The sequence below is a fragment of the Lacinutrix salivirga genome, from assembly GCF_053604675.1.
On sequence record NZ_JBSHNP010000106.1, the window covers coordinates 1 to 57,671 of the forward strand.

Here is a 57,671-nt window from a genome sequence, read left to right on the forward strand (position 1 = left end):
CGAAGCAGATGTAAGACAGAGAGGTACAGATAACCAATCTACATCTATTCAAGAAGGTGATTTTAACGAAGCAATTACTCGCCAAGGTATGAAAGAAGCTACTTTAGGAGTAAGCGAAGGAAACAGAGCTAAAATTCACCATGGAATTGGACAACAAGGAGAATCTAATTTTGCTATGATTGAGCAAGACGGAAAAGATAACTCTGCGAAAACAGTTCAGGTGTATGACAATAGTGATGCAAGAACAGTACAAGAAGGAGATGATAACGTTGCAGACATTCGTCAGGATGCTGGACCAAATCAATCTGCAGGTCACGAAGCTTTATTAGAGCAATATGGTGATGAAAATGTATCTAGAATCCGTCAAAATGGAGAAAACAGAAACATGGCACGTTCGGTACAAGTTGGTGACAGAAACAAAGTTAACCAAAACCAAACTTCAAATGGTGGTTCTGGTATAGGAAATAGAGCAACTGTTGATCAAGGAAACGGTAACGTTCCATTAAACGGTTTATTTACAACTTACCATACAGATTTACAAAATGTTGATAACACGCAGAATGCTGGATTTAATGGAGCATCTGATGATGGATTAGCATTACAAAATCAATCTGGTACTAATAATGAAGCTTTCATAGGTCAGTTTGGTGATGGATCTCAAGTAGGTAACTACGCTGAGCAAAATCAAGATGGTGATTCTAACAGAGCACTTTCAGTTCAAAATGCTTTTGGATCATCTAGTGGTGGAGATAACTATTCTCGTCAAGATCAAGATGGAGATAATAACTTAGCTGCAGTAGCTCAAAATGGTACAGATCATTTAGCTTACCAAAGACAATACGGAAATGATAACTCTGCTTTATCTACGCAAAGAGGTAATGATAACCACTTAAGTACTTACCAAGGTGGAGATGGAAATGCAGTTGAAACTGGACAAAGAGGAACAATGAACACAATCTTAGTTGTACAAAAAGAACAAGGTTGGGGAGGACACAGTTATAAAGTATCTCAAAACTTACCAGGAGGAACTCCAGTAGGAAATCCAAATGGAGGTAACATTGCAGATATCTTACAATTAGGACCAGATGGAGATTTCGCAGCAGATGCTGAAGGATGTGATTTCCAAGATCCTGCAGATTTAGTTTGTCCTGATGGATTAGATGGATTTGACATTGCTAACCCTTGTGATGATGGTACTGGTAATGGATGCTAATAAGCAGTCAAACCGCTAAATGATTAGTCAATAATCATTAATATAAATAATTAAGAGGAGGATGACTAAATAGCAAGCATCCTCCTTTTTTAAATATAAAAAATCATGAAAAATAATTATAAAATAAACGATAAAGTGAGTTTTGTAGTAGTACTGTTTTTCTTGTGTGTTCAGGTTGGATGGGCTCAAAATTACGAAGAAGAAGAGTCTGAAAATACTGAAGCAACAAATACAGAACTTAATGGGACTGAGGTTTCTCCAGAGGTATTTGCAGCTTTTGGTTTCGACACTACAATAAACCCTAAGCTGGCAACAGTACAAGGTAATAGTGTGTTTATTAATCAAATAGGAGAATCTAATACTGTAGGTGTATATACAGATACTCAAGCAAGTGAAATAAAAGTGTTTCAGCAAGGAGACTATAATGGTATTGCTTTAGATTACACTGTAAAAAAAGTAGTTACAGATGTTAAGCAATTAGGCGATAATAATATAATTTTAGATTATGCTAATAATCCAGACAAAGAAGTATCTTTAGACCTAACACAACAAGGAGATAATTTAAATTTTCAAAGAGATGGAATTAATGATTTAACAAAATCTATTAAATTTACTCAAACACAAGCTTCGCCAACAATTATAATTCGAAGCTATAATTAACAATTAAGATGAAAACCTTTAGGTTTAAAATAATTGTATTTTTCATCTTCATTATATCTCAGCAATCGTATTGCCAATTATATAATAAAGAGGTAAAAGCAAAAATTAAAATAGATAGAACTAGTGAGTTTGTAACGTTTACTGCTACAGCCGAAAATTTAAATTTTTCGGACTATAGTTTACGTTATGAATTTTTAGTTTTTAAAGCAGATCAAAACAATAATACCTCAAAATCTTCTCAAGGAAATCGTTTTTTTCTACAAGGAAATGAGAAAAAAATACTATCTTCATTTACTGTAAATAATAATGTAGATGGTAAAGTAACTCTTGTTTTGTTAATATATCCTTTGGAAACCGATAATGAAAAGCAAGGAGCTATTGGAAAAGATAGACTTGTAGTTACTAGTTCAGAAAATGGAATTCTTTCAATTGAAGGAGATAAGAGTTCTATAAAAAACACTAGTGTTTCAGCAGATCAAGATACTTCTGCAAAAGATGGGATTTTTTTAGAAGGATTAGTAATTCAAAAAACATTAACTAAAGCAGGAAGAGATTTTTATCGTTATTTTTATGCAGATTATTTTAATAGACAAATAAAATCGTCTAAAAATATTTTAATAGAAGAAGTGCCAGGACAAAGAAGAAGCACAAGAATATCCGTAAAGGTAGATGGACAATTAGTATGGCAATTCTTTGCCAATCCTAAAAAGGATTACTTAAAACAAATGGCACAAACAGCATTACAACGAAGTATATATTATTTACAACAATTACAAAAACAAAAAGAAACAATAACGCGCTATTAATATTATGAAGTCTTTTTTATTTATATTATTATTTTCAATAGGCTCATTTTGCTACGCTCAGCAATTTAGTTACAAACCACTAAATCCAGCATTTGGAGGAGAAACCTTTAATTACAATTGGTTGCTAAGTTCCGCAACAGCACAAAATAGTCAAACAGCTCCAAGAACGCAATCGCAACAACAGTCTGAACTCGAGCGATTTGGAGAAAACACAAAACAACAAATATTAAATCAAATTGGCAGAATTTTAACTGCACAACAAATATCTGCAATAGGCGATTTAGATCAAGAAGGAACTTTTACAGCTGGTGACTTAAATATTGAAGTTTTTGAGTCTGACGAAGGCTTAATAATTAATATCTTAGACACAACAAACGGAGAGCAAACACAAATAGTAGTTCCAAATAACCCATAATTTTAGACGAACCAAATAATGAAATACCCAAACTACAAGCATAGTTTTGCGAACCTATTTATAGTCGTTTTTCTTACCTCATGTGGTGCTTACTTTAATCAACCCTTTGACCAAAAAGAAGCAAGAATAGGAGAAACAACAAAAACCACAAGTATTCTAAAAAGTTTACCACCAGCAGCAACACCTGTAGAAGTGGCAGTCTATAATTTTAGTGACCAAACAGGCCAATATAAGCCTGTGGAAAACGGAAGTACATTTAGTACAGCAGTAACGCAAGGAGCAACAACAATTCTCATAAAAGCACTTGGTGATTCAGGATGGTTTACACCAATAGAAAGAGAAAACTTAAGCAACCTCTCAACCGAAAGAAATATTATAAGAACTACCAAGCAAGAATACATAAAAGGATTAAACCCAAATGAACCTCCTTTGCCACCATTATTATACGCAGGATTAATGCTAGAAGGAGGAATAATTTCATACGATACAAACATTATTACTGGTGGAGCAGGAGCACGCTATTTTGGAGCAGGAGCATCAACACGATACAGGCAAGATAGAATTACAATTTACTTAAGAGCAGTCTCTACAAGTAATGGCGAAATTTTAAAAACTATATATGTCTCTAAAACCATACTCTCTCAAGCTGTAGATGTTAGTTTATTTCGATTTGTAAAATTCCAACGTTTGCTAGAAGCAGAAACAGGTTATACAAGAAGTGAACCTATACAATTAGCAGTACAAGACGCTATAGAAAAAGCAGTACATGATTTAATTATAGAAGGTATTAAAGATGACTATTGGAGCACAAAAGCAGGGAAAATAATTGACGATCAATTAGTTGCTGCTTACGATGCAGAAATGGAAGAAGCTAATAGCACATTTATATATGATAGATTACAATACGAACGCAGAACAAAAAACGCATTACATGGCTCTTTGGGCGCATCTATTATTAATGGAGATTATGTAAATGCAGAACCCGAATTTAGTGGCAAAATAGGGTATAAAAGGTTTCTAAACCCATCCTTTAATATCAATTTAGGGATTAATAAATTTAGCTTGTCTAATAAAGGATTATTTAATGAAGGCTTTAGTAGTTTCGATGTTAATTTAGAGTATATGGTTTTACCTTACGATAAATTATCTCCATTTGGTTATGTTGGAGGTGGCTCTAATGTAACAGATGGTTTTAACAAAATATCACCAAAAGTGCAAGCAGGATTAGGTTTAGAATATTTGATAACAGATAAAATGGGAATTACACTTTATGCCGAAAACAATTTTGTATTCTCAGATAATGTTGATGGATTAGAATTAGGCTCTAGAGACGATATGTATTATAGAGTTGGCTTAGGCTTAAATTTTTACTTAGGATCCAACAAGTCTAAATTTGAAAAAAAGAAAGATGCTGAAAGAGAAATAAGAAAAAAACAAAACGAGATAAGGAAGAAAAACCTTGAAGCAATTTTAAATAAAGCTGAAGAAAAACCACAAGAAACTACAGAACCCGAAGAATCAGAGCCAGAAAATGATGGTAACAACTAGTATAAAGTTAGAACACATGAAAACATTAAAATATATATTCGGAATATTATCATTTTTAATCTTCATAAATTGTAGTGAAGATAAAATTGATGGAGATAGAATTGGGACCATTACTGGAAAAGTAGTCCAAAACGGTACAAATGGCCCTTTAGAAAACGTTAAAATATCTACAAACCCAACATCGAGTACAGTTTTTACAGACGAAAATGGAGAGTTTGTTTTAGAAAGCATTAAAGTAGATGAATATTCTGTACAAGCAGAGTTAAGTGGTTTTGTAACTGCTTTCGAATCTGCAGTAGTTATTGAAAACGAAACTACAAACGTTGCAATAGAGCTCCTACTATCTAATGCAAACAATCAACCACCACAAACACCTGTTTTAGTTTTTCCTGAAGACCTAGCAGAAGAAGTTAGCTTAGAGGTTGAGTTTACTTGGGAATCTTCAGATGTAGATACTAACGATGAATTAACTTATGTACTAGAACTTAGAAATGGAACCACCAATGAAGTAGAACTTTTTGAAACTGAGCAAGACACTTTTAAAATAGTAAGTGGTTTGCAACTATCTACAAGTTATTTTTGGCAAGTTAGAGTTTCAGATGGTATAAATGATGAGGTAAGTTCATCTGTAAGTCAATTTAAAACTATAACAGCACCAAATAACCCATTTATATTTGTAAAAAAAATAAATGGGAATAATGTTATCTTTTCTGGTAATGAAAGTAATGAGGATGGAGCAATAGACGTTGATTTATTGCAACTTACAGAGGATTCTAATAACAGTTTTAGACCAAGAGCTAATCTAATAACCAATAAAATTGCTTACTTAAGAACCGTTGGAGGAGACACTAACCTATTTACTATGAATTTTGATGGGACCAATAAAACTCAAATAACAACGACTATACCTGTTGCTGGATTTAGAAGTGAAGAATTAGATTTTTGTTGGGGAAATAATGGTAGTAAAATATTTTATACAAATTTTAATAGATTGTATAGTGTAGATCCAAATGGAGGAGGTACAACACTTTTGTTTCAAACCACTGATGGTTCATTTATAACAGAAGTAGCAACGCCAGATTTTGATACCGATTTAGTATTGCTAAAAACAAATAATGTAAATGGGTACCAAGTAAGAATATTTACACTAAGATTATCTACAGGTGTTGAAGAAACTGTTGTCGTTGAAAACCAGCTTGGTGCTTATGGAGGAATAGATATAACTGCAAATGGAAATATTATTGTTTATACAGATGATTTGTCTGATTCTATGAACACGAGTTACCGTCAATTTCAAAGTAGAATATTTTTGTTTGACGTGGCAACACTTACCAGTACTCAATTAGATTCTGATGTAATTTTAGGAGAAAATGATTTAGATCCAAAATTTTCACCATCAGAAGGCGCACTAATATTTACACGTAAATTAAATTTTGCAAATGCAATACCAAGAGTTATTAAATTTCAATTTGGAGCATCAACTCAAGAAACAGAGCTGTTTACAGAGGCTTCTATGCCAGATTGGGATTAAAAATTACTAACCAACCATTAGTAAGAGTTAAAGACATAATTTCACATCAAATTAAATTTAACTCGAAAAGCACACATATTATTTGTGTGCTTTTCATTTATAAATATCTTTGTAATTCAATCTAATAAAATGAGTTCCGAAATAAGTAAGCGTTATAGTCAAAGAGGAGTTTCAGCTTCAAAAGAAGATGTTCACAATGCCATTAAAAACATAAACAAAGGATTGTTTCCTAAAGCCTTCTGTAAAATTGTGCCAGACTACCTAACCAATGATGAGGAGTATTGCTTAATAATGCATGCAGATGGAGCAGGTACAAAATCGTCTTTAGCTTATATGTATTGGAAAGAAACAGGAGATCTTTCGGTTTGGAAAGGTATAGCTCAAGATGCATTAATAATGAATATCGACGATTTGCTATGTGTAGGAGCAACAAGTAATATCATGCTGTCTTCAACTATAGGAAGAAATAAAAATGTAATTCCTGGCGAAGTTATTTCAGCTATTATAAACGGAACAGAAGAACTTATTGAGGATTTAAAATCTTTTGGTGTAACTATACATTCAACAGGAGGAGAAACAGCAGATGTTGGTGATTTGGTAAGAACAATAATAGTGGACTCTACCGTTACAGCACGCATAAAACGCAGCGATGTTATAGATAATGCCAATATTAAAGCAGGAGATGTTATTGTTGGATTAGAAAGTTTTGGACAAGCCACTTACGAGAAAGACTATAATGGAGGCATGGGAAGTAATGGATTAACTTCTGCAAGACACGATGTGTTTAATAAGTATTTGGCAAAAAAATATCCTGAAAGTTTTGATGCTGCAGTTCCAGAAGATTTAGTGTATTCAGGAAACATAAAGTTAACAGATACTGTAAAAGACAGTCCAATTGATGCCGGAAAGTTAGTGTTATCACCAACAAGAACTTATGCTCCAATTATAAAAGAAATTCTATCTAAATATAATTCTAGTACTATACATGGTATGGTACATTGTTCTGGTGGAGCACAAACTAAAATTCTTCATTTTATAGATAATTTACATATTGTAAAAGATAATATGTTTAATATTCCGCCACTTTTTAAACTCATACAAGAACAGTCGAAAACAGATTGGAAAGAAATGTATCAAGTCTTTAATTGTGGGCACAGAATGGAATTATACGTGTCTCCAAAAATTGCAGACGATATTATCTCAATTTCAAAATCATTTAATGTAAATGCTCAGATCATAGGTAGAGTAGAAAACTCAAAATCAAAAAAACTTACGATTAAAAGTGAGTATGGCGTATTTAATTATTAAATATATTCTTTAAGTAACATTAATATAGGCATGCTAAATACACAATCGTAAATAAAAATAAAGCCTAATAGTTTAACATTAGAGAATTTTGCCATTTTATAAAATTTTATTCTTCGCCTAACAGTAGCATCGTCTAATAAAAACCAAAAAATAGCTAATAAAAAGAGTTTTATTAATAAAACAATAATAAGTTTAGCGCTAGCCAGCATAACTATAATATTAATTAATAGTGATAGTATAGCTACTTTTTTATAATATTTACCACAAGCTTTTAATTGGTTTAACATAACATTACTATAACGAAAGTGATATTGTATTATTTTAATAATACTTCATCAAAAAAATAAATACACGCTTTTTTCTTACAAAAAATAATATTGTTATATTCGTAGTCCCAAACGTATTCTAAAACCAACCTAACCTTGTATTACCAAAAACTTTTATATTCTTTAGCAGTTATTTTATTTATAACTGGTATTCTAACAGTTTCAGAACTGTCTTTAAAAATGTTCTTAATTCATAGATTAGTAACTACAGTACTATTTACTCTATGTTTTTTTTACATATCTTGTTACAAACACAAATTAGCAACACTAATAATATTTTTATTTCTAATTGTAGATGTGCTCTCAATTTGTATAGAAAATTTAATGCTACCTAAAATAGTTTTAATCCTAAAAACTGTTATTTTTTCATTACTAACCAGTCTAATAATAAAAAAACTAACTCTTAAAACCAGTAATTATTTTATGGTTTTAATATTTACAATTATTGCTTTTTTAAATGGGTATTTAATTTATTTATTAGTAACATCAGTAAATATTAATTTGTTCGATACTTTCGATAGGGTTTTAACTGTATTTGCTAGTATTTCAATGATTTTAATGTGTGTGTGTTCTGCAAATTATAATTTTAATAGATTTCATTTGCGCTCAACACTATTTTTATTAGCAACATATTGTTTTGCTTTTGCAGATATAACTGCATTTAGTGGGTATTTTTTAGACTATAAATCATTATTTTACGTTGAGCGTTTTTTTGCAATTTCCGGCTTTCTTTGTTTTTTAAATTATGTCATGTTGGAGAATAAGAAAAGAGTACAAGAATCCATTGAAAAATCCGTTCATTATTATTGATTATTTATCGTATTTTTGTTGGATAACGCAAACGATTTATGCTAGAAAAATTACAAATAATAAAACAACGTTTTGATGAGGTTAGTGATTTAATCATTCAACCAGATATAATTACAGATCAAAAACGTTATGTAGAATTAAATAAAGAATATAAAGATTTACGCTTACTTATGGATAAGCGCGAATTATACCTGGAATTAACTAATAATTTAGCTGAAGCTGAGGAAATAATTTCTGATGGAAGTGATCCAGAAATGGTTGAAATGGCTAAAATGCAATACGACGAAGCCAAAGAAGGCATCCCAAAATTAGAAGACGAAATCCGTGTATTATTAATCCCAAAAGATCCTCAGGATTCTAAAAATGCAGTAGTAGAATTAAGAGCAGGAACTGGTGGTGACGAAGCTAGTATTTTTGCAGGAGATTTATTTAGAATGTACACCAAGTATTGTGAAAGTAAAGGCTGGAAAGTAGATACTGTAGATTATAGTGAAGGCACAAATGGTGGTTTTAAAGAAATACAATTTGAAGTCACTGGTGATGATGTTTATGGCACATTAAAATTTGAAGCTGGTGTGCATCGTGTACAACGTGTACCACAAACCGAAACGCAAGGTCGTGTACACACAAGTGCAGCTACTGTAATGGTTTTTCCAGAAGCCGAAGAATTTGATGTGGAAATAAACCCAAAAGATGTGAGAATAGATTATTTCTGTTCTTCTGGTCCTGGAGGACAATCGGTTAATACAACCTATTCTGCAGTTCGTTTAACCCACGAACCAACTGGTTTAGTCGCACAATGTCAGGATCAAAAATCACAACATAAAAATAAAGAAAAAGCTTTTAAGGTTTTACGCTCTAGACTCTACGATTTAGAGTTAGCAAAAAAGAATGAAGAAGATGCTGCTTTACGCGGAACCATGGTAACCTCTGGAGATAGAAGTGCAAAAATTAGAACCTACAACTATTCCCAAGGCCGAGTAACAGATCACAGAATTGGTTTGACACTGTACGATTTACAAAATATTGTAAATGGAGACATCCAAAAAATTATAGACGAATTACAACTCGCAGATAATACAGAAAAATTAAAAGCTAGCGACGAGCATATCTAAACCTAATCTGTTATTTCCCAAAAGGAATAGACACAGGTATCCCTGTTTCCTGCAAGGTTTTTAAAACCTTGTAGGTATAAAAAAACAGTTTCCTCCTTTGGAGGATTAATGAGGCTTTAAATAAGAGTAATTAAACAACGATTTCCTCCTTAGGAGGATTAAGGAGGAATGACAACACAACAACTAACTGCACAAATAATAAAAAAGAAATCCTTTCTGTGTATAGGATTAGATGTCGATTTAAACAAAATACCAAAACATCTTTTAAAAGAAGAGGATCCTATTTTTGCCTTTAACAAAGCTATTATAGACGCAACACATCATTTATGTGTAGCCTATAAACCCAATACAGCATTTTACGAAGCCTATGGCTTAAAAGGCTGGAAAGCGTTAGAAAAAACCATAAACTATTTAAATAAAAACCATCCAGAAATCTTTACCATCGCAGATGCAAAACGAGGTGATATTGGCAACACTAGTACTATGTATGCCAAGGCTTTTTTAGAGGACTTAGCGTTTGATAGTGTTACGGTTGCACCATATATGGGAAAAGACTCTGTAGAACCTTTTTTAGCCTTTAAAAACAAGCATACCATACTTTTGGCATTAACATCCAACCAAGGTGCTTTCGATTTTCAAACAAAAAACGTAGAAGGAAAGGAGTTATATAAACAAGTTTTAGAAACCTCTAAAACCTATAAAAATTCTGAGCAGTTAATGTACGTTGTTGGAGCTACAAAAGCAGAATATTTCACTAAAATTAGAAAAATTATACCAGATAGTTTCTTGTTAGTTCCTGGTGTAGGAGCACAAGGCGGAAACCTTCAAGAGGTGTGTAAATATGGTATGAATGAGCAAGTTGGTTTATTAATTAATTCTTCAAGAGGAATAATTTATGCTTCAAACAAAGTAGATTTTGCAGAAGCTTCTGCAGAACAAGCTAAAGCGCTTCAACAAGAAATGGAAAGCATTTTAAATTCATAATTTATTTCAATTTTTCTGTCATTTACAGCAAAGCGAAGAATCTCTACTTAAAAACAAAAAGATTCTTTAGTCCTACTTCCTTCTTAAAGACATTCTTCATAATGACATGAAAACACTAAAATTATCATTAGCTTTTAAATTTAAATGTATTTAAGAGCTCTGCTGTCATTCAGAGCAAAGCGAAGAATCTCTACTTAAAAACAAAAAGATTCTTTAGTCCTACTTCCTTCTTAAAGACATGCTTCATAATGACATGAAAACACTAAAATTATCATTAGCTTTTAAATTTAAATGTATTTAAGAGCTCTGCTGTCATTCAGAGCAAAGCGAAGAATCTCAAAACTAACAAGTGTGTATTGAAATTGCTTTGTATATCTCAGTGAAAATTCTGTGTATCTCTGCGCCATAGCTTAAAAGCAAGAACATCAAATTCTAATTCAAAACCCTCAAATTCTCATTTACAGCTTTTTTACTAATCTGATATCTTATATTTGATTTGTAAAATAAATACCAATTTGAAAACAAAACTACTTCTACTCCTTTTATTTGTTGCTACATTAAGTAGTTTTTCACAAAATAAACTTGCAGATAGCTTGGTTTCTGTGTTGTCGGACACAAAAAAGGAAACAGAGAAACTCGTACTTTTAAATGCCATTTCCAATGCCTATAAAACAAGTAATGGAGAACAAGTTATTATATATGCCGAAAAGGCGATAACACTTTCCAAACAATTAAATTCTAAAATAGAAGAAGGCCATGCCTACGTTAACCTTGGAAACGGAAACATAATTATTGGTAATTACGATACAGCAGTAGAGTCTTTTTTAAAAGCAAAATCAATTTTTGAAAACCTATTAAATAAAAATCCTAATAACACTTTAAAAAAGAGCTTAGCCAGAGCTTATGGCAGCATTGGCATAGTGTCTTCAGAACAAAGTAATTACTCCAGAGCCTTCGAATATTACATAAAATCAATTACTATTTACGAAGAATTGCAAGATGTAAATATGTTATCGAGATTATATAATAATGTTGGAGTAGCTTACCAATCTCAAAGCGAATATAATAAAGCCTTAGAATATTATAATAAAGCAAAAGCATTACAAATTGAATTAAAAGACCCAAATATTGGTATCACATTAACCAATATTGCGAATTGTTATTTAAAGTTGAAAAATTTCGAAAAAGCACTATCGGTTTTTAATGAAGCAAAAACGCAGGTTAAAAATAACCCAAGAGCTTTAGGCGAATGGCACAATAGTATTGGCACCTATTACTACCAAACAAACAACAACCAAAAAGCCATTACACATTGGGACGATGCTATTAGAGTTTTTAAAAGTATAGACGATAAATTTGGTATTGCAGACACATATATTTTTAAGGCTGAATTGTTTTTAGACCAAAACAACTATAATCAAGCTATTGAAAATGCAAATTCTGCATTAAAACTGTCTCAACAAACCAATGTCTTGGAACAACAACGCAATGCAGAGCAGGTGTTGAGTTTAGCTTTCGAAAAACAAAACAAATTACCACAAGCATTAAAACATTATAAGCTGTTTACTGCGTTAAATGACTCGTTATCCAATGCAGAAAATATTAGAAAAGGTGTACAAGCCGAAATGAATTTTGAATTCGAAAAGAAAGAAAATACAGAGCGTTTAGAGCGCGAAAAACAAGAATTAGTTTTAGCTGAAGAAAAGAAACAAAAAACAATAAAATACACTTTTTTAGTAATTAGTCTTTTACTATTATCAGGTTTAGGAATTTTATATTATAACCGAAAACAACTAAAAAAACGATTAACCTTAGAGAAGGAGTTAGCAGAATACGAGCAAAAAGCACTACATCTTCAAATGAATCCACATTTTATTTTTAATTGTTTAGGTGCAATTTCTGGATTTATAATTAATAATGGTACAGATCACGCTATTAAATACTTGTCTAAATTTTCAAAATTAATGCGATTAACCTTAGAGTATTCGCAAGAATCTTTAATCCCAATAGGAAAGGAAATAGAGAGCCTTCAAAACTATTTAGAACTAGAAAAATTACGATTTAATAATAGTTTCGAATTTACAATTACCAAAAGTGAATCTATTGAAGATGCTGTAGCAATTCCACCATTATTACTACAGCCAATAGTAGAAAATGCTATTATTCATGGCATTATTCCTAAAAAAGAAAAAGGGAATTTAACCATTACTTTTAGTACAGAAAACGATATGATTATTTGTGAGGTAATAGACGATGGTGTCGGAATAGAAAACTCAATTAAGAAAAAAGAAAATTCGGTTCAAATCCATAAATCTATGGCTTTGGATATTATAAAAAAACGGTTAAAAATGATTACTCAAGTCGCAAATAAAAAAGCAAGTATTAAAAGTGAGCAACGTAATGCCACTAATACCAATAGCGATGGCACAAAAGTGGTGATGTCTTTACCAGTTCAATATATAGATTAATTATGATTACAGCAGTTATAATAGACGACGATATGAATTTACGCAATGGAATGAAAGGCTTATTAAACCTTTATGCGCCAGAAATACATATTATTGGTGAAGCCGATAATGTGCAAAATGGAGTTTCCGATTAAATGTTAGAAATAATCAAATTTCAAATTTGGATTTATCTAACAATCAAAATCTTCAATCCTTGTTTTGTGAAGGCAATCAGATTGTAGATTTAAATGTAAGTAGTTGTACTAATCTAATATATTTATATTGTTCTAATAATTTACTTACGAGTCTATTTCTGAATAATAACATTAATTTAGGAGGTTTAATAGCAGACGGAAATCAATTAACAAGTTTAGATCTTAGTAATGCTAGTGGTTTAGTTTTAAATGACTTTAGTAACAATCCCAATCTAACTTATATAAATTTAAGAAACGGAAATAATGAGAGTTTTAATTTAAATGGAGTAAGTTCTCATTTTAATAATATACCAAATTTAGAGGTCGTTTGCATAGATGATATAACGAGTAATACTACTATTCAAATACAAAATGTAGTTGGTTCTGGTGTAGTTTTTACTGAATATTGCTCATTCACTCCAGGAGGAGGTTATAATACGATAACTGGAAATATCAATTATGATAGTGATAACAATGGCTGTGATGCTAGTGATGATGCATTTCCTTTTATTAAAGTTAATATAAATGATGGAGTAGAAACAGGCTCAACCTTTACAACCAATTCAGGAGAGTACAATTTCTACACACAAGATGGAAATTTCACTATAACTCCTGACCTAGAAAACCCAACATTTTTTAATATATCACCAATAGATGCAACCATAAATTTTCCAGACACCAATAACAATGTGGAAATACAAGATTTTTGCATCACAGCAAATGGCGTACATAACGATGTAGAAATAGTTATTGCGCCAACACAACCAGCAAGACCAGGTTTTGACGCAGAGTATTTAATAACCTACAAAAACAAAGGTAATCAAACATTAACTGGTAATTTTAGCTTTACTTATGATGATGCTGTTTTAGACTATATTTCTGCTACAGAAACACCAACCACACAAACTACAGGTTTATTAACTTGGGATTACACCAATTTGTTACCTTTTGAAAGCCGAAGCGTTTACCTTACACTAAACGTTAATAGTCCACAAGAAACACCAGCAGTAAATATAGACGATGAGTTATTATTTTCTGCAACAATAAATCCTGTTGCAGGAGACGAGTTGCCAAACGATAACACGTTTGGTTACAAACAAACTGTAATTGGTAGTTTTGATCCAAATAATATTATTTGTATTGAAGGCGAAGTAGTAGAACCATCCGAAATTGGCGAATATTTGCACTACATTATCAATTTTGAAAACACAGGTAACGCACCTGCCCAAAATATTGTAGTAGCTACAGAAATTGATCCTTCACAGTTTGATAGTAGTACGTTACGAGTGCTAAGCAGTTCTCACGATGCTTATGTAAAAGTAACAGGAGACTTGGTAGAAATTATATTTGAGTCTATTTACTTGGATTCAGGAGGCCATGGTAATATATTACTTAAAGTGCAATCTCAAAACAATTTAGAAACCAACGATACAGTAACTAAAAAAGCAAACATCTATTTCGATTATAATTTTCCAATTGAAACTAATAACGCCAATACCACGTTTGCAGCGTTAAGCGTATCAGAATTTGAGATTGACCAATCGGTTTTAATCTATCCTAATCCAGTTGTAGATGTTGTAAACATTTCCTCTAAAACAGAAATAAAATCAGTCTCATTATACGATGTTCAGGGACGTGTGTTACAAACACAACTAAACGCAAATAAAGAACTAAAATTAGAGATGTCTAATAGAGCAACTGGTGTGTATTTTATAAAAATACAAACTAGTAAAGGTGTTAAAGTAGAAAAAATTATAAAGCAATAATCGTATTAGGGATATATCGATTATGTAAAAACCTATTGTATGTATGTACAATAGGTTTTTTATTTTTTAAGAGATTATAAATTTTAAATTGAAACTTCACAAACTACTGTTTTACAACTTTAACAGTCTGTGAAAGCCCTTGAGTACTTTCAATTTTTAAAAAATAAATACCAGCACTTAAACCAGAAACCTCAATCTGTTTATCAGAATTTTTTTGTTGTTTTATTAGCTTTCCTTGTGTATCAAAAAGTATTTTTTCTACAATATCGTAAGTAGTAGAAATCCAAATAGTATTTTCCGTAGGATTTGGAAAAACTGTAAACGCATGGTTAGTATTAAAAGCTTCAGCAGTAAGCGTTAAGGAATTCCCATTAATCCCAATACTTGGATTTAAATACGTACCACTTCCAGTAGTTTCCAATTTTATCGCTCTAACTATATACCAATCTGCAACAGTTCCGGAGGCATCATTAAAATTTAATTGCGGAGTTGGAGTAGTAGTTAGCTTAGTGTAAATCCCAAATTGTGTTGTGCTTTTGTAAACGTGGTAGCCTAAAATATTACTGTCTAATGAAGCACTCCAACTTATATCTATTCCATTAGCAGAATCGACTATTTGTAAATTACTAGCTGGTTGTACTTGGTTTAGTCGTAGGGTTGGATCTCCATTGTATTGTAAATGTGTTCTTCCCCAATACTCTTCAGTATCATAAGGTTGCTCTGGTTTTTCGTATAAATTATTTAATGCGTTATTATCCATAGTTCGTTTTAAGCTCCAACCCATAGTTTCTCCCATGCCTGGTTGATGAAAAAGGTTAACTGCAGAAGTTGTCCAAAGTAAACCTAAACATTTACTAGAGTGCGAAAGTAAATACCGAATAAATCCATAACCATAAGTAGTTTGTGGTGCATCCCAAAATCCCCAATAACTTTGGTCCGAACTGTAAATTGTGGCATCCATTCCGTATAAATCCCATTCGTTGGGATTTGGTGTTACCACATTTTGCGTAAATATTTGATAAGGACCATTTTGGTTTACCCATTGAGCAAATGGCATTGTGCCATTGTATTGGTCAACATTATTGATACCAGAAATAGGAATTAAGCTTCTGTAAGAGCCATCGTTAGAATTGTCATAACCAAAATTAAAAGCTGTTTTTTCTCCCATATCATGTCCAGAGGCAACTACTCTGTAATTGTGAAGTTTAGTTAAATAAGCTCTAAGGAGATCTTCTTCGGAGTTTGATGCTTCACTTAAGTCTGCAAAATCAACACGACCAAAAGCCATTTCTAATTCAGAAGGAATATAATCCTGATCCCATTTTAGGTCATTTGGTAAATTAATAGCATTTGGGTCTATACCTGCTGCATTAAAAGTTTCAGCATCTGTAAAAACACCATCAATATCTGCATAGTAACAATCTGCACCTCGTGCTCCTCTATTTTCTATATGTTGATCTGGCGCAATTTCTCCCAAGCCAGATCGTGCAATAGGTATATGTCCTAATAAAAACAAATGCGTTGGCTTGTCGTTAGTTGGTGCAGTAGTGTAAATAGTAGTAATTTGGTTTTTTATATTTATAATTTCAGCTTCCGTTTCCCAAGTTGTTGCTCGTGGTACGTAAAGCTCGTTTACAAACCAACCTTCATTAGTTAAATCGGTTTTTAGTTGAGTAATTTCAGCCATTAAGCTATTTTGAAAAGTCACATCAATAACCAAAATCATTTGGCCTTTATAGTCTGTTTGATCATACATTATAGCTGCTGTAACATAGCCTCTTGCTATTTGAGTACCTGTGTTTCTGCTAATTTGATATTCAAAAGCATCTCCCAAAGCCACATTTGTATCTGTCCAAGTACTTGTCATTGCAGGTAAGTTGGTGGCTACTGTACTCCAATCTGCATGTAAACCGTTTATAGGTCGTTTTTTAATAGTGTAATTTTCAGAAGTATTTAATTCACTATCGTGTAAATTAATAATTACTTGTGGTGGACTCTCAACTACACTTGCCGAAACTAAACACACTCGCCTTCCTGTGTTGTTAAAATCATAATCAAAATTAAATTGACCAAAACTTAAATTGCAAAGCAGTAGTAAAAATAAAAATGTAAAATTTTTCAAAGTAATCTATTTTTACTAAAGGTATTTAATATCTTTTATATTTCAAATTTAGAACTCAATAAAAAAAAGCATTAACAGTTATGAGAATTATTAGTCTTGTCCCTTCCCAAACCGAGTTGCTTTTCGATTTAGGCTTGGAAAACGCTCTAGTTGGCATTACCAAATTTTGTGTGCATCCCAAACACTTACTACAATCTAAAGAAAAAGTAGGAGGCACTAAACAGATTAATATAGAAAAAATAAAAGCACTACAACCAGACATTATACTCTGCAATAAAGAAGAAAATACCAAAGAGATAGTTGAGTTGTGCGAACAAGTTTGCCAAGTACACGTATCAGACATTGTGACAATAGAAGATTGTTTGCAGCTAATAACGCATTACGGAACTCTATTTAATAAAAAAGAAGAAGCAGAAATTATATCAAAAACAATAGAACAACACTTAAAAGAGTTCCAAGCTTACATTAAAGAAAAACCAACATTACAAGTAGCCTATTTTATTTGGAAAGACCCTTGGATGGTTGCAGGAAGCGAAACCTTTATTAACTATATGCTAGGTATTAATAAATTAGAAAATGTATTTTCCAACACACCACGTTATCCAGAGGTTAATATCGATAAACTTCCTAAAAACTTAGAACTTATATTGCTCTCTAGTGAACCCTTTCCGTTTAAAGAAAAGCATAGCACTACACTCCAAAAAAAATACCCAAACGCAAAAATTATAATTGTAGATGGAGAATATTTTTCGTGGTATGGCTCAAGACTTCAAACAGCCTTTACATATTTTAAAGCGTTGCGTTCTTCTTTTTAGAATCTTCAGACTTATAAATAAGTTCTTTAAAATAATTATAAGTGTTTTTTAAAGCCTCAATATCCTTTAAGGCATTTAAATTAGTGTTGGAATAACCAACTCTACAAAATTGCTTAGTCATAACTTTTTTATATAAATACGAACAAAACAAGCAATTAGATGTTTGCGAAGCTCAAAAAAGCTCAAAAAAAATTAATAGTTAATTAGACGTTATAGAAGATTCTCTATCAAGATAGTTTAGTCTATTTAGCTTGTTAAGTAGTTTTAAAGCTTTATACTCAGAGATGTCACTTAAAGCGTGGTCTGTTTGTCTAAAATTATAGGCTTGCTCCACCAACTGCTTATATTTAGTGCGCAATTTCTGCTTATGTAATTTTAGTTTTTCGGTGTGTTGCATGTTGGTTAAAACATTGGTTTGGTTTTTAAATATAGTTTAATAATTGATAATAAGCAAGTTATAATTTAAAAACAGAAACACCAACCCAAAAAAAATTTCAAATTGGTGTTTATAAAGCTAAATAATTATATAAAGTATATTTAAATTTTCAAGTTAATCTTGCAAAGAAAAAACTTTTCGCAGTAAATCAGTAGTTCTAGAGGATACCTTATTTCTAATCTCTTTTTCTTCAACAGCAATCATGGTATAAACCCCTTTTAAAGCTTCATTTGTAACATAATCTGTTAAATCAGGATTCACATTAGTAGTAAAAGGTATAGCATTGTATTTAGTAATAAGATTCGTCCAAATTTGGTCTGCACCAACCTTACTAAACGAGTTATTAATTACTGGCTGAAATTTGTTATACAATTCCGTTTGCGTTCTACTCGTTAAATATTGCGTTGCAGCATCATCCTGTCCAAGTAAAATGTTTTTCGCGTCAGCAAAAGTAATGTCCTTAACCGCATTAACAAAAATTGGTGTTGCCTCACTTACTGCATCTTCTGCAGCTCTATTTAAGGCTTTAATTCCATCATCTGCTAAACTACTTAAACCAATATCACGTAAGGCTTTATCTACTTTTTGCAACTCTTCAGGAAGCAAAATTTTAACCAATTCGTTTTTATAAAACCCGTTTTTTAAAGTTAATTTGCTCACCTGTTTGTCAATCCCTAAGTCTAAGGCTTCTCGCAAACCAGACGCAATTTCTAATTGTGATAATCCACCACCTTGCGGTAACTGGCCAATAACTTGGTTTAATTCTGCGCAAGCAGATAAATTTAATACTAAAAATAGAGCCAAAAATCGTTTCATTATATTTGTTTTAGAGGCTAAAGGTAACAATTATTTGGGCAAATAGTGTGTTAAAATGGTTTCGCCAGCTTCACCATTCTAACACACTACCGCGTTTTCCGTTATATCTTTTTTTGCCATATATGGCAGCAAAAAAAGGATGCCACTGCAACCACTTTTGCAAGCTTACTCAAACTTTAAAAACATACAGAAACGTATAAAAATTAGCTCTTATTAGTGTGCACTTTTTAAAGACTAATTTTTTTTAGATAATTCTTCTTTTTAAAGCAATTTTTTTGAATATTCCGTAAATTGCAACCTCAAAACCGAATTTATTTTCCGAATGATACAAGCAACACCATACAAACCAAAACACAAAGTTAGAATAGTAACTGCAGCTGCACTCTTCGATGGTCACGATGCATCAATTAACATTATGCGTCGTATTATACAATCTACAGGAGTTGAGGTTATACATTTAGGACATGACAGAAGTGTAGATGAGGTTGTAAATACAGCCATACAAGAAGATGCCAATGCTATTTGCTTAACCTCATACCAAGGTGGTCACAACGAATATTTTAAGTACATGTACGATTTGCTTAAAGAACGAGGCGCAGAGCATATAAAAATCTTCGGTGGAGGAGGAGGTGTTATTTTACCTTCAGAAATTAAGGAATTAATGGATTACGGTATCTCACGTATTTACTCACCAGATGATGGTAGAGAAATGGGATTACAAGGCATGATTAACGATTTAGTTGAGCAATCAGATTTTGCTATTGGAGACAAATTAAGTAACGAAGTAGCAGTGCTTCCTACTAAAAATCCAAAAGCAATTGCAAGAGTAATTTCTTCTGCCGAAAATTTTCCTGAAGTTGCAAAAGGTGCTTTAGAAGAAATTCATAAAAAAAATAAAACCTCTAAAACACCAGTTTTAGGAATCACAGGTACTGGAGGTGCTGGAAAATCGTCTTTAGTCGATGAGTTGGTGCGAAGATTTCTAATCGATTTTCCTGAGAAAACCATTGGTTTAGTCTCTGTAGATCCATCAAAACGAAAAACAGGAGGCGCACTTTTAGGAGACAGGATTAGAATGAATGCTATTAACTCGCCACGTGTTTATATGCGTAGTTTGGCAACACGACAAAGTAATTTAGCTTTATCAAAATACGTAAATGAAGCAGTACAAGTTTTAAAAGCTGCTGAGTACGATATTATTATTTTAGAAACTTCAGGAATTGGGCAAAGTGATACTGAAATTATGGAGCACAGTGATGTTGCTTTGTATGTTATGACACCAGAATTTGGAGCAGCAACTCAATTGGAAAAAATTGATATGTTGGATTTTGCCGATTTGGTAGCCATCAACAAATTCGATAAACGTGGCTCTTTAGATGCTTTACGCGATGTGAAAAAACAATACATGCGTAATAATAATCTTTGGGATACACCACAAGACCAGTTGCCAGTTTATGGCACAATCGCCTCTCAATTTAATGATCCAGGAATGAATACGCTTTACAAAGCGATTATGGATAAGTTGGTAGAAAAAACAGATAGCGATTTAAAATCTACGTTCGAAATGTCGAAAGAAATGAGCGAGAAGATTTTTGTAATTCCACCAAACAGAACACGTTACCTTTCTGAAATTGCAGAAAATAATCGTGCTTACGATAAAACGGCTTTAACGCAAGTAGAAGTGGCTCAAAAACTCTTTGGGATATATAAAACAATTTGTTCTGTAGCTATCATTCCTAAAGAAAGAGAGGAATCTCTTTTGAACAAGTTTGGCTTAAACCAAGAAGAGATTCTTCGCTCCGCTCTGAATGACAATCGTAATGTCATTCCGACAGAAGGAGGAACGACTGACGAGGAATCTAAAACACAATTCTTAAAACTATTAATCTCAGAATTCGACCGCGTAAAACTAAACCTAGACCCATACAATTGGGAAGTAATTACTGGTTGGGAAGAGAAAGTAAATAAATACAAAAATCCTATTTACACGTTTAAAGTAAGAGATAAGGAAATAAACATAGAAACCCATACAAAATCATTATCGCAAAGCGATATTCCTAAGGTAGCCTTACCAAAATACGAAGCTTGGGGAGACATTTTAAAATGGTGTTTGCAAGAAAATGTACCAGGAGAATTTCCTTATACCTCAGGATTATATCCTTTTAAACGTACAGGAGAAGATCCAGCACGTATGTTTGCCGGAGAAGGAGGTCCAGAACGTACCAACAGACGTTTCCATTACGTAAGTGCAGGTTTACCAGCAAAACGTTTATCTACAGCTTTTGACAGTGTAACGCTTTATGGAAACGACCCAGATTACAGACCAGATATTTACGGTAAAATAGGAAATGCTGGTGTATCTATTTGTTGTTTAGACGATGCTAAAAAACTCTATTCAGGTTTTAATTTAGCGCACGTTTTAACCTCTGTGAGTATGACAATTAATGGTCCAGCTCCTATGTTGTTAGGCTTTTTTATGAATGCTGCTATAGACCAACAATGTGAAATCTACATTAAAGAAAACGGATTAGAAAAAGAAGTAGAAGCTAAAATTGCTAAACTTTATAAAAACAAAGAAAGACCAAGTTACAATGGTGAATTGCCAGAAAGTAACGATGGTTTAGGCTTAATGCTTTTAGGTGTTACAGGAGACCAAGTGTTGCCAGCAGAAGTTTATGCCGAAATTAAAAAGAATACTATTGCTCAAGTTCGTGGAACTGTACAAGCAGATATCTTAAAAGAAGATCAGGCGCAAAATACCTGTATTTTTTCTACAGAATTTGCCTTACGATTAATGGGAGACGTGCAAGAATATTTTATCGAGAATAATGTGCGTAACTTTTATTCGGTATCAATTTCTGGATACCATATTGCAGAAGCTGGAGCAAACCCAATTACACAATTAGCTTTAACTTTATCTAATGGTTTCACTTATGTAGAGTATTATTTAAGTCGAGGTATGGACATCAATAAATTTGGGCCAAACCTATCGTTCTTTTTCTCCAATGGTATCGATCCAGAATATGCTGTTATTGGTCGTGTTGCCAGAAAGATTTGGGCAAAAGCCATGAAGCATAAATATGGTGCCAATGCAAGAGCACAAATGCTAAAATACCATATTCAAACCTCTGGAAGAAGTTTACATGCTCAGGAAATTGACTTTAACGATATTCGTACAACACTTCAAGCATTATATGCAATTTACGATAACTGTAATTCACTACATACTAATGCTTATGATGAAGCCATTACAACACCTACTGAAGAGTCTGTGCGTCGTGCCATGGCAATTCAACTAATTATAAATAAAGAATTAGGATTGGCTAAAAATGAAAATCCTATTCAAGGTTCTTTTATTATTGAAGAATTAACCGATTTAGTAGAAGAAGCTGTATTATTAGAATTTGATAGAATAACAGAAAGAGGTGGCGTTTTAGGAGCTATGGAAACCATGTATCAACGTTCTAAAATACAAGAAGAAAGTTTGTATTACGAGACATTGAAGCATAACGGAGCGTTTCCTATAATTGGAGTTAACACATTTTTAAGCTCTAAAGGTTCGCCAACTGTTATTCCAAAAGAAGTGATTCGTGCAACGGAAGAGGAAAAAGAATTTCAGATTAAAACATTAGAAAATTTACACAAAGCAAACGATACAAAAGCCTTGCTAAAAGACCTTCAGAAAAAAGCAATAAACAACGAGAATATTTTTGAAGCATTAATGGAGGTCTGTAAAGTATGTTCTTTAGGAGAAATCACATCTTCGTTATTTGAAGTTGGAGGACAGTATAGACGTAACATGTAAGCAGAGAACCACATTTTGTCTAAACAAAATGTGTGTGAATCGCTTATGCCAAAATTGATTTGGGATCTTATAAAAATGATTATTTTTAAAAAGAATCGGTTGTCATTCAAAGCGTAGCGAAGAATCTTTTAAAATTTTTCAATAAATTAAACAAAAAGCGTTTCAAAATAGAAACGCTTATTTATTACATCAAAAATAATTACATGTCTCTAAATCACACCTTTAAAGCAAAAGTAAATTGGACAATAAGCAAAGGAGAAAGCACTCAAAACCCAAGAACTTTTAGCCGAAATCATAGCGTTGTAATTGCTAATAAAACAACACCATTACAAGTGTCTGCAGCAAAACCATTTAGAGGAGACGATACATTATATAATCCTGAAGATTTATTGTTGTCTGCTTTAGCATCTTGCCACATGATGTCTTATTTATACATTTGTGCTCAAAATAATATAGAGGTTTTAAGTTATACAGATACTGCAGAAGGTGACTTAGAAGTTAAAACTACAGGAAGTGGAAGATTTAAAAAGGTAAGATTAAAACCCATAGTTATTATAAAGGATATTTCACAAAAAACGTTAGCACTTAGTTTGCATGAAAAGGCAAATAGTTTATGTTTTATAGCAAACTCATGCAATTTTCCAATTTCTCATGAGGCTTTAGTTTTGGTAGGTTAGTATTTTATCTAATCGTTTTAAAATAGAAGTAAAAATAAATGCATCTTTTCTATAACTTCTGTGTCTTTTTTTATACCATTTACACAATAAATAATACCAAAAAAACATTTTAGCTCGAAAAGGGTAGGTGTTTTCCTTATTTTTAAATAAATTAATCTATTCATTAAAAACAACCACTATGAAAACAAAATTACTTTCCCTCTTCTTTTTTATAATTGCTAATCTCGTTTTTTCACAAGTTCCTACTAATGATGACTGTAATATGGCAATTAATATTCCAATAGAAACAATGAATGCTATCAATACATCTTACAGTAACGTAGAATCTACGCTTAGTGTTTCTGGTAGTTGTGAAAATAATACGTACACAGATTTGTGGTTTGAGTTTACAATGCCTGTTACAGGAAATGTTAGAATTACAAATGCTTATGGCAATGATGTTTTTATTTTATTTGATAGTTGTACTGGAACCGAAATACAATGTGGTTTTGGAAACGAATACTATTATAATTTACAACAAAACACCAACTATAAACTACGAGTAGCAAGTCGAGTAGATTTAGCTGCACAACGCAGTTTTAATATTCAGGCTTTCACACCAAACGGAAACGATGAGTGTAACATGGCTACTACAATACCAATAGAAGTAGCCAACCCAATAAACACAACTTATAATAATGCAGGTTCTACACTTAGTGTTTCTGCAAGTTGCGAGAATAATAATTATACAGATATGTGGTTCGATTTTACAATGCCAGTTACAGGCAATGTAAGAATTACAAATACTTATGGTAATGACTCTTTTACACTATACGATGCTTGTAATGGAACCGAAATACAATGTGGTTTTGGTAACGAATATTATTATAATTTACAACAAAACATCAATTACAAATTACGCGTTGCTAGCCGAGTTGATTTAATCGCAAACCGTTCATTTAATATTCAGGCCTTTTTACCTAATGGGAATGATGAGTGTAATATGTCAACAACAATACCAATAGAAGTCGCTAACCCAGTAAATACAGCATATAATAACGCAGGCTCAACATTAAGCGTTTCTGCAAGTTGCGAGAATAATATTTATACAGATATGTGGTTCGATTTTACAATGCCAATAACAGGAAATGTAAGAATAACAAGTACTTATGGTAACGACTCTTTTACGCTTTACGATGCTTGTAATGGAACTGAAATTCAATGTGGTTTTGGTAACGAATATTATTATAATTTACAACAAAATACCAATTATAAGTTGCGCGTTGCTAGCCGAGTAGATTTAATCGCAAATCGCTCATTTAATATTCAAGCTTTTGAAGCTAATATAAATGACGACTGTAACATGTCCACAGAAATTTTAATAGAAACAGAAAATGTAGTAACCACATCTTACAATAATGCTGGATCTATGCAAAGCACAATACAAGGCAGTTGTGAGAATACAAATTTTGAGTATAATGATCTCTGGTATAACTTTACAATGCCTGTAAATGGTAATGTTTTTATTACCAGCGCTTATGGTAACGATAGTTTTACGCTATATGATGGTTGCGGTATGACAGAGATACAATGTGGCTTTGGAACAGAGACTTATATAAATCTATCGCAAAACACAAATTACGTACTTAGAGTGGCGAGTCGTGTAGATTTAATTGCACCTCGTTCGTTTTCTATTAGAGCGTTTGAGGCCATCCCAAACCAAACTTGTGCAACAGCAACACCAATACAAGTAGCTAATTTAGGAGACTGTGCAAGTCAAAATAACGTAGTAGATATGCGTGGCGCAACACCATCCACAAATTTAAGTTCTTGCGTAACGCAATCTCAGGAGTATTATGATGCTTGGTTTACTTTTCAAGCGCCTTTAACTGGGAATATTACTTTAAATACAGGCGAAGTTTTTGATAATTATGCATTGTATGATGCCTGTAATGGCACAGAAATTACTTGTTTTAATAACGATGGCTCAATGCCTGTAGTTTTTGGTAACACCTACTATTTGCAATTGTTAAAACGTACTGTGTTTTTAGATGAAGTTACCTTCTGTTTAGAAGGTGCTCCAGAAGTCGCTCCTGGCATGGCTAATGTTTGTGAAACGCTGCCAAATGTTACCATCTCTGCTGCAGAAGGTAATACCAACGATTGGGTGCCAATATTAGACACTAATGGCAATATTGCAGCTGCAATTAATGCTAATGGTAACGATTTAGGAGTTATTGCTTCTACGCTATTTATAGATAATGCAGATACCAGAACAGTGATAGCACAACCCTATTTACGAAGAGAGCTGTCCTTAACACCAGAGAATCAACCAACATCAAATGTATCGATAAGACTCTATGTTTTACAAGATGAAATGGACGATTTAATAGCAGCAGATCCCAATATGGTTAATTACTTATTTTTAGACATGATGAAAGTGGCTGGCTCTGGCTGTACAACAGGTTATACTGGAGGAGGCGATTTTTTATCGGCAAGTTCAAGTTTTTATGGTAGTGATTATTACAGTCAGTTTTCAACAAATAGTTTTTCAGTGTTTTATCCATCGTCAACAAATTTATCCGAAACCTTATCAACCCAATCTTTTGATACAGCTTTAGGAATTAAAATTTATCCAACAGTTTCAAACGGAATTATAAACATAAAGGCTGAAGATAATTTAGAACAAGCAAATATTTCTGTTTTAGATGTTAATGGAAAAACGGTTTTTTCTTCGGAAGTGGATTTAGGTGCGAACCCAATTCAGCTAAACCTTGAAAATAGAACTAAAGGATTGTATTTTTTAAAATTAGAGCACAACGGAAGCACAGAAGTTCAGAAAATAATTTTAAGATAATAGAAACTAAAATTTCTACTCATAATTAATGCCATTATTTAAACACTAAATAATGGCATTAATGGTATAAAAAAAGTCCTACCGAAGCAGGACTAAAGATTTTCATCTACGGCATATAGCCTTATTGTGATAAGATTAAAGATTAGAAATTTTAATCTATATCAAATATAGAAAGAACATATTCATAATCCAAACACAAAATACATAAGAAATTTCATATTGTTTTTGTAGTTTTAAGTTTGTTAAAATAGTAAAGATTATGAGTAAGATTTTAGGTTTGGATTTAGGTACTAATAGTATAGGATGGGCTGTTATTGATGACAGTAAGAACTCAATTTTAGGAATTGGTAGTAGAATATTTCCAATGGGAGTTGATAATTTAGGCGATGGAGATAAAGAATTATCTAAAAATGCAAGTAGAACAGGAGCAAGAGGAGTAAGAAGACAGTTTTTTAGAAGGCGTCTGCGTAAAAAAATATTATTGCAATTACTTTCTAAAAATAATATGTGTCCTTTAACTGAAAAAGATTTTGAACATTGGAAAAAATCTAAAAAATTTCCTGAAGAAAAATTAAAGGATTGGTTTGCTTTAAATCCTTATACATTGCGTCACAATGCATTAAACCAAAAATTAACTTTAGAAGAAATAGGAAGGCTTTTTTATCATTTAATTCAACGTAGAGGGTTTTTAAGTAATAGTAGAAAAGGAGGAAAAGATGATGGAGCTATATTTAAAGGCAAACCAAAAGATGGTAAAATAGGAATAGACCAAACCAAAGAAAGTATACAAAATCAAACATTAGGCTCTTATTTGTATAGTATCGCGCCAAAAGACAACTTACCTTACAAGAATGGTTTAGAACGTATAAGAAATAGATATACCACTAGACAAATGTATGTAGATGAATTTGAACAAATTTGGAAACATCAACAACAATATCATAAATCATTTACACAAGATTTAAAAACTAAAATTGGAGGTAGAAAACAAGACGGTTTTATGGATGATGGAGTACTTTTTCATCAAAGACCTTTAAAATCTCAAAAACATTTAGTAGGTAATTGTTCTTTTGAAAAAAATAAAACCAAGTGTCCATTTAGTGCAATTCCAAATGAATTAAGAACAATATACGAAAAAGTTAATACCATTGAGTGTAATGGAAAAAAAATCACACAACAAGAACGAGAAAAAATTGTTGAAGTATTACTTAAAAAAGTAAAGCCAGCATTTAAAGAATTAAGAAAAGTAATAAATAAGCAAGAAGCATATTATAAGTTTAATTATAAAGATGATGATAAAATAGTTGGCTCTCATACCATTTCTAACTTATCACATAAAAAATTTTTTGGAAAAGAATGGTTTAATTTTACCGAAAAGCAACAGGAAGATATTTGGCATATACTTTATTTTTTTGATAGTAAAGATAAAGTAAAAGAGTATGCATTAAAACATTGGAATTTTACTGAGGACCAAGCCAATGCTATATCAAAATTTAATTTAAAAGATGGTTATGCCAATATTAGTAGAAAAGCAATAGCTAACATTTTACCCTTTCTAAAAATGGGCTTTACCTATGATGTTGCTGTTGTTTTAGGAGGAATAAAAAACGCTTTTGGTAAAGAATGGGAAAATTTAAGCAAAGAAAAAAGAAATTATTTAACAGATAATATTGAAAATATTGTTCGTTCAAAAATAACTGGAGGTTTTATAGATACTATTAAAAATATATTAAAAAAAGAGTATCAACTTACAGATATACAGCTTAAAAAACTCTATCATCATTCTGCAAGTATAGATGCCAAGACTATTTTAGAAAAATTACCAGTAAATCAAGAAGCAGATAATAAAATTCAGTCTATACGTAACCCAATTGTAATTACAGCTTTATTTGAATTAAGAAAATTAGTAAACGAAATTATAGATACACATGGAACTTTAGATGAAATTAAAGTAGAAATGGCAAGAGATTTAAAAGTTTCAAAATCTATAAGAAATGAAATACGTAGAAACCAAAAAAGATTAGAGCGAGAAAACGATAGAGTAAAAAAAGAAGTAGAAAAATACACAAGAGTAACACATGATAGTATTTTAAAATTTAAACTTTGGGAAGAATGTAAAAAAACGTGTCCTTACACAGGAGAACAAATCCCAATAAATAAATTATTTACAGGTGAAATACAGATTGAACATATTCATCCATGGAGTAGATCTTTAAATGATAGTTTTACTAACAAAACATTATGTTTTGCAGATGAAAACAGAAAAAAAGGAAACAAAACACCTTTTGAGTTTTATGGTAATGATGAAGCCAATTGGATAACTATAAAAGAGCGAGCGTTAAAACTTTTTTCAGACACAAAAGAATATCCTAAATCATATCAAAAATTTAAACGTTTTGTACAGCAAAATTTTGATGATGATTTTACTAGTCGTCAATTAAATGATACACGTTATATAAGTAAAGAGGCAAAAAATTATTTAAGTCAAATATGTAAGAAAGTAATTGTTGCTCCAGGACAAATGACAGCAAATTTGCGTCATTTTTGGGGATTAAACACAGTATTAAATACTGAAAACGCAAAATCTAGAGAAGACCATCGTCATCATGCAATAGACGCTTTAGTAATGGCTTGCAGTAAAACTAGTTATTTGCAAGAATTAACACGTTGGAATAGGTATAATAAACAAACAGAGTTAAAAGAGTTTCCAATGCCTTGGCAAACCTTTAGAAAAGAAGCTGAAGTTGCAATAGACAATATATTAGTATCTCATAAAAAGTCAAATAATATATTAACTGTAAGAACACACAAAACAGAAAAAAATGGTGTAATACATAAAAACATAGGTGTAGCTGCTAGAGGACAATTACATAAAGAAACTGTTTATGGAAAACCAAAAAATAGAGAAGCAGTTTTTCATGTAAGAAAGCCAATTGATAGTTTAACTACAGAAAAACAACTTGAAAAAGTAGTAGATAAAACAATTAGAGAATTGATACGTAAAAGGATTCAAGTTTTAGGTGGTTTTGAAAAAGGTAAAATACCTGCAAATACTTTTTTTATAGCTGATGAAAAAGGTATTAATCAACCGCAAATATTCTTGCCAAACAAAAACGGTAATCCTGTACCTATTTTAAAAATAAGAATAAAGGAAACTATTGGTGGAGCAGAACAATTAAAAGATAATGTAAACCAATGGGTAAATCCAAGAAATAACCATCATGTGTTAATTTATAAAGATGAAAAAGAAATTTTAAAAGAAGATGTTGTTACATTTTGGACAGTAGTTGAGCGTAAACGTAAAAAGTTTCCAGTATATCAATTACCAGCAGATGGCAAAAAAATAATAACAACACTACATATAAATGATATGTTTTTACTTGGTTTAAATGAAGAAGAAATTAATTGGGAGCAACCAGATTATTTGGTTTTAATTTCGCATTTGTATAGAGTACAGAAGCTGACTTCAGGAGATTACTTTTTTAGAAAGCATACTTCTTCAACTGTAACTGATAATGAATATAAACAAATAAGAGGATTTGGAGAAGGTAAAACGGGTTGGTTTACGTTTAATCCAATTAAAGTGAAAATTTCAGTTTCTGGTAAAATTGAAAAGTTTAATTTTTAAATATAAAAAGGGATTTTAAATTTAAAGTTCTTTGACATACTTCTATTCTTAATCATCCAAACCACAACGAAAAATTGACATTTTCAATTTTTTTAACGATTTTTCATTGTGGTTTGATTAAAGATTAGAAAACACGATATTCATTTTAAATAAAGCACCCTGACAAAGTATGTTGTGGTTTGATTAAAGATTAGAAAACACGATATTAAACAAGAAGAGCTTGATGTTTTGTGGATGGTTGTGGTTTGATTAAAGATTAGAAAACACGATATTTTATTTGTTTGAAGGTGTTAGTGATTGGACGTTGTGGTTTGATTAAAGATTAGAAAACACGATATTGCTGAGGAAGAACATGTGTACATTGATAATGTTGTGGTTTGATTAAAGATTAGAAAACACGATATTGCCTGGTGTTTTTGTGCTTGATCCGGTTTGGTTGTGGTTTGATTAAAGATTAGAAAACACGATATTAAGAGCCGTATATACTCACGAAACAGTTACGTTGTGGTTTGATTAAAGATTAGAAAACACGATATTAGGGTTAACAAATTCAACTTCTAAAACTGTGTTGTGGTTTGATTAAAGATTAGAAAACACGATATTCGTCGTGCGTTTGATATGCACAAAAATTTAGTTGTGGTTTGATTAAAGATTAGAAAACACGATATTAGGGTTAACAAATTCAACTTCTAAAACTGTGTTGTGGTTTGATTAAAGATTAGAAAACACGATATTGCGTGAAAATAGTAGCCAATGCTTTGCTAAGTTGTGGTTTGATTAAAGATTAGAAAACACGATATTACGATGTGCACAAATACCGCCATCGCAATTGTTGTGGTTTGATTAAAGATTAGAAAACACGATATTAATCTAAATGTTATATCTAATAGTGACGACGTTGTGGTTTGATTAAAGATTAGAAAACACGATATTGCAAAACATGCTATCCAATACTCTGGATTAGTTGTGGTTTGATTAAAGATTAGAAAACACGATATTAAATCAAAAATTAGGATTAGACACGTGGAAGTTGTGGTTTGATTAAAGATTAGAAAACACGATATTTCAGAAAGTACTTGCCCTAAAGTGTTACTTGTTGTGGTTTGATTAAAGATTAGAAAACACGATATTCCAAACTATTACTATTCCTGGCGATGAAATGTTGTGGTTTGATTAAAGATTAGAAAACACGATATTTGTATAGTAACATCGCAATTTGAATTATAAGTTGTGGTTTGATTAAAGATTAGAAAACACGATATTTGCAACTTTCTATTACGTTGCATGCCTTTCGTTGTGGTTTGATTAAAGATTAGAAAACACGATATTTAAACACCTCTGGAGACACTATACGCACAGTTGTGGTTTGATTAAAGATTAGAAAACACGATATTATTTCCCTGTTTGGTATAATTCAGAAAGTGGTTGTGGTTTGATTAAAGATTAGAAAACACGATATTGCGCAATATTTATAAATAGATGCGCCAGTTGTTGTGGTTTGATTAAAGATTAGAAAACACGATATTGTTAACTAGTAAACATAAAGGAGGTAAGATGTTGTGGTTTGATTAAAGATTAGAAAACACGATATTGCTAAGCATTCTTTTGCAGACTACGCTGTTGTTGTGGTTTGATTAAAGATTAGAAAACACGATATTATAGAGATTTAAAAGAAAACGGAACACCTAGTTGTGGTTTGATTAAAGATTAGAAAACACGATATTTTGGTACATTTTTTTTACAGTTACATAAAGTTGTGGTTTGATTAAAGATTAGAAAACACGATATTACTTTAAAATGGTGGAATGACTACCTAGAAGTTGTGGTTTGATTAAAGATTAGAAAACACGATATTAAGTGCAATTTGTAAACAGCTCATTCCATGTTGTGGTTTGATTAAAGATTAGAAAACACGATATTGTATTATCAATACTTATACGACCAACTTTCGTTGTGGTTTGATTAAAGATTAGAAAACACGATATTTGTTATGCTCCAGGTCTGGATCTTTATCATGTTGTGGTTTGATTAAAGATTAGAAAACACGATATTTAACGTATAAGACCAACGTCTTAAATTAATGTTGTGGTTTGATTAAAGATTAGAAAACACGATATTATATTGGAGCGTCACTAAATTACATTTACGTTGTGGTTTGATTAAAGATTAGAAAACACGATATTAGAAAAAATTAACAAAAGTAACTTTCTAAAGTTGTGGTTTGATTAAAGATTAGAAAACACGATATTAGTTGGCAAACGACACTACAACACCATATAGTTGTGGTTTGATTAAAGATTAGAAAACACGATATTAAAGCAGTGTACACCCACGAAACTGTTACGTTGTGGTTTGATTAAAGATTAGAAAACACGATATTTATACTAGACATTGATCTAAACATTGATACGTTGTGGTTTGATTAAAGATTAGAAAACACGATATTAGCTTCGAATATTTCTTTTTGCTCCGTGTAGTTGTGGTTTGATTAAAGATTAGAAAACACGATATTATAAAAAACGGATGGTATTACAAGCCGTATGTTGTGGTTTGATTAAAGATTAGAAAACACGATATTTAGTGGTGCTTTTTATTGTTTGGTAGGATTGTTGTGGTTTGATTAAAGATTAGAAAACACGATATTATAAAACACAACGCTTCGCTCGTGTAAGTTGTTGTGGTTTGATTAAAGATTAGAAAACACGATATTTAATATGGTAAATAATAGTATTATTGTGGTGTTGTGGTTTGATTAAAGATTAGAAAACACGATATTGGTCGTAAGTTTTTTCCATCCAGTTCCCCTGTTGTGGTTTGATTAAAGATTAGAAAACACGATATTAGTTAGCTTGTTAGCTGTTGATATATAGAGTGTTAAAACAAAATAGCGTTAAAAAAAATGCTTCTTTTTTGCAGTGATAAGGCAAGATTGAAGCTTTTTTTTTGTTTTAAAAAAGCTCTAATTGAGTGGGTTGTGGTGTTTTAGGTGCTTCGGCTTTTCCCCAAAAATTTATAATATTCCCAAATTGTTTATCAGTAATACGTAAAATACTCACTTTACCTAAAGGAGGTAATAATGCTTTTATTCGTTTTTCATGTGCATCTGCACTTTCACTACTAGCACAATGCCTCATATATACAGAATACTGCATCATACTAAATCCATCTTTTAATAAATTTTTTCTAAACCCAGCAGCATTTCGTCTGTCTTTAGCTGTATCTGTTGGTAAGTCAAAAAAAACAAATAACCACATAATTCTATAACCGTTTAATTCCATAATTTAGGATACTTTATTTTTTTTCTCTTACCACTATAACATTGTTGCAGAGAGCTAGCTGTTTTTTGTAAACCAAGCATAAGTATGGTTTTTTCAGATTTAAAATAAACTGTTTTAGTAAGTATTTGTAGTAATATAGATTTAGTTTCAGTGGTTAATTCTTGTGCGTCATTATTTTCCATTAAACCATAAACAGCTTCATCTACAATTGGTCTAAAAGGTTCCATTATGTCATCTGCCAAAGCAAAAGCATTGTATTTGTTTTTGTGGTGTATTCCTAAAGTGTTTAATAGTCCACTGCCCGAAAGCGCTCTTGCAGTTGCTGCTCGTAATATTGCATAGCCATAATTTAAAAAATTATTTGGGTAGTTGCCAAAACGTTCTCTTTTAAAGTCACTACTAAAAAAAGATTTCCAATAAAAGTTTGCAGCCACTCCTTCCATATTTGTTGTGTCTCCACTTTTAACTTTACTTGCCAAATAGTTAAAAGTATTTTCTTTACCAGTAATAGTTTTTAGTAATATTCCTTGGTTTTTAATTTTTTCAATAACTGTTTGTTGCCATATTTTTTTTTTAAAGGGAACACTTGCTTCTATTTGATTTTTAAATAACTGTTGTTGTATATGATGGCTATTAAGGTTTAATAACATACCATTTGGTAAGTGCTTATTATTGCAAAATATAATTGCTACATTGTTTTGAATTAAACAATTTATTACAGGAATACTTATGTAAATTTCGGCATGGTCTAAAACTAAATAACCAATATCTTCAATTGGAATTGAGGCTTGTCTTACCTCATTTTCTATATGCAATTGAGATAACTTTAATTTTAGCTTACTTTTTCGCTCTACGAGGATTGTTTTTTTCATATTTGTCGTCTTTACTTACAAAAGTTAAGACAATTTGGTTGGGTTTACAAAAAAAACTACTTAAAGCTAATCTAAAAAAATCAATACAATGCTATTTTTGTTATTGAGTTGACTGTAAATTTTAATCAAACTATAATTTTAAGTTATTAAAAATAACAAATAACCAACATAAGGCTTGTAACTCCTTGCGATTTAGATAGTATAAGGTAAACAGAGTAAAAGGATTTAAAAAGTAAGATAAATTGTGTAGCTATCAATATTGGTTTTCTCTGCTTCCTATTTGGTCAATAAGTGATGTTGAGGTGTCTGTATTTTTCAGTTTTACTTCTAATTTAGAAATAGTATTTACCACAATTATTGCTAATCCAATAGCTAACAAATCCCAACTGTCCGAAAATATATAGATGTAATTCGCATCAATATATTTTTCAATAGTATCTGCTTTTTCTATACTTCTGGAAGCTACATTACTAATAGCTCCATTTATTAAATACACAATCCACCAAGCCACAATAAAACTAGTATTTGTATTTACAATAGTAGATTCGTTATAGTTTTTTAGTGTGTTTTGAGTTTTAATAAAAATTTCTTTTACAGTTTGTATTGGTCTTACCCAGTTTAAAAACGGAATAAAAAATCCCCAAACTGCTCCATTGCCAGAGAGATTCATTTTTACATCTAGTGCAATTAAATTCTCGTAAGCACGTCTAAACCACATTATAAAAATTACGATTAATACTATTATGGTTGCTGTTTGTATTATGGCTAAATAAGCAACATAAGTGTCTAATTGGTCAATGTCCTGCTCTGTATAGTTTCCAATATTATAACCTTCTAAAACCTTGTTTTGGTAGAGGCCAAGTAGTATAGATAAAATGTCAATAAGAGCTAAAGCAGCAAAAGCTATAATTACATTTTTAGCACGTTGGGTGTTGTCTTTTACAGTATTCATAAAGTTAATTAATGCGCCAAGGCGGATTTTTTCTGTGCTCTCCAGCAGTATATAATATTATACTGTTTTGGTCTAAATCTTGTAAATGTGCTTCTCTCCACAGCCAAGGTTTGTCCTCAGGATCGCTTGCAAATGTAACACCTTTTCGTTTTAATGTTTTAACTAACTCGTCTAAATTATTGTTTTCAAAATAGAGGGTTATTCCTTTTTCTTTTGGTAGTTGTTCTACTTTATGAATAGAAAACGTACTGTCTCCATCAGGACACATAAATCGTACATATCTTGGAAGTGCTTCTACAATAAGTTGCAAGCCTAATGTTTTATAAAACGCTGTAGCTTTTTCAACATCTAAAGAGGGAATCGTAACTTGGTTAAGGTTCATAACTAGGATTGTTTATGGGTTAGTTTTGGTAAATAAATCATTAAAACACTGGCTATTATGAGTAGTATAAAAAATCCAAACCACGTCCAATTAAATCCAAAATGGTCTATGCTGTTCATTCCTGCATTATGACCAACAACATGCGATATCGAAAAACTCATTCCGTACAATCCCATATACGTGCCTTTTCTTCCTTTTGGAGATAAATCTAAAGCAAGTGCATTAGAGAATGGAGAACCAATCATTTCGCCAAGCGTCATTAAAACCATTCCAACTATTAAAATTCCAAATGCATTAGAGGTATTTAATACAATAAAACTAAGCGCTAAAAGTATGATGCCAATAATAGTTGCATTGGTTTTGGATAGGTTTAATCTTTCTAACCAAGCTATTAAAGGCATTTCTAAAAACACAATTAGTATTCCGTTAAGGAACATAATCCATCCAATAGTATCTTCAGAAAGGCTGTAATCTATTTTATAATACAATGGGATTGTAGAAAAATATTGGATAAAAGCAACAGCATTAATAACCATGACCAAGAAAAATAATAAAAACGCTTTGTTTTTATAAGCAGGTAAGCCTTCTTTTATAACAGCTATTTTTTCAGCTTTAGGTGATCCTTTTTTCGGTTTTAATAAAGCAATTAATAAAAAGGATGCTAATACACATGTAACGCCATCTACCCAAAAAATAGAGTTGTAATTTACGTTTGCAATTAAAAATCCACCAACAACTGGTCCAATAGAGAAACCTAAGTTTATTGCTAAGCGAATGAGTCCAATATTTCTGGTCACATTATTATTAATACTGTAAGCATCTGCTGCTACAAAAACTGCTGGTCTGTAAGCATCTACAATTAGCATTAAAACAAATAGACCTATACATAAACTGTAAAATGTATTTAAATACTGTAAAATAATAAATCCTAAACCACCAAAAAACAGGCTCAATACAATTGTTTTATAGTAGCCAATTACATCTGTAAGTTTTCCGCCAATTAAATTACCAAGCATAGAGCCTAATCCATAACTGGTCATAATCCATCCTACTTCTGGTAATGTAAAGCCTTTTTCGCCAATTAAATATAATGATAGAAAAGGGATTACCATTGCACCTGCACGATTTAAAAAGGTAACAAAAGATAATAGCCAAATTTCTTTAGCAATGCCTTTGTAACTACTTAAATAATTGTTTAAAAAATGTTTCATGGTTGGTTTTGGTTGTTAACTATTGGAATAAAAAGTTAACAGTGGACTAAAAATAAAAAGTCCAACTGTTAAGTTGGACTTTTTATTATGGATTTAATATATGGTTATATCATCATAAAGTATAGCAAGTCCAACGCTTTAAATAAAGGGTTTGTCTTTGTGTATATTTTACGATGCAGTTTTGCATAATTTAATTAATTTACTCCAAAGCTATGGAAAATTACTTTAAGTTGTATTTTTGAAATGAATTTATTTACAAATGAAAAAATCCGTTTTTATAGTCTTAGTTTCTTTTTTACTGTTTTCCTGCGGAAGCAGTTTTAATTCGTTTTACAATACTCATAAAACAGATATTGGTACAACAGCGTTTCAGGTGCCTCAATTTATGAGAGCAGTTTTAAGCAGTTTAAGTCCAGAGGCTAAAACCATTGTTTCTGGTATTACAGACTTTAAATATATTAAGTTTGAAAATATGCAATCCTTTAAACGATCGTTATTAATTAATGAAATGAACGCCATCACTAAAAGCGGTTATACAGATGTGTTTAGAAAAAATGAAGTGGATAACACTCGAATCATTTCTGTTAAAGAAAAAGGAATAGTGGTAACCAACGCTATAATTTTTAATAGCAACCAAAAAGAAACTACAGCGTATTATTTGGAAGGTCGTTTTAATCCAGCACAAATAAAAGCGTTTGAAGACGAAGAGGTATTTAATTCGTTTTCAAATCAATTAATAGATGCTTATCAAATAAATTTAAGCACCAAACCAACACCAACATTTAATCCCAATTAAAATGAGAGTTTATTTTATAGTAGTTGCAATTACTTTTTCAATACTTAGTTGCGCACAAGACAAATTACCATTACTTGGTGAAACAGAATACCAACGCGAAATGAATGCGAAGTTTAAAAATGCTTTAAAATCGCCTTTAACCGAAAAAGACAGAAAAACTTTTAGAGCCTTAGATTTCTTTAAGTTTGATAGTGCTTATGTGGTCACAGCTACTCTTAAAACAACTCCAAACGAGGTGCCTTTTGAAATGCCAACAACTACAGATAGAGCGCCTTTGTATAAAAAATATGGTGTACTCAATTTTAAAATAAAAGGGGAAGATTTTAGTTTAAATGTTTATCAAAATATAGAACTTATAAAACGAGAAGGTTATGAGGATCATTTATTTTTACCATTTTTAGATCATACCAATGGAGAGGAATCATATTCTGGAGGTCGTTATTTAGATGTTAACCTTCCTGAAGGCAATACATTAATTATAGATTTTAACAAAGCTTATAACCCATACTGTGCCTATAATAAACGCTACTCTTGTCCGATTGTGCCTATAGAAAATTATCTTAAAACAGAGATAAAAGCTGGTGTAAAAAAGTATAAAAAATACTAGTTATTTAGCGAGATGCATTCCTAAAAAAACAGCTAAAAACCCTAACACAAAACTAGCAATAGTATAAATAGCAAAACTTGCAAAATCACCAGATTTTAAAAACACATGATTCTCGTAAGCAAAAGTAGAGAATGTTGTAAATCCACCACAAAAACCAGTAGCTAATAATAGCGTTTGGTTAGAGGAGAGTGTATTATTTTTAATGGCTAAACCCAGTATAATTCCAATAATCAAGCTTCCTAAAATATTGGCTAAAAATGTACCGTAAGGTATTCCTGTTTCGTTGCTATTTAAGTATTTTCCAATAATATACCTAAGCACACTTCCAAAACCACCTCCAACAAAAACAAGTATAAGATTCTTCATTTAAAACGATTTTTAATAGAATACAATAATATCTAAATTAAATTTAAATAATGATATTAATTTTTAATTAATCAATTTTAAATTTTAACAAAATTAAAGTTAACCTATTGATTTTAAGATTATTAATAATAGTATTGCAGACTGTTTTAAGCACTGTTTTATTGGCGACAACCGAAAAGCCATAATAGAGTAGGTACGCTATTAAAAATTCAATAATCATGGAAAAACTAAATGAAAAGCAACTAATAGTTGCAAGACAAGAGTTTACACCTTTTTTGGCAATGAACACTAAAGGACTGTCTAAACTTAAATTAAAAACATCTTTAAATTTTTTTAAACAACAGTTTAATACAACTTTTGAGGCTTTAGGATGTGTTGGTTACAACCCAACATTTAAACAATTAACAGCAACAATTAATATTAAACGTCCATCTGGATATTCGGGAGATCTATGCGAAAATGGTTCTTTTGAATATGTAAGATTTTATATGGACTATCAAGATGGAGCAGGTTGGGAAGATATGGGTTATGTTGGTGTTAATGTGCACGATATTCCAACACAAAAGGACTGTAGTAATGCGGATGAGAAACCCATTAATTATACAGTGAGATTAAATATTAATCCCAAAAAAAAATATTGTAATACACCAAATTTACCTAAGGTTAGAGCAGTTTTATCTTGGAATACTATTCCAGCAGAAAACGATCCAGACTTAACTAGTGGTACTTATGTTTGGAGCGATAAAAAAGACGTGCAAGTACAAATAGAACCTTTAAAGTTATTTAATCCTAACTTTCCTTTATTTGAATTAGATGATTTATTTAATACAGCAATTTTAAATCCACAATTGTCTATTAATTCTATTACCAACTTAAATCCTAATTTAAAAAATGCTTTACAAAAGACTAAAAAAAGTATAGCACCAAAAGCCTATAATTTTGCAGAATTAAGTTCGCTTTATAAAGCAGAAAAAGTGGAACCTCAAAGATTTGCTCATAAGTTATTAAGTCAAGTAACAACAGAAAATGATTTTGCCAATATTACTGAAATTAACAATTTGTTTGAATTGAATAATTTAAACTTATCAGATATATTAGTAAATTGGAACCAATTAGAATGTAATACCAATTTTGAAGAGTTACTTTGCATTGGAGCAGATTATCATCAAGAAGCATTAGTTGGTACTTTAAAAATTAAAAAACCATCAGGCTATAGCGGAAACCTTTGTAGTACAGGAAGTAAAGAATATGTTTCGTTTTGGGTACAAACTGAAGGAAACTGCCAATGGAAACATGCAGGAACTACTTTTGTAAATGCTTATGATATAGAAAATATACCAGCAGATGGAATTCACTATTCTGTTGTATTGCCATATAATTTTGAAGGTCTAAAAGGCGATTGTGAAAACCCACAAGTATTAAAAGTGAGAGCTATTTTATCTTGGAACACACCACCACAAGGTTTTGGATGCTCAAACTATGGGAATGTTGTAGAGTCTTATGTGCAATTACAGCCTAAAGCTTTAGCAGGAAATGGACCTAAATTAGTTTCAATTGGAGGTGTGTCTACAACCTTTATAAATAATGCAGATGGATTAACTTTAGCAGGAGCCAAATTTGGACTTACAATGAATACTGTTACAACAGGAAGTGCTTTTTCCAGAAAAGTAATTATTCAAGGTTTAACTACTACTTATGCAAACCAGAAATATAAAATTAAAACTACAAATTTAAATACTGGAGAAGTAAAATATATTAATGATGCATTAGAGATAGAAGGATTTAACAGTACCACAGGAGATTCATTTATAACTACAGTAAACCCTGTTAATGATGAATATATTTATATTGGAGGAAATAATAACATGTACAATGTAATTGCTAATTTTAGTCCTGGCACAAACGATCGATTGTTAATTGAACTTGAGCATTTAGGTGCAACAGTAGATAGCCAAATTATACAAATGGATAATCAAGCTCCAGCTTTAACGCTTAATATTGATGATTATGGTGATTGCTCTCACTTCGTTAAAGGCATTCAAATTAAGGGAAGTTACGATATTCAGGAAGCACATTTAAGCACATTTGTTTTAAGAACAACAGCAACAGATGTCAATCAAACATTAAAAAGTTCTACAGCTGGTGATCTTCCATTTGGTGACTTTGAATTTACTGCATCAACAATTAAAAATTGCGGTAATATTATATTAAGTGCAAAACCAAAAACAATTGTTGATAGTGTAGCAATGCATCCAGGAAAGAGTATTTCACCCAACATTTGTTTATCGGATAATTAATACAAATTAAATGTAATTTTAAAGCAGTTCTTTTAGAGCTGCTTTTTTTGTTTATTTAACTTCCATAAAAATTTCGGTAACCCAATCGGCAGGATTTGGAGTAGTAGTTGGATCTGTAAGGTAAGCCTCTAATGCCATGCCAGAATCCGATTGCTCTAAATTATTATCTGCAATAAATTGCATTCCAGCAGTCCAAGCTTCTTTTAAATTTTCATAATTACCAATCAATGTCGTTTTAACCGCTTTAAAAGGTTGTAGTTGTCCTGTTAAAATAGCACTTTCAGTAGTTATTACTCTATCTGCTGTAGGAATTGCACAAGAAAACATAACAGCATTATTAACTTCGTCCCATTTATGATAAATAACAAAAGGACCTCCAGAAGGAATAATATTATGTTTTGCTACGTACTGCTCAATCTGTGGCATCATCTCTTGCATTTTAGATTTAAAATCTTCCATTTTACAAGAGGTTGTGTTGTATAAATAAAAACCACCTCCATGTTGAGTTATTCCATTTACTTTTACACTATATTTTTTAGTGCTTTCTACAACAATACTATCTAGTTTTTCTAAACCACGTTCAAAATCAGGACCAATCATAGCATCAAATCCACCAGAAGCCAAAGCAGACGCTTTAAACAAAAAGGGTGTGTTTTCGCCAAGCATTTGCCAAGTTACAGTAGTTTTTCCATCGTCGGTTGGCTCAAAAGTCCATTCTATTGTAGAAGGATGAAAATCGCCAAATTGTAATTGTTGAGTAATCGTTTTATTTGGGTTTGTAGCAGTTGTTTTCATAGTGCCATTTCCATGTTTATCTACCCAAGAATAGGCACCACCAACACCTTTAGTTTTTTCAGGTAAAGTGATTACAGTAGTAGGATCTTTTTCCACCCAAGAGGACCAAGATTCCCAGTTTTTAAAGTCAATAACATTATTATATACAACTGCAGCAGGAGCATTAATTGTTCTGCTTCTTTTTACCTCAAAATTATTAGGTTGTACAGCAATGTAAATGGCAAGACCTATAATAACAATAAGTAATAATAATAAAAGGTACTTTAAATATTTCATCCTAAAAAATAAAAAAATGTTAGTTAATTCAAAGGTAATCAATTTTATAGTATGTTAATATATGTTACATTTGTTGAAGAACACTAAATTATTTAAAATGAAACTAAAATCTATAGCAAGCATAGCGCTTACTGTTGCTTTTTTATTTTCTTGCGGAAATGATAAAGCTGAAAAAAAAGTAGTAAATAAAAAAGACAGAACAGAAGACACCTTTAATTATAATGTAGAGCAATTTGCAGACATTAAAATACTGCGATACCAGATACCAGGTTGGGAAGATTTAACACTTAAAGAACAAAAATTAGTCTATTACTTAGTTCAAGCTGGTTTAGAAGGTCGTGATATCATGTGGGACCAAAACTACAGGCATAATTTAAAAATTAGAAAAGCCTTAGAAACAGTTTATGCCAATTATAAAGGCGATAAAGACGCTAAAGATTGGAAAGCTTTCGAAACGTATTTGAAACGTGTTTGGTTTTCTAACGGAATACATCATCACTATTCTAACGATAAAATTAAACCAGAGTTTTCTGCAGAATACTTAACCAAGTTACTAGCAGAAACCAATGCTGAGTTAAAAGGTGATGCTTTTGAGGTTATATTTAATGATAAAGATGCTAAAAAAGTAAATCTTGCTAAAGGTGTAGATAATGTTTTACAATCTGCTGTAAATTTTTATGGACCTAATGTAACGACTGCAGATGTTGAAAATTTTTATAAAAAGAAAATCTCTCCAAATCCAGATAAGCCATTATCTTATGGGTTAAATTCTCAATTAGTAAAAGAAAACGGAGTGCTTAAAGAGCGTGTGTATAAGTCTGGCGGACTTTACGGATCTGCAATTGATGAAATTGTAAAATGGTTAAAATTAGCTCAAGGCGTTGCAGAAAATAAAGCGCAAGGTGATGCTATTGGACTACTTATTAAATATTATTACACAGGAGATTTACAAACTTGGGACGATTATAATGTTGCTTGGACTGCAGCTACAGAAGGAAATATAGACTACATAAATAGTTTTATAGAAGTATATAATGACCCTTCTGGGTACAGAGGCTCTTACGAAAATATTGTACAAATTAAAGATTTTGACATGTCAGAAAAAATGGCTGTTTTATCTGAAAATGCACAATGGTTCGAAGATAACTCTCCATTAATGGACGCGCATAAAAAGAAAAATGTTGTTGGTGTAACTTATAAAGTGGTTAATGTTGCTGGAGAAGCAGGAGATGCATCGCCAAGCACACCAATTGGAGTGAATTTACCAAATGCAAATTGGATTCGTGCTGCTGTAGGAAGTAAATCGGTGTCTTTAGGAAACATTATCCATGCCTATAACAATGCTGGAAGCTCAGGACGTTTAAAAGAATTTGTACACGATGATGAAGAATATAAATTAGAAAAAAAACATGGTCAATTAGCAGATAAGTTGCATACAGCCTTACACGAAGTAATTGGACATGCCTCAGGACAATTAAACCCTGGAGTTGGAGAAACTAAAGAAACACTTAAAAAATATGCTTCTACTTTAGAAGAAGGACGAGCAGATTTAGTAGGTTTATATTATTTATATAATCCAAAATTACAAGAATTAGGTTTAGTAGATGATTGGAAATCTGTAGGAAAAGCAGCTTACGATGGTTATATTAGAAATGGTTTAATGACACAGTTAATTAGACTAAATTTAGGAGACGATGTTGAAGAAGCACACATGGTAAACAGACAATGGGTTTCTGCTTGGGTTTTTGAAAAAGGACAAAAAGATAACGTTATTGAAAAGGTGACTAAAGACGGAAAAACGTATTTTAATATTAACGATTACGATAAGTTACACGATTTATTTGGACAGCTATTAAGAGAAACACAACGTATAAAATCGGAAGGCGATTATAAAGCTGTTGAAGATTTAGTAGAAGGTTATGGTGTAAAAGTAGATCAAGCAATACATGCTGAGGTTTTAGAGCGTAACAAGCAATTTACATCTGCGCCTTATAGCGGTTTTGTAAATCCTGTTTTAGTAGCTGAAACTAACAACGATGGAGAAATAACTACTATAAAAGTAACACAACCAGAAACTTTTGATGGTCAAATGTTAGACTATAGTAAAGAATTTAACAACTTACCAGAGGTAAATTAATCTATTCTTATAACTTTAAAAAGCCTTAATCCATTTTAGATTAAGGCTTTTTTGTTTTCTTAAATTAGTTGTTTTTCTTTTTAAGAATCCAGTTTTTATATTGATTAGAGTGAATAAATTGATAGATGTAAAGTGCTTTCATTTCTTCAACTGTTTTTGGTGCTAGATCATCATTATTATAGTTTTCAATTTTTAACGTACTATTAGATTTAACATCAGATTCTTCTACTGTAAATGAGAATGATTTTTTTCTATTATAGCTTCCGTTTTCGCCATAATAAAAATTATTATTAAAGCTATGCTCTTGCAGACTTCTTGTTTTATTGGCATTAAATTCTACCGAGTAATAGCCTGGAGTTACTAATTGAAAAGCTGTAGCAGTAAAGCCCTTTCCTTGAAAAGGGATCGTTGGAGTTGGCATACTATTTAAAGGTAAAACACCATTAAATTCTGGTCCTCTTATAGATAGTTTGGCATCAGTATCTGTAGGAGTAGCATCTTCACCTAAATTACATTCGGTTTCAGAAAATTTATTGTGGATACTTGTAGCCATTTGTATCACATCACCAATTAGTAAACCTTGAGATGGAGGGTTATCGTAATTAAAGACTTCGTTTGTTCTTTGGTTGTAAAATAACTCATTAATTCCTTGTAAGGTTTGTCCAGTGCTTTGGTCTATTATTGGGTTTCCAAATTGATCGAAAGCATCTGCAATTGGAGGTATGGTTAAATCTGCTAGCTGTAATGCATCGCAAGTATCCTCGCACTCAAAAGCTGTAAGTGTTAAGCAAACAACGAATAATGTAAATAGTTTAGTAGTTTTCATAATACATAATTTTGATTCTCTCAAATCTAATTATCTATTAAAGGTAGAAACATACCCAATATTGGGTAATTTTAAAATTTATATTTTTTGTCTAAGGCATAGCGCATTAATTCCCCTTTTCCTTTTAAGCCTAAAATTCGTGCCATATTTTTTCGGTGAGTATCCACTGTATGATTACCAATGTATAGCTCGTCTGCAATTTCTCTAGAGGTTTTGCCTAGTGCAATAAGTTCTAATATTTCAACTTGCCTTTTGGTTAAAAGGCCTTTTTTTGGTGTAGAGCTATTTAAATCTAATGCATTTATATTAAGATTAGAATCAAAATATTGCTCTCCTTTAGCAACAGTTTGTATTGCTTGTAATACTTCTGTAAGTGGAGAGTTTTTTAAAATATACCCTTTTGCGCCTGCATCTAGCATTTGTTTTACAGCGTCGGTTTGGTCAAACATAGAAAAAGCTAACACTTTGGTATATGGAAATTTTTTGAGTATAAGTTTTGTTGCTTCTATGCCATCTAGTTTTGGCATTCTTATATCTGTTAATACTACATTTGGTTGTTTTAAATGTACTAGTTTTAGGAGTTCTTCGCCATTATTAGCAGTGCCAATTATAGAAATATTGTCTTCGTATTCTAAAAGTAATTTAATACCATCTATAAGGGATTGATGATCTTCTGCTATAGCTAATCGTATCATAATGGTATATCAATTATAATAGAGGTTCCTTGATGTTTTTCAGACTCTATTGTTAGTTTCCCGTTTAGGTGTTCTACTCGTTTATCTATACTGCTAATTCCCATGCCTTTATTAGTTTTTGTAACCTGACTAGGATTAAACCCTTTACCATTATCCTCAACCATTATATTTAGTGATTCTTCATGGTTTGTAATATGGATAGTAACCTGTGTAGCTTCGGCATGTTTTATCACATTTGTCAATAATTCTTGTATAATTCTAAAAATAGTAAGTTCTAAACTGTTTTCTAATCTATTATCTAAACCATAATCTATAACCTCTATTGTTAATGCGTTAGAAATAGAAATCTTTTTTGCCATTTCTTTTACAGCTTTTAAAAGGCCTTGTTTTGCGATTACACCAGAGTTTTTAGAGTGCGCAATAGATCTTATTTTTTTATAAGCTTCATCTATTAATCCATTTGTTTTATTAAAAAGCTCTGGAGTTTGATCTTGTTTTAAAATATTAAAATGAAGCTTTACAGTAGCCATTAATCCTCCTAAATCATCGTGTAAATCGTTAGCGATACGTTGTCGTTCTTTTTCTTGGCCTTCAATCATAGCATCAATAGTCACCAATTCTTGTTCTTTTAAAACTGTGGTAAGTTTTTGTGTTTGTAACTCTTTGTCTTGCTCTGCTAGTTTTTGCTTGCGTTTGGTATCTCTAACTAAAAGAAAAGCAATTACACTACCAAGTGCCAAACTTCCTGCCAAACCAACTGCAATATTTTGAGTTTTAGCTCTATTGTTTTCAATTTCTAGGTTATCTGCTCTTAGTTTTTCGTTATCGTATTGTTCTTTAATCTTAGTGATTTCGATATTTTGCGACGTAATATTAAGCTTATCTATTGTTTTAGTATATTTTTTTAAATAGAGATGTGCATTCTTGTAATCACCAATTTGTTTGTAGCAATTTGCTAGTTTAGAAAACAATATTTTTTCATAATTATCTTTATGCTCGGTTAGATTTATGGTTTCTGCTTTTTTCAAATAAATAATAGCATTCTCATAATTTTTGTTTTTTTGATAAGAGTTTGCATAATTCAAATACGTAGCAAATATTTGGTTGCTGTGTTTTGGGTTATATAGTTTTAAGGCTTTGTCAAAAAACAGTCTAGCAGAATCCTGTTCAATAAAGCCAGAGTACAACAAGCCTAAATTGGTATTTATTTTTGCTTTACTAAAATTGTCGTTTTTTTGTGTTGCTGTAAGTAATGCTTTTTCGTAATACGATTTAGATTTATTATAATTTATGGAGTCAAAAAAATAAGAGGCATAGGCAAGTTCTGCTTTTAAAATATTAGATGTATTGTTGGCGTTTTTATGATAGTTATAATAGCTTTCTAAATAAGGTAACGGATTTACATTTAATTCATTTTGCGAGTCTAGTAAAGAAAATAAGGATAAATTACATTCCATTTCTTTATCCTTAATATTTAGATTACTATACATTTTTTTTGCTAAATTATAATTTTTATAAGCCAAATCGGCTTTATTTTGTTTTCCATAATAGTCTGCTAATTGGTACAGTAAATCTCCTTTTTCAATAGTATTATGCTCTGTGTTTTTTATTTTTTTAGTTAAAACCTCAATAATGGTGTCTTTAGTGTTAATAGCATAGGTTTTAGCACTAACCATTAAAAAAACAATTAGCGCCAAAACAGATGTTTTATATAATCTATTCATTAATTCCTTTTCACAATTACACCACCACAAGCTTCTTTTGGCTCAGGAAATTCGTTATTATTAGACTTAGTTAGTGATATAATTCCACATTCAATTAACATATTGTTAGCAGCAATTTGTGCTTTTTTTGCCGTAACAAATTCATCTTTAATAGTTTTAAAATCCTCAGGATGATCGTTAACAACAAACACTACAAGTTCATTACCTAGTATTTTTTTACTGCCTAAAACACTATCAATTTTTAAGGTGTCTTTATAAACTTCAACTATAGGTTTATTTAAAGCGCTATTTCTAGTATTGTCTGATATCACATACACTATAGCACTTATACTATTAGAGGAAACATCAATAGTTTCTACATGAACAAAATTTTGGTTTGGTACAGGTATTTTTAAGTAAATAGAGTTGTCGTCGTAATCACTATCTTCTTTTAATATTTCTAAATTGTTATTATAAGGAAGCTGAGCTATTTTTGGTATAGCAGCAGGAGTTATTCTTTTCTCTACGCTTTCGTCTTCTGTTACTTTGTTTTTAGTATCGTCTTTACAAGCTAAAAAAGCAAAAATTAGTGCTATTGAAAATAATAATCTAGTTTTCATGTTAAAAGGTTTTAGTTAGTTATAGTGCAAATATCATTAAAAAGAAACTTGCGCAAATACCCAATACTAGGTATAGTTAGAACCTAAATTTAACAAAAAATATGTATAGAATGTAAAAACGGAATTATAAAAAGTAAGAAAAGGAGTTATAGCAAAAATTTAATCGAAGCGATTATTGCAATAAAACTAATAAAAGCTAATAATACCCAAAGCGTGCCTTTGTAATAGTGTTTGTGCAATCTTAAATCTTTACGATAGGTATATATTAAAACAGCTATAAAAGCGATAGCAAATAAAACAGCAAAAATCAATTGTCCTTTTGTAAACATATTCCTATTTTTATGCAAAATTACGAAACAAAAACGTAGTATTATTGTTTTTTTAAATTGAAAACCATTCCACAATGAAAAATAAAATAGAAGCAGTAAAAGCCTTTCATACAGCATTTAAAATAGGACATAGAGAAACACCTAAAGCCGATTTAGGATTAGAAAAAAATTTACTACGTTATGAGTTAATGCGAGAAGAGAACGAAGAGTATTTAGAAGCCGCAAAAACAAACGACTTGGTAGAAGTAGCAGATGCCTTAGGCGATATGCTTTACATTTTATGTGGTACAATTATAGAGCATGGTTTGCAACACAAAATAGAAGACGTCTTTAACGAAATCCAACGTAGCAATATGAGTAAATTGGGAGAAGATGGCGAACCAATTTATAGAGAAGATGGTAAAGTGTTAAAAGGTCCGAATTACTTTAAACCAAATATTAAAACTATTTTAGAGCAATAAAAAAAGCAACCATTTGGTTGCTTTTTTTATTTATTTAACTTCTACACGCCAGCCATGTTTATCTTCGGCTTTGTTGTATTGAATATCCATTAATTTTTTCTTAAAAACAGTAGAATAAGATTGATCATTTAGTTCTGGTAACTCAAAAACGTCATCAGCATGTTCAAAAGCAGAAATTGGACTTACAACAGCAGCAGTTCCGCTTCCAAAAATTTCTTTTAAGCTTCCGTTTCTTGCGGCAGTTTTAATTTCTTCAACAGCAACTGGTCTCACTTCAATTGCTACATTATTATCTTTTGCTAATTGTATAATACTTTTTCTGGTAATACCATCTAAAATACGATCACTTGTAGGTGCAGTAATTAAGGTGTCGTTTATCCTAAAAAAGATATTCATTGTGCCAGCTTCTTCCAAATATTTGTGCGTATTAGCATCTGTCCAAATAATTTGTTGGTAGCCTTTAGCTTGTGCTTGGTTTGTTGGATAAAACTGTGCAGCATAATTACCAGCAGCTTTAGCAAAACCAACACCTCCATTTGCAGAACGACTGTATTGCTCGGCAAACAAAACTCTTACAGTACCTTTGTAATAAGCTTTTACAGGAGAGCAAATAATCATAAATTTATATTCCTCTGCAGGAGCTGCAGAGATAGCAGGTTCAGTTGCAATAACAAAAGGTCTAATATATAGCGCATTACCTTCTCCTTTCTTTGCCCAAGCTCTGTCTAAGTTAACTAAAGTATTAAGACCTTCGGTAAAATATTCTTCAGGAAATTCCGGAATAGCTAATCGTTTTGCCGAAATATTTATACGTCTAAAATTATCTAAGGGTCTATATAACCACACTTTATCGTTGTCATCCTTAAATGCTTTCATCCCTTCAAAAACAGCTTGCCCATAATGGAATACACGCGCAGAAGGATCTAATGTTAGAGGTTGATAAGGTGTAATTTTAGGTGTTTGCCATTTACCATCTATAAAATCGCAAGAAAACATGTGGTCGGAAAACTCGCGACCAAAAGCCAAATTATTAAAATCTACAGATTCTATTCTAGATTTTTCTACAGTTACTATATCGATTTCGTTGGTAGTGGATTCACTCATTATATCTATGCTTTATTTGTTTTGCAAAAGTACTGAATTTTGACGTGATATAAAATATAATTAATTCTTAAAAAATGAATATATTTGTAGATATAAATAAAGACAAATTACAATGAAAAAAATACTAGTATTCGCAGCTTTTTTAGTAATGTTAGCAGCCTGTAAAAACGAAAAAAACAACACAGAAGTTACAAAAGATATAACAACTGAGGTTAAAAAGGATATAGCTTATAAATCTTTTGGAGATAAGATTATTGCAGACGATGCTATTGCGGCAAAATCAATGTTAGCACATTATAAAGAGATGAATGTTGGAGACAGCATACCTTCAAAAATGATTGCAAAAGTAGAGGAGGTTTGCCAAGCAAAAGGATGCTGGATGAAAGTTGATTTAGGCGATGGTGAGCAAGCCATGGTAAAATTTAAAGATTATGGGTTTTTTATGCCTAAAAACATTGCAGGAAAACAAGTCATTTTAAATGGTAACGCTTACGTTAACGAAGTACCTGTAGAAGAATTACGTCATTATGCAGAAGATGCTGGGAAATCTGCAGCCGAAATAGCCGAAATTACTGCACCTAAAAAAACGTATTCTTTTGAGGCTAATGGTGTTCTTTTAGTAGAAGAGAAATAAATTAAATGAAACCTGTAATCTATATATTATGCTTTGTTGTTTTATTAGCCTGTTATCAAACTAATAAAGAGCAAGCTAAAATAAAGAATGAAGACAAAGAAGAAGTGGTTTACGATATGTACCAACCCTCTGAGATGTCTTTGTTAATGAATACCATGTACGATTACAACCTTAGTTTAAAAAAGGACATTTTAGCAGGTAAAATACCAACTCAATTCCCTTTAGACTTCCTTAAAATTCATAAAGCAGAATTATCAAATTTTAAACACCGAAATGCCACTTTTAAAAGTTTTTCAGAACTATTTTTAGAAGCCGAAAAAGAGATTTTTAATACAAACTCCACAATTCCTATTGAAGAGCGATTTAATACTGCTGTTGGTTTATGTATTTCTTGTCACCAAACAGAATGTACAGGTCCAATACCACGAATTAAGAAACTATTAATTAAATAGTTTTGAAACGAAAAATTATAACCACAGCAGATGGCTCAAAAACCATACAAATAGAAGAGTGGGATGAGCAATACCATTCCATTCATGGAGCCATACAAGAAGCACAACACGTATTTATTAAAAAGGGTTTAGAGTATGTAATAAACTCTAAACCTTTTTTTAATACAACAAATCCACTATCTATTTTAGAAATTGGTTTTGGTACAGGACTAAACGCTTTTATAACGTGTATTAAAGCCGAAGAATTTCAGATTCCAATTCATTATACAGGTATTGAAGCCTATCCTGTAGTTTTATTAGAAATTGAACAACTAAATTATAGTGAGCAATTAAAAGCTTCAATTAAAGAAGATCTTTTTAATATAATACATAACACTTCTTGGGAAAATTCTAATCATATATCTAAATGGTTTCAGCTTAAAAAAGAAGAAAAACTGTTTTCAGAACTTACCGATAAAGAAACCTATAATCTTATTTATTTTGATGCTTTTGGACCTCGTGTTCAGCCAGAATTATGGACGGAAGCTATATTTAAACTCATGTACAATGCGTTAAAAACTAATGGAGTTTTAGTCACTTACTCTGCAAAAGGTAGCGTAAGACGAGCAATGCAAGCGGTTGGATTTACTGTTGAGCGTACAGATGGTCCTCCTGGAAAACGAGAAATGTTGCGTGCTGTTAAATGCTAAACTAATAGCAATATTACCTATCTGTTAAACCTTACTTAATAGCCAATCAAAAACGTTTATTATGTGTTAATTTTGTTATTGAAAAAGAAACGTTAACACATGAAAATTTTAATTACAGGAGCGACAGGACTAATTGGAAGTGAGATTGTAAAAATTTGTCATAAAAATAATCATACAGTTCATTACCTAACTACCAGTAAAAATAAGCTTGAACAACAGGAAAACTATAAAGGGTTTTTTTGGAATCCAGATAAAAACGAAATAGATTCTGAGTGTTTAAATGGTGTGGAAGCTATTATACATTTGGTTGGTGCATCAATTTCTAAACGCTGGACAGAGAGCTACAAAAAAACAATACTATTAAGTAGGTTGCAAACCACTCAGTTACTATTTAATACTTTAAAAGAAACGACTAACCATAATGTAAAACAAATAGTTTCTGCAAGCGCTATTGGGTTTTATCCAAGCTCATTAACTAATTATTACAGCGAAAAACATGAGGAGGCAAGTACCTCTTTTTTAGGTGAGGTAGTAGAGCAATGGGAACAAGCCGTAGATAGTTTTTCGAGCTTAAACATAACAGTCTCTAAAGTACGAATAGGATTAGTGATGTCAAATAATGGAGGAGCATTGCCAGAAATTGTTAAACCAGTAAAATATGGAGTTGGAGCAGCATTTGGTTCTGGAGAGCAATGGCAATCTTGGATTCATATTAACGATTTAGCACGTATATTTGTTTATGTTTTAGAACATAAATTAGAAGGCATTTATAATGGTGTAGCACCAAATCCACAAACTAATGCACAGCTTACAAAAGCAGTAGCAAAACAATTGAAAAAGCCACTGTTTTTGCCTAATATCCCTAAATTTTTTATGAAATTAGTGTTAGGAGAAATGCATATTTTATTGTTTGAAAGTCAACGTGTGTCGTCTAAAAAAATAGAAGACAAAGGCTTTGAATTTAAATACCATTGTCTTCAAAATGCATTAGCAGATATTTTATAATTTGGAAGTTTTAAAAAGGTAGATTACCTTTAAAACATGCAAGAAGACTTTTTACACTACATCTGGAAATATAAAAAGTTTACAACAACTCACTTACAAACTACAAACTACGAAGTTGTTACTTTACTAACTGTTGGCTCACATAATCATAATACAGGTCCAGACTTTTTTAATGCACAACTTAAAATCAATGAACAGCTTTGGGCAGGCAATGTAGAGATACATGTAAAATCTTCGGATTGGTTTTTACATAACCACGAAACAGATGCGAATTACGATAATGTAATATTGCATGTCGTTTGGGAACACGACACACCAATTTTTAGAAAAGACAATACAGAAATTCCCACTTTAGAGCTAAAAGAGTACGTGTCTGCAAAAGCATTAACTAATTATAATGCCTTATTTAACTCCACACCAACTTGGATTAATTGTGAAGCCAAATTTCCTCAAACCGAAGATTTTATTTTAGAACATTGGTTAGAACGCTTGTATATAGAGCGTTTAGAACGAAAATCTTTAGAGATAGAAGCGATGCTAAAACACTCTAAAAACGATTGGGAAGCTGTACTCTTTAAATTACTGACTAAAAATTTTGGTTTAAAAGTCAATAAAGAGGCTTTTTTAAGTATTGCTGAAAGTATTGAATTTTCAATTATAAGAAAATTGCAATCTCATCCAATTCAATTGGAAGCTTTACTACTTGGACAAGCAAATTTATTAACCGAAGCCATTGAAGATGCATATTATGTAGAACTAAATAGAGAATACACTTTTTTAAAACAGAAATTTAATTTAAACAATAGTCACATTACACCAATTCAATTTTTTAGGCTAAGGCCTTCAAATTTCCCAACTATTAGACTATCTCAATTAGCGAGCGTTTACACTCAAAACCAGAATTTATTTTCTCAAATAATAAACACTGAAACATTAGAAGATTTTTATAAACTATTCACTGTAAAAACAAGTGCATTTTGGGAGTCACATTATACATTCTCTAAAACCTCTAAATTTCAAATAAAAACAACAACAAAGTCTTTTATAGAGTTGTTGCTAATTAATACAATACTGCCAATTAAATTTAGTTACGCTAAGTATAATGGAAAATCGATTAACGATTCAATTCTAAACTTGTTAAGAGCCGTAAAACCAGAAAACAACAGTATAGTTAATAAATTTAATACATTAAAACCAATAAATCACTCTGCTTTACAATCGCAAGCACTTTTAGAACTTAAAACAAATTATTGTGATAAAAATAAATGCTTAGAATGCGCTATTGGTAGTACAATTTTAACAGGAAATGTGTAATTTGCAATATGAAATTGTTTTATAACTTATTACATTACTTTCAAAAACGTGGTTATTACGTTTGTCAGCGTATTGCAGATCGCTTAGGAATAAGAGCAAAAGTAGTTCGCACATCCTTTATGTATCTTACTTTTGTAACCGTAGGTTTTGGGTTTGCGTTATACCTATTTTTAGCCTTTTGGATGCGTATTAAAGATATATTATATACTAAACGAACCTCAGTTTTCGATTTATGAATCCAGTTCTAAAATTTTTTAGATCAAAAATATATACAGCGCTATTTCTGCTAATACTCATACTTATTATTGGTGTTTTAGGCTATAGAATAATCTCTGGCTACACTTGGGTAGATTCGTTTTACATGACGGTTATAACCATTACCACTGTTGGTTTTGGAGAAGTACAACCCTTAGATGCTAACTCAAAATTATTTACCATATTTTTAATCTTAACCAGTGTTGTTGTTGTAGGTTTCGCAATAAGTATTATAACTGAATATATTTTAAGTAAAAACAATCTTGAAGATCTTAAAAAGAAAAAGATGAAAAAAATAATAAATGCTTGCGACAATCATATCATTATTTGTGGCTATGGTCGTAACGGAAAGCAAGCAGCAACAAAGTTAAAAGCTTACAATAAAGCATTTGTAGTTATAGAAAGAGATAAAGAAATTATTGAAAAAAACGACAATGATAACGTAATGTTTGTACATGGAAATGCTAATGAAGACGACGTGCTTTTAGAAGCTGGAATAGAACGTGCAGAAACATTAATAGCAGCCTTGCCAGACGATGCAGATAATTTATTTGTTGTGCTATCTGCTAGGCAAATAAATAAGCACTTAAATATAATTAGTAGAGCATCTCAAGAAACATCGTATAAAAAATTAAAACTTGCAGGAGCAAACAACGTAATTTTACCAGATAAAATTGGAGGCGATCACATGGCATCTTTGGTTGTAGTGCCAGATTTAATTGAGTTTATAGATAACCTTTCTATAGTTGGGGAAGAAAATATTAATATTGAAGAAATTGAAATAGAAAAACTCTACAACTCAACCACAGTGCAAACCATTAGAGATTTAGACTTAAGAAGAAAAACAGGATGTACTGTGATTGGTTTTAAAAACCCAAATGGAGAATACGTTGTAAATCCAGAAGCTGAAATAAAACTAGTACCAAAATCTAAGATTATTGTATTAGGACGACCAGAGCAAATACGCAAGCTCAATACAATTTATAACATTACTTAAATCATAGATTTTAACAAGCGATGCTTTAAAAAATCATTTTTTTTTAGCATCTTGTAAGCTTTAACAAAAAACTAACTAAATATAATAACATATTATGAAGAAATTTCTTCTTTCAATGCTCACAATTATTTTACCGCTTTTAACCTTTGCGCAAGATGCAGAAAGAGGTATTGATCAAATTATAGACGAAAAATTTGGTAATGCTACAGGATGGTTTGTAGAACTTATATTTTATCAAATTCCGTTTACAGATACAATTAGCGTGTATTGGGTATTGTTCCCATTAATATTAGGTGCATTATATTTTACCTTATATTTTAATTTTATAAATTTTAGAGGCTTTTTTACTTCCGTAAATATTGTACGTGGTAAATACGATGAGTTAGATCACCACGAATCTTTAATTGGAGCAGGAGACTCTACTCCAGGAGGAGATAATATAGAAACTATAGCTATAGAAAATCATGAAGGCGAAGTATCCCATTTCCAAGCACTAACTGCTGCTTTATCCGCAACTGTAGGTTTAGGTAATATTGCAGGAGTAGCAATTGCAGTTTCAATTGGTGGAGCAGGAGCAACCTTTTGGATGATTATTGCTGGTTTTTTAGGGATGGCGTCTAAATTTGTAGAGTGTACACTTGGTGTAAAATATAGAGATATTGCAGAAGATGGAACCGTTTATGGTGGTCCAATGTATTATTTAACAAAAGGATTAAAATCTAAAGGACTAGGTGGTTTAGGAAAAGTATTAGCTGTTCTCTTTGCTATTTTTGTTATTGGAGGATCATTTGGAGGTGGAAACATGTTCCAAGTTAATCAAGCTTTTCAGTTAGTAGAAAACATAACTGGAGGCGAACAATCGTTCTTACGTGGCTATGGTTGGGCATTTGGTCTAGTAATGGCAACTCTTGTAGGAATTGTTATTATTGGTGGTATTAAAAAGATTGCTAAAGTAACAGATAAAATAGTACCATTTATGGTTGCCATTTATGTAGCAGCATCGTTATTTGTAATTTTTGCTAAATTCGATTTAATAGGTAGTGCGTTTGCAGCCATTTGGAATGGAGCATTTAGTCCAGAAGGTATTGCAGGTGGAGCAGTTGGAGTGTTAATCCAAGGATTTAGACGTGCCGCATTCTCAAACGAAGCAGGTATTGGTTCGGCATCTATTGCACACTCTGCAGTAAAAACTAAATATGCTGCAAGTGAAGGGATGGTTGCTTTATTAGAACCATTTATAGATACTGTAGTAGTGTGTACAATGACCGCTTTGGTATTAATTATAACAGGTTTTGTAGATCCTGCAAATCCACCATCAAGTGATGCACAAGCTATTTTATTAACCTCTAGCGCATTCGAATCTTCAATATCATGGTTTCCTTATGTATTAACAGTAGCAGTAGTATTATTTGCTTTTAGTTCAATGATTTCATGGTCGTATTATGGTTTTCAAGGATGGACGTATTTATTTGGACGCTCTAAACGAGCAGAATACACCTATAAAGTTATTTTCTGTATCTTCGTAGTAGTAGGAGCTGCAGCTAGTTTAGGCTCTGTAATTGGATTCTCAGATGCTATGGTATTTGCAATGATGGTACCCAATATGATTGGATTAATATTATTAGCACCAAAAGTAAAAGAGGAACTAAATAAATATATGGCTGCAATTAAAGCTAAAAATTTATAAGTAAGAAAATGTCAAAAATTAAATCCCATTTCATGTTCACTAAGCAACAACGAAATGGGATTTTCTTTTTAGTATTTTTAATTATTGTTCTACAATGTGCTTACTTTTTTATTGAAAAGCCTTCAGTTATAGTAAACGATAATACTGAAGAATTTCAACGATTTAACAAAGAAATGGATTCGCTTAAATTGCTAGCTTTAGAACAAAAAAAGCCAAAAATTTATCCGTTTAATCCAAATTTTATTACAGATTATAAAGGGTACACTTTAGGGATGACTCCTGAAGAAATCGATAGGCTACATGCATATAGAAAACAAGATAAATGGGTGAATTCTTCTAAGGAGTTTCAGCAAATAACAAAAATTTCAGACTCATTACTAGCTTCTATTTCTCCTTATTTTAAATTCCCAGAATGGGTTACAAATCCAAAACCTAAAACATATAATTATTCCAATAACTACAATAATACACCTAAAACTTTTCAGCAAAAAATTGATTTAAATACAGCAACTGCTGCACAACTAAAAAAGGTAAATGGTATTGGCGAAAAACTATCGGAACGCATTATAAAATATAGAGAAAAAAATAATGGTTTTGTTTCGGATATTGAATTAAGTGAGGTATATGGATTGTCTCCTGAAGTGATTGAGAGAGTCACCAACCAATTTACAGT

General features: G+C 31.5%; 50 protein-coding genes and 1 CRISPR repeat array (1 of these 51 running past the window's edge). Of the genes, 32 read left to right on the forward strand and 18 right to left on the reverse strand.

What is annotated here, in order from left to right; genetic code table 11:
* From ACVC5O_RS08755 to ACVC5O_RS08785, 7 genes are all read left to right on the forward strand, one after another.
* Positions 1–1,213, forward strand: a 1,213-nt coding sequence (locus ACVC5O_RS08755; protein ID WP_452221103.1) for a curlin, incomplete at its 5' end; no start/stop codon positions are given.
* Positions 1,214–1,318: 105 nt separating this feature from the next.
* Positions 1,319–1,873 carry a hypothetical protein gene (locus ACVC5O_RS08760; RefSeq protein ID WP_452221104.1) on the forward strand — a complete coding sequence of 185 codons (555 nt, stop codon included), beginning with the start codon at positions 1,319–1,321 and terminating at the stop codon, positions 1,871–1,873.
* 8 nt (positions 1,874–1,881) lie between these two features.
* Positions 1,882–2,679, forward strand: a complete 798-nt coding sequence (locus tag ACVC5O_RS08765; RefSeq protein WP_452221105.1) for a CsgE family curli-type amyloid fiber assembly protein — start codon at positions 1,882–1,884, stop codon at positions 2,677–2,679.
* A gap of 4 nt (positions 2,680–2,683) precedes the next feature.
* Positions 2,684–3,094, forward strand: a complete 411-nt coding sequence (locus ACVC5O_RS08770) for a curli assembly protein CsgF (protein WP_452221106.1) — start codon at positions 2,684–2,686, stop codon at positions 3,092–3,094.
* Positions 3,095–3,112: 18 nt separating this feature from the next.
* A complete protein-coding gene (locus tag ACVC5O_RS08775) occupies positions 3,113–4,642 on the forward strand; it encodes a CsgG/HfaB family protein (RefSeq protein WP_452221107.1) in 1,530 nt (509 codons plus the stop codon).
* Positions 4,643–4,658: 16 nt separating this feature from the next.
* Positions 4,659–6,173 (forward strand): carboxypeptidase regulatory-like domain-containing protein, encoded by a 1,515-nt coding sequence (locus ACVC5O_RS08780; RefSeq protein ID WP_452221108.1) that lies wholly within the window; start codon positions 4,659–4,661, stop codon positions 6,171–6,173.
* Positions 6,174–6,302: 129 nt separating this feature from the next.
* Positions 6,303–7,481: an AIR synthase related protein gene (locus ACVC5O_RS08785; RefSeq protein ID WP_452221109.1), complete on the forward strand. Its 1,179-nt coding sequence runs from the start codon at positions 6,303–6,305 to the stop codon at positions 7,479–7,481.
* Here the strand turns inward: ACVC5O_RS08785 and ACVC5O_RS08790 are convergent.
* Positions 7,478–7,768 (reverse strand): hypothetical protein, encoded by a 291-nt coding sequence (locus tag ACVC5O_RS08790; protein WP_452221110.1) that lies wholly within the window; start codon positions 7,766–7,768, stop codon positions 7,478–7,480. The two genes, ACVC5O_RS08785 and ACVC5O_RS08790, sit on opposite strands and share 4 nt — an antisense overlap.
* A gap of 462 nt (positions 7,769–8,230) precedes the next feature.
* Here ACVC5O_RS08790 and ACVC5O_RS08795 point away from each other — a divergent pair, with 462 nt between their 5' ends.
* The 6 genes from ACVC5O_RS08795 to ACVC5O_RS08820 all read left to right on the forward strand — a co-directional run bounded on the left by ACVC5O_RS08795 (position 8,231) and on the right by ACVC5O_RS08820 (position 15,123).
* On the forward strand, positions 8,231–8,617 hold the full coding sequence (locus tag ACVC5O_RS08795; protein ID WP_452221111.1) for a hypothetical protein: 387 nt from the start codon (positions 8,231–8,233) through the stop codon (positions 8,615–8,617).
* Between the two features lie 38 nt (positions 8,618–8,655).
* Positions 8,656–9,732 (forward strand): peptide chain release factor 1, encoded by a 1,077-nt coding sequence (gene prfA, locus ACVC5O_RS08800; RefSeq protein ID WP_452221112.1) that lies wholly within the window; start codon positions 8,656–8,658, stop codon positions 9,730–9,732.
* Between the two features lie 168 nt (positions 9,733–9,900).
* Entirely contained in the window at positions 9,901–10,716 is an 816-nt protein-coding gene (pyrF, locus tag ACVC5O_RS08805) for an orotidine-5'-phosphate decarboxylase (protein WP_452221113.1), read from the forward strand.
* Positions 10,717–11,231: 515 nt separating this feature from the next.
* The gene (locus tag ACVC5O_RS08810) at positions 11,232–13,184 is read left to right on the forward strand and encodes a tetratricopeptide repeat-containing sensor histidine kinase (protein ID WP_452221114.1); all 1,953 of its coding nucleotides are present in this window, start codon (positions 11,232–11,234) and stop codon (positions 13,182–13,184) included.
* Between the two features lie 2 nt (positions 13,185–13,186).
* On the forward strand, positions 13,187–13,318 hold the full coding sequence (locus ACVC5O_RS08815) for a hypothetical protein (RefSeq protein ID WP_452221115.1): 132 nt from the start codon (positions 13,187–13,189) through the stop codon (positions 13,316–13,318).
* A gap of 26 nt (positions 13,319–13,344) precedes the next feature.
* Positions 13,345–15,123 (forward strand): DUF7619 domain-containing protein, encoded by a 1,779-nt coding sequence (locus ACVC5O_RS08820; RefSeq protein WP_452221116.1) that lies wholly within the window; start codon positions 13,345–13,347, stop codon positions 15,121–15,123.
* Positions 15,124–15,226: 103 nt separating this feature from the next.
* On the opposite strand, the gene ACVC5O_RS08825 is transcribed toward ACVC5O_RS08820, so the two are convergent.
* Complete coding sequence (locus tag ACVC5O_RS08825) at positions 15,227–17,245, reverse strand: T9SS type A sorting domain-containing protein (RefSeq protein ID WP_452221117.1); 2,019 nt, start codon at positions 17,243–17,245, stop codon at positions 15,227–15,229.
* A gap of 80 nt (positions 17,246–17,325) precedes the next feature.
* Between ACVC5O_RS08825 and ACVC5O_RS08830 the strand changes: the two genes are divergently transcribed.
* Positions 17,326–18,060: an ABC transporter substrate-binding protein gene (locus ACVC5O_RS08830; protein ID WP_452221118.1), complete on the forward strand. Its 735-nt coding sequence runs from the start codon at positions 17,326–17,328 to the stop codon at positions 18,058–18,060.
* Here the strand turns inward: ACVC5O_RS08830 and ACVC5O_RS08835 are convergent.
* The 3 genes from ACVC5O_RS08835 to ACVC5O_RS08845 all read right to left on the reverse strand — a co-directional run bounded on the left by ACVC5O_RS08835 (position 18,035) and on the right by ACVC5O_RS08845 (position 19,312).
* The gene (locus ACVC5O_RS08835; RefSeq protein WP_452221119.1) at positions 18,035–18,181 is read right to left on the reverse strand and encodes a hypothetical protein; all 147 of its coding nucleotides are present in this window, start codon (positions 18,179–18,181) and stop codon (positions 18,035–18,037) included. The two genes, ACVC5O_RS08830 and ACVC5O_RS08835, sit on opposite strands and share 26 nt — an antisense overlap.
* 78 nt (positions 18,182–18,259) lie before the next feature.
* The gene (locus ACVC5O_RS08840; protein ID WP_452221120.1) at positions 18,260–18,457 is read right to left on the reverse strand and encodes a Lacal_2735 family protein; all 198 of its coding nucleotides are present in this window, start codon (positions 18,455–18,457) and stop codon (positions 18,260–18,262) included.
* A 153-nt stretch (positions 18,458–18,610) separates the two neighbouring features.
* A complete protein-coding gene (locus tag ACVC5O_RS08845) occupies positions 18,611–19,312 on the reverse strand; it encodes a DUF4197 domain-containing protein (protein ID WP_452221121.1) in 702 nt (233 codons plus the stop codon).
* 322 nt (positions 19,313–19,634) lie between these two features.
* Here ACVC5O_RS08845 and ACVC5O_RS08850 point away from each other — a divergent pair, with 322 nt between their 5' ends.
* From ACVC5O_RS08850 to cas9, 4 genes are all read left to right on the forward strand, one after another.
* Positions 19,635–23,117 carry a methylmalonyl-CoA mutase family protein gene (locus ACVC5O_RS08850; protein WP_452221122.1) on the forward strand — a complete coding sequence of 1,161 codons (3,483 nt, stop codon included), beginning with the start codon at positions 19,635–19,637 and terminating at the stop codon, positions 23,115–23,117.
* 203 nt (positions 23,118–23,320) lie between these two features.
* The gene (locus ACVC5O_RS08855) at positions 23,321–23,794 is read left to right on the forward strand and encodes an OsmC family protein (RefSeq protein ID WP_452221123.1); all 474 of its coding nucleotides are present in this window, start codon (positions 23,321–23,323) and stop codon (positions 23,792–23,794) included.
* Positions 23,795–23,972: 178 nt separating this feature from the next.
* Complete coding sequence (locus tag ACVC5O_RS08860) at positions 23,973–26,630, forward strand: T9SS type A sorting domain-containing protein (protein ID WP_452221124.1); 2,658 nt, start codon at positions 23,973–23,975, stop codon at positions 26,628–26,630.
* A gap of 259 nt (positions 26,631–26,889) precedes the next feature.
* Positions 26,890–30,258: a type II CRISPR RNA-guided endonuclease Cas9 gene (gene cas9, locus ACVC5O_RS08865; protein WP_452221125.1), complete on the forward strand. Its 3,369-nt coding sequence runs from the start codon at positions 26,890–26,892 to the stop codon at positions 30,256–30,258.
* 105 nt (positions 30,259–30,363) lie between these two features.
* A CRISPR array of direct repeats spans positions 30,364–33,100; the repeat unit is 36 nt; unit sequence GTTGTGGTTTGATTAAAGATTAGAAAACACGATATT.
* Between the two features lie 106 nt (positions 33,101–33,206).
* Here the strand turns inward: cas9 and cas2 are convergent.
* The 5 genes from cas2 to ACVC5O_RS08890 form a co-directional block, all read right to left on the reverse strand.
* Positions 33,207–33,536, reverse strand: a complete 330-nt coding sequence (gene cas2 / locus ACVC5O_RS08870; protein WP_452221126.1) for a CRISPR-associated endonuclease Cas2 — start codon at positions 33,534–33,536, stop codon at positions 33,207–33,209.
* A complete protein-coding gene (cas1, locus tag ACVC5O_RS08875; protein WP_452221127.1) occupies positions 33,527–34,408 on the reverse strand; it encodes a type II CRISPR-associated endonuclease Cas1 in 882 nt (293 codons plus the stop codon). Before cas1 ends, cas2 begins: the two co-directional genes overlap by 10 nt.
* Positions 34,409–34,661: 253 nt before the next feature.
* Complete coding sequence (locus ACVC5O_RS08880; RefSeq protein WP_452221128.1) at positions 34,662–35,360, reverse strand: DUF4328 domain-containing protein; 699 nt, start codon at positions 35,358–35,360, stop codon at positions 34,662–34,664.
* Between the two features lie 4 nt (positions 35,361–35,364).
* Entirely contained in the window at positions 35,365–35,742 is a 378-nt protein-coding gene (locus ACVC5O_RS08885; protein WP_452221129.1) for a VOC family protein, read from the reverse strand.
* A gap of 2 nt (positions 35,743–35,744) precedes the next feature.
* The gene (locus ACVC5O_RS08890) at positions 35,745–36,953 is read right to left on the reverse strand and encodes an MDR family MFS transporter (RefSeq protein WP_452221130.1); all 1,209 of its coding nucleotides are present in this window, start codon (positions 36,951–36,953) and stop codon (positions 35,745–35,747) included.
* Positions 36,954–37,212: 259 nt separating this feature from the next.
* On the opposite strand from ACVC5O_RS08890, the gene ACVC5O_RS08895 reads away from it, so the two are divergent.
* Both ACVC5O_RS08895 and ACVC5O_RS08900 read left to right on the forward strand, forming a co-directional pair.
* On the forward strand, positions 37,213–37,749 hold the full coding sequence (locus ACVC5O_RS08895) for a DUF4252 domain-containing protein (protein WP_452221131.1): 537 nt from the start codon (positions 37,213–37,215) through the stop codon (positions 37,747–37,749).
* A 1-nt stretch (position 37,750) separates the two neighbouring features.
* Complete coding sequence (locus ACVC5O_RS08900; RefSeq protein ID WP_452221132.1) at positions 37,751–38,356, forward strand: DUF1684 domain-containing protein; 606 nt, start codon at positions 37,751–37,753, stop codon at positions 38,354–38,356.
* Here the strand turns inward: ACVC5O_RS08900 and crcB are convergent, their stop codons facing one another.
* Positions 38,357–38,722 carry a fluoride efflux transporter CrcB gene (crcB, locus tag ACVC5O_RS08905; RefSeq protein ID WP_452221133.1) on the reverse strand — a complete coding sequence of 122 codons (366 nt, stop codon included), beginning with the start codon at positions 38,720–38,722 and terminating at the stop codon, positions 38,357–38,359.
* A 218-nt stretch (positions 38,723–38,940) separates the two neighbouring features.
* Here crcB and ACVC5O_RS08910 point away from each other — a divergent pair, with 218 nt between their 5' ends.
* Positions 38,941–41,019: a hypothetical protein gene (locus tag ACVC5O_RS08910; protein WP_452221134.1), complete on the forward strand. Its 2,079-nt coding sequence runs from the start codon at positions 38,941–38,943 to the stop codon at positions 41,017–41,019.
* Between the two features lie 51 nt (positions 41,020–41,070).
* Here ACVC5O_RS08910 and ACVC5O_RS08915 read toward each other — a convergent pair whose 3' ends face one another.
* Entirely contained in the window at positions 41,071–42,090 is a 1,020-nt protein-coding gene (locus ACVC5O_RS08915) for an SRPBCC family protein (protein ID WP_452221135.1), read from the reverse strand.
* Between the two features lie 97 nt (positions 42,091–42,187).
* Here ACVC5O_RS08915 and ACVC5O_RS08920 point away from each other — a divergent pair, with 97 nt between their 5' ends.
* The gene (locus tag ACVC5O_RS08920; protein WP_452221136.1) at positions 42,188–44,227 is read left to right on the forward strand and encodes a dipeptidyl-peptidase 3 family protein; all 2,040 of its coding nucleotides are present in this window, start codon (positions 42,188–42,190) and stop codon (positions 44,225–44,227) included.
* A gap of 64 nt (positions 44,228–44,291) precedes the next feature.
* Here the strand turns inward: ACVC5O_RS08920 and ACVC5O_RS08925 are convergent, their stop codons facing one another.
* The 5 genes from ACVC5O_RS08925 to ACVC5O_RS08945 form a co-directional block, all read right to left on the reverse strand.
* Entirely contained in the window at positions 44,292–45,053 is a 762-nt protein-coding gene (locus ACVC5O_RS08925) for a hypothetical protein (protein ID WP_452221137.1), read from the reverse strand.
* Between the two features lie 71 nt (positions 45,054–45,124).
* On the reverse strand, positions 45,125–45,748 hold the full coding sequence (locus ACVC5O_RS08930; RefSeq protein WP_452221138.1) for a response regulator: 624 nt from the start codon (positions 45,746–45,748) through the stop codon (positions 45,125–45,127).
* Positions 45,745–47,472, reverse strand: coding sequence for an ATP-binding protein (locus ACVC5O_RS08935; protein ID WP_452221139.1), 1,728 nt, complete (start codon positions 47,470–47,472; stop codon positions 45,745–45,747). The genes ACVC5O_RS08930 and ACVC5O_RS08935 overlap by 4 nt, the downstream gene beginning before the upstream one ends.
* Entirely contained in the window at positions 47,472–48,071 is a 600-nt protein-coding gene (locus ACVC5O_RS08940) for a hypothetical protein (RefSeq protein WP_452221140.1), read from the reverse strand. The genes ACVC5O_RS08935 and ACVC5O_RS08940 overlap by 1 nt, the downstream gene beginning before the upstream one ends.
* A 146-nt stretch (positions 48,072–48,217) precedes the next feature.
* Complete coding sequence (locus ACVC5O_RS08945; RefSeq protein WP_452221141.1) at positions 48,218–48,400, reverse strand: hypothetical protein; 183 nt, start codon at positions 48,398–48,400, stop codon at positions 48,218–48,220.
* A 74-nt stretch (positions 48,401–48,474) separates the two neighbouring features.
* On the opposite strand from ACVC5O_RS08945, the gene ACVC5O_RS08950 reads away from it, so the two are divergent.
* Positions 48,475–48,861, forward strand: coding sequence for a pyrophosphohydrolase domain-containing protein (locus ACVC5O_RS08950; protein ID WP_452221142.1), 387 nt, complete (start codon positions 48,475–48,477; stop codon positions 48,859–48,861).
* Between the two features lie 30 nt (positions 48,862–48,891).
* Here ACVC5O_RS08950 and ACVC5O_RS08955 read toward each other — a convergent pair whose 3' ends face one another.
* The gene (locus ACVC5O_RS08955) at positions 48,892–49,965 is read right to left on the reverse strand and encodes a branched-chain amino acid aminotransferase (protein WP_452221143.1); all 1,074 of its coding nucleotides are present in this window, start codon (positions 49,963–49,965) and stop codon (positions 48,892–48,894) included.
* Positions 49,966–50,077: 112 nt separating this feature from the next.
* Between ACVC5O_RS08955 and ACVC5O_RS08960 the strand changes: the two genes are divergently transcribed.
* The 9 genes from ACVC5O_RS08960 to ACVC5O_RS09000 form a co-directional block, all read left to right on the forward strand.
* Entirely contained in the window at positions 50,078–50,599 is a 522-nt protein-coding gene (locus ACVC5O_RS08960) for a DUF4920 domain-containing protein (protein ID WP_452221144.1), read from the forward strand.
* A 5-nt stretch (positions 50,600–50,604) separates the two neighbouring features.
* Positions 50,605–51,051, forward strand: a complete 447-nt coding sequence (locus ACVC5O_RS08965; RefSeq protein ID WP_452221145.1) for a hypothetical protein — start codon at positions 50,605–50,607, stop codon at positions 51,049–51,051.
* 2 nt (positions 51,052–51,053) lie between these two features.
* Complete coding sequence (mnmD, locus tag ACVC5O_RS08970) at positions 51,054–51,740, forward strand: tRNA (5-methylaminomethyl-2-thiouridine)(34)-methyltransferase MnmD (RefSeq protein ID WP_452221146.1); 687 nt, start codon at positions 51,054–51,056, stop codon at positions 51,738–51,740.
* Positions 51,741–51,839: 99 nt separating this feature from the next.
* The gene (locus tag ACVC5O_RS08975) at positions 51,840–52,745 is read left to right on the forward strand and encodes a TIGR01777 family oxidoreductase (protein ID WP_452221147.1); all 906 of its coding nucleotides are present in this window, start codon (positions 51,840–51,842) and stop codon (positions 52,743–52,745) included.
* A gap of 36 nt (positions 52,746–52,781) precedes the next feature.
* A complete protein-coding gene (locus ACVC5O_RS08980) occupies positions 52,782–54,059 on the forward strand; it encodes a DUF2851 family protein (RefSeq protein ID WP_452221148.1) in 1,278 nt (425 codons plus the stop codon).
* Positions 54,060–54,067: 8 nt separating this feature from the next.
* Positions 54,068–54,295 carry a PspC domain-containing protein gene (locus ACVC5O_RS08985; protein WP_452221149.1) on the forward strand — a complete coding sequence of 76 codons (228 nt, stop codon included), beginning with the start codon at positions 54,068–54,070 and terminating at the stop codon, positions 54,293–54,295.
* A complete protein-coding gene (locus ACVC5O_RS08990) occupies positions 54,292–55,311 on the forward strand; it encodes a potassium channel family protein (protein WP_452221150.1) in 1,020 nt (339 codons plus the stop codon). Before ACVC5O_RS08985 ends, ACVC5O_RS08990 begins: the two co-directional genes overlap by 4 nt.
* A 94-nt stretch (positions 55,312–55,405) precedes the next feature.
* Entirely contained in the window at positions 55,406–56,998 is a 1,593-nt protein-coding gene (locus tag ACVC5O_RS08995; RefSeq protein WP_452221151.1) for an alanine/glycine:cation symporter family protein, read from the forward strand.
* An 8-nt stretch (positions 56,999–57,006) separates the two neighbouring features.
* On the forward strand, positions 57,007–57,671 hold the 5' portion of the coding sequence (locus tag ACVC5O_RS09000; RefSeq protein ID WP_452221152.1) for a ComEA family DNA-binding protein. The gene runs 214 nt beyond the window's last position; the window shows 665 of its 879 coding nt (coding positions 1–665); its start codon is at positions 57,007–57,009; the stop codon falls past the right edge of the window.

What these genes read in the sequence shown, in the direction of transcription:
- ACVC5O_RS08760 (WP_452221104.1), top strand. Translation starts at nt 1,319, where the DNA reads ATGAAAAATAATTATAAAATAAACGATAAAGTGAGTTTTGTAGTAGTA.
- ACVC5O_RS08765 (WP_452221105.1), top strand. Translation starts at nt 1,882, where the DNA reads ATGAAAACCTTTAGGTTTAAAATAATTGTATTTTTCATCTTCATTATA.
- ACVC5O_RS08770 (WP_452221106.1), top strand. Translation starts at nt 2,684, where the DNA reads ATGAAGTCTTTTTTATTTATATTATTATTTTCAATAGGCTCATTTTGC.
- ACVC5O_RS08775 (WP_452221107.1), top strand. Translation starts at nt 3,113, where the DNA reads ATGAAATACCCAAACTACAAGCATAGTTTTGCGAACCTATTTATAGTC.
- ACVC5O_RS08780 (WP_452221108.1), top strand. Translation starts at nt 4,659, where the DNA reads ATGAAAACATTAAAATATATATTCGGAATATTATCATTTTTAATCTTC.
- ACVC5O_RS08785 (WP_452221109.1), top strand. Translation starts at nt 6,303, where the DNA reads ATGAGTTCCGAAATAAGTAAGCGTTATAGTCAAAGAGGAGTTTCAGCT.
- ACVC5O_RS08790 (WP_452221110.1), bottom strand. Translation starts at nt 7,768, where the DNA reads ATGTTAAACCAATTAAAAGCTTGTGGTAAATATTATAAAAAAGTAGCT.
- ACVC5O_RS08795 (WP_452221111.1), top strand. Translation starts at nt 8,231, where the DNA reads ATGGTTTTAATATTTACAATTATTGCTTTTTTAAATGGGTATTTAATT.
- prfA (WP_452221112.1), top strand. Translation starts at nt 8,656, where the DNA reads ATGCTAGAAAAATTACAAATAATAAAACAACGTTTTGATGAGGTTAGT.
- pyrF (WP_452221113.1), top strand. Translation starts at nt 9,901, where the DNA reads ATGACAACACAACAACTAACTGCACAAATAATAAAAAAGAAATCCTTT.
- ACVC5O_RS08815 (WP_452221115.1), top strand. Translation starts at nt 13,187, where the DNA reads ATGATTACAGCAGTTATAATAGACGACGATATGAATTTACGCAATGGA.
- ACVC5O_RS08830 (WP_452221118.1), top strand. Translation starts at nt 17,326, where the DNA reads ATGAGAATTATTAGTCTTGTCCCTTCCCAAACCGAGTTGCTTTTCGAT.
- ACVC5O_RS08835 (WP_452221119.1), bottom strand. Translation starts at nt 18,181, where the DNA reads ATGACTAAGCAATTTTGTAGAGTTGGTTATTCCAACACTAATTTAAAT.
- ACVC5O_RS08840 (WP_452221120.1), bottom strand. Translation starts at nt 18,457, where the DNA reads ATGCAACACACCGAAAAACTAAAATTACATAAGCAGAAATTGCGCACT.
- ACVC5O_RS08845 (WP_452221121.1), bottom strand. Translation starts at nt 19,312, where the DNA reads ATGAAACGATTTTTGGCTCTATTTTTAGTATTAAATTTATCTGCTTGC.
- ACVC5O_RS08850 (WP_452221122.1), top strand. Translation starts at nt 19,635, where the DNA reads ATGATACAAGCAACACCATACAAACCAAAACACAAAGTTAGAATAGTA.
- ACVC5O_RS08855 (WP_452221123.1), top strand. Translation starts at nt 23,321, where the DNA reads ATGTCTCTAAATCACACCTTTAAAGCAAAAGTAAATTGGACAATAAGC.
- ACVC5O_RS08860 (WP_452221124.1), top strand. Translation starts at nt 23,973, where the DNA reads ATGAAAACAAAATTACTTTCCCTCTTCTTTTTTATAATTGCTAATCTC.
- cas9 (WP_452221125.1), top strand. Translation starts at nt 26,890, where the DNA reads ATGAGTAAGATTTTAGGTTTGGATTTAGGTACTAATAGTATAGGATGG.
- cas2 (WP_452221126.1), bottom strand. Translation starts at nt 33,536, where the DNA reads ATGGAATTAAACGGTTATAGAATTATGTGGTTATTTGTTTTTTTTGAC.
- cas1 (WP_452221127.1), bottom strand. Translation starts at nt 34,408, where the DNA reads ATGAAAAAAACAATCCTCGTAGAGCGAAAAAGTAAGCTAAAATTAAAG.
- ACVC5O_RS08880 (WP_452221128.1), bottom strand. Translation starts at nt 35,360, where the DNA reads ATGAATACTGTAAAAGACAACACCCAACGTGCTAAAAATGTAATTATA.
- ACVC5O_RS08885 (WP_452221129.1), bottom strand. Translation starts at nt 35,742, where the DNA reads ATGAACCTTAACCAAGTTACGATTCCCTCTTTAGATGTTGAAAAAGCT.
- ACVC5O_RS08890 (WP_452221130.1), bottom strand. Translation starts at nt 36,953, where the DNA reads ATGAAACATTTTTTAAACAATTATTTAAGTAGTTACAAAGGCATTGCT.
- ACVC5O_RS08895 (WP_452221131.1), top strand. Translation starts at nt 37,213, where the DNA reads ATGAAAAAATCCGTTTTTATAGTCTTAGTTTCTTTTTTACTGTTTTCC.
- ACVC5O_RS08900 (WP_452221132.1), top strand. Translation starts at nt 37,751, where the DNA reads ATGAGAGTTTATTTTATAGTAGTTGCAATTACTTTTTCAATACTTAGT.
- crcB (WP_452221133.1), bottom strand. Translation starts at nt 38,722, where the DNA reads ATGAAGAATCTTATACTTGTTTTTGTTGGAGGTGGTTTTGGAAGTGTG.
- ACVC5O_RS08910 (WP_452221134.1), top strand. Translation starts at nt 38,941, where the DNA reads ATGGAAAAACTAAATGAAAAGCAACTAATAGTTGCAAGACAAGAGTTT.
- ACVC5O_RS08915 (WP_452221135.1), bottom strand. Translation starts at nt 42,090, where the DNA reads ATGAAATATTTAAAGTACCTTTTATTATTATTACTTATTGTTATTATA.
- ACVC5O_RS08920 (WP_452221136.1), top strand. Translation starts at nt 42,188, where the DNA reads ATGAAACTAAAATCTATAGCAAGCATAGCGCTTACTGTTGCTTTTTTA.
- ACVC5O_RS08925 (WP_452221137.1), bottom strand. Translation starts at nt 45,053, where the DNA reads ATGAAAACTACTAAACTATTTACATTATTCGTTGTTTGCTTAACACTT.
- ACVC5O_RS08930 (WP_452221138.1), bottom strand. Translation starts at nt 45,748, where the DNA reads ATGATACGATTAGCTATAGCAGAAGATCATCAATCCCTTATAGATGGT.
- ACVC5O_RS08935 (WP_452221139.1), bottom strand. Translation starts at nt 47,472, where the DNA reads ATGAATAGATTATATAAAACATCTGTTTTGGCGCTAATTGTTTTTTTA.
- ACVC5O_RS08940 (WP_452221140.1), bottom strand. Translation starts at nt 48,071, where the DNA reads ATGAAAACTAGATTATTATTTTCAATAGCACTAATTTTTGCTTTTTTA.
- ACVC5O_RS08945 (WP_452221141.1), bottom strand. Translation starts at nt 48,400, where the DNA reads ATGTTTACAAAAGGACAATTGATTTTTGCTGTTTTATTTGCTATCGCT.
- ACVC5O_RS08950 (WP_452221142.1), top strand. Translation starts at nt 48,475, where the DNA reads ATGAAAAATAAAATAGAAGCAGTAAAAGCCTTTCATACAGCATTTAAA.
- ACVC5O_RS08955 (WP_452221143.1), bottom strand. Translation starts at nt 49,965, where the DNA reads ATGAGTGAATCCACTACCAACGAAATCGATATAGTAACTGTAGAAAAA.
- ACVC5O_RS08960 (WP_452221144.1), top strand. Translation starts at nt 50,078, where the DNA reads ATGAAAAAAATACTAGTATTCGCAGCTTTTTTAGTAATGTTAGCAGCC.
- ACVC5O_RS08965 (WP_452221145.1), top strand. Translation starts at nt 50,605, where the DNA reads ATGAAACCTGTAATCTATATATTATGCTTTGTTGTTTTATTAGCCTGT.
- ACVC5O_RS08975 (WP_452221147.1), top strand. Translation starts at nt 51,840, where the DNA reads ATGAAAATTTTAATTACAGGAGCGACAGGACTAATTGGAAGTGAGATT.
- ACVC5O_RS08980 (WP_452221148.1), top strand. Translation starts at nt 52,782, where the DNA reads ATGCAAGAAGACTTTTTACACTACATCTGGAAATATAAAAAGTTTACA.
- ACVC5O_RS08985 (WP_452221149.1), top strand. Translation starts at nt 54,068, where the DNA reads ATGAAATTGTTTTATAACTTATTACATTACTTTCAAAAACGTGGTTAT.
- ACVC5O_RS08990 (WP_452221150.1), top strand. Translation starts at nt 54,292, where the DNA reads ATGAATCCAGTTCTAAAATTTTTTAGATCAAAAATATATACAGCGCTA.
- ACVC5O_RS08995 (WP_452221151.1), top strand. Translation starts at nt 55,406, where the DNA reads ATGAAGAAATTTCTTCTTTCAATGCTCACAATTATTTTACCGCTTTTA.